General features: G+C 68.0%; 50 protein-coding genes, 1 tRNA gene and 1 pseudogene. 36 read left to right on the top strand and 16 right to left on the bottom strand.

The annotated features are described in order from the left end of the window. Positions 1–1,152: 1,152 nt before the first annotated feature. From ACFVM3_RS13490 to ACFVM3_RS13425, 14 genes are all read left to right on the top strand, one after another. Positions 1,153–1,917, top strand: coding sequence for a hypothetical protein (locus tag ACFVM3_RS13490; protein WP_378438439.1), 765 nt, complete (start codon positions 1,153–1,155; stop codon positions 1,915–1,917). Positions 1,918–1,960: 43 nt separating this feature from the next. Then, positions 1,961–2,368, top strand: a complete 408-nt coding sequence (locus ACFVM3_RS13485; RefSeq protein ID WP_378438437.1) for a hypothetical protein — start codon at positions 1,961–1,963, stop codon at positions 2,366–2,368. Between the two features lie 105 nt (positions 2,369–2,473). Next, a complete protein-coding gene (locus tag ACFVM3_RS13480) occupies positions 2,474–3,478 on the top strand; it encodes a DUF932 domain-containing protein (RefSeq protein ID WP_378438435.1) in 1,005 nt (334 codons plus the stop codon). Between the two features lie 133 nt (positions 3,479–3,611). Further along, positions 3,612–4,214, top strand: coding sequence for a hypothetical protein (locus ACFVM3_RS13475; protein ID WP_378438433.1), 603 nt, complete (start codon positions 3,612–3,614; stop codon positions 4,212–4,214). A gap of 89 nt (positions 4,215–4,303) precedes the next feature. Next, entirely contained in the window at positions 4,304–5,356 is a 1,053-nt protein-coding gene (locus tag ACFVM3_RS13470; protein ID WP_378438431.1) for a DUF3560 domain-containing protein, read from the top strand. Positions 5,357–5,455: 99 nt separating this feature from the next. Next, a complete protein-coding gene (locus ACFVM3_RS13465) occupies positions 5,456–6,019 on the top strand; it encodes a hypothetical protein (RefSeq protein WP_378438430.1) in 564 nt (187 codons plus the stop codon). A 63-nt stretch (positions 6,020–6,082) separates the two neighbouring features. Next, the gene (locus ACFVM3_RS13460) at positions 6,083–6,757 is read left to right on the top strand and encodes a hypothetical protein (protein WP_378438428.1); all 675 of its coding nucleotides are present in this window, start codon (positions 6,083–6,085) and stop codon (positions 6,755–6,757) included. Between the two features lie 224 nt (positions 6,758–6,981). Next, entirely contained in the window at positions 6,982–7,242 is a 261-nt protein-coding gene (locus tag ACFVM3_RS13455; RefSeq protein ID WP_378438426.1) for a hypothetical protein, read from the top strand. Positions 7,243–7,295: 53 nt separating this feature from the next. Continuing rightward, positions 7,296–7,640: a hypothetical protein gene (locus ACFVM3_RS13450; RefSeq protein ID WP_378438424.1), complete on the top strand. Its 345-nt coding sequence runs from the start codon at positions 7,296–7,298 to the stop codon at positions 7,638–7,640. Positions 7,641–7,812: 172 nt separating this feature from the next. Further along, positions 7,813–8,091 carry a hypothetical protein gene (locus ACFVM3_RS13445; protein WP_378438422.1) on the top strand — a complete coding sequence of 93 codons (279 nt, stop codon included), beginning with the start codon at positions 7,813–7,815 and terminating at the stop codon, positions 8,089–8,091. A gap of 6 nt (positions 8,092–8,097) precedes the next feature. Continuing rightward, positions 8,098–8,577 carry a hypothetical protein gene (locus ACFVM3_RS13440; RefSeq protein WP_378438420.1) on the top strand — a complete coding sequence of 160 codons (480 nt, stop codon included), beginning with the start codon at positions 8,098–8,100 and terminating at the stop codon, positions 8,575–8,577. Between the two features lie 213 nt (positions 8,578–8,790). Then, positions 8,791–10,023, top strand: a complete 1,233-nt coding sequence (locus ACFVM3_RS13435; protein ID WP_094865214.1) for a tyrosine-type recombinase/integrase — start codon at positions 8,791–8,793, stop codon at positions 10,021–10,023. Then, on the top strand, positions 10,020–10,406 hold the full coding sequence (locus ACFVM3_RS13430) for a helix-turn-helix transcriptional regulator (RefSeq protein WP_094865216.1): 387 nt from the start codon (positions 10,020–10,022) through the stop codon (positions 10,404–10,406). Before ACFVM3_RS13435 ends, ACFVM3_RS13430 begins: the two co-directional genes overlap by 4 nt. Before the next feature lie 1,285 nt (positions 10,407–11,691). After that, a complete protein-coding gene (locus ACFVM3_RS13425) occupies positions 11,692–12,945 on the top strand; it encodes a hypothetical protein (RefSeq protein ID WP_378438418.1) in 1,254 nt (417 codons plus the stop codon). Positions 12,946–13,056: 111 nt separating this feature from the next. Here the strand turns inward: ACFVM3_RS13425 and ACFVM3_RS13420 are convergent, their stop codons facing one another. The 4 genes from ACFVM3_RS13420 to ACFVM3_RS13405 are packed head-to-tail and all read right to left on the bottom strand — an operon-like array spanning position 13,057 to position 15,281. Then, positions 13,057–13,983: a cytochrome c biogenesis CcdA family protein gene (locus tag ACFVM3_RS13420; RefSeq protein ID WP_094865218.1), complete on the bottom strand. Its 927-nt coding sequence runs from the start codon at positions 13,981–13,983 to the stop codon at positions 13,057–13,059. Further along, positions 13,980–14,570 (bottom strand): thioredoxin family protein, encoded by a 591-nt coding sequence (locus tag ACFVM3_RS13415; protein ID WP_094865220.1) that lies wholly within the window; start codon positions 14,568–14,570, stop codon positions 13,980–13,982. The genes ACFVM3_RS13420 and ACFVM3_RS13415 overlap by 4 nt, the downstream gene beginning before the upstream one ends. A 3-nt stretch (positions 14,571–14,573) precedes the next feature. Beyond that, the gene (locus tag ACFVM3_RS13410) at positions 14,574–14,891 is read right to left on the bottom strand and encodes a hypothetical protein (RefSeq protein ID WP_094865222.1); all 318 of its coding nucleotides are present in this window, start codon (positions 14,889–14,891) and stop codon (positions 14,574–14,576) included. A 21-nt stretch (positions 14,892–14,912) separates the two neighbouring features. Next, positions 14,913–15,281, bottom strand: a complete 369-nt coding sequence (locus ACFVM3_RS13405; protein ID WP_378438415.1) for an ArsR/SmtB family transcription factor — start codon at positions 15,279–15,281, stop codon at positions 14,913–14,915. A gap of 102 nt (positions 15,282–15,383) precedes the next feature. Between ACFVM3_RS13405 and merA the strand changes: the two genes are divergently transcribed. The 7 genes from merA (at position 15,384) to ACFVM3_RS13370 (ending at position 20,991) form a co-directional block, all read left to right on the top strand. Beyond that, positions 15,384–16,772: a mercury(II) reductase gene (merA, locus tag ACFVM3_RS13400; protein WP_094865224.1), complete on the top strand. Its 1,389-nt coding sequence runs from the start codon at positions 15,384–15,386 to the stop codon at positions 16,770–16,772. Between the two features lie 26 nt (positions 16,773–16,798). Then, positions 16,799–17,440: an organomercurial lyase MerB gene (gene merB, locus ACFVM3_RS13395; protein WP_094865227.1), complete on the top strand. Its 642-nt coding sequence runs from the start codon at positions 16,799–16,801 to the stop codon at positions 17,438–17,440. Positions 17,441–17,489: 49 nt separating this feature from the next. Next, entirely contained in the window at positions 17,490–18,845 is a 1,356-nt protein-coding gene (locus tag ACFVM3_RS13390; RefSeq protein ID WP_378438412.1) for a dihydrolipoyl dehydrogenase family protein, read from the top strand. Between the two features lie 135 nt (positions 18,846–18,980). Continuing rightward, positions 18,981–19,217 (top strand): hypothetical protein, encoded by a 237-nt coding sequence (locus tag ACFVM3_RS13385; RefSeq protein WP_133116452.1) that lies wholly within the window; start codon positions 18,981–18,983, stop codon positions 19,215–19,217. 30 nt (positions 19,218–19,247) lie between these two features. Continuing rightward, positions 19,248–19,559, top strand: coding sequence for a phosphoadenosine phosphosulfate reductase family protein (locus tag ACFVM3_RS13380; RefSeq protein ID WP_378438524.1), 312 nt, complete (start codon positions 19,248–19,250; stop codon positions 19,557–19,559). An 85-nt stretch (positions 19,560–19,644) separates the two neighbouring features. Further along, positions 19,645–20,535 (top strand): DNA-processing protein DprA, encoded by an 891-nt coding sequence (locus tag ACFVM3_RS13375; RefSeq protein WP_378438410.1) that lies wholly within the window; start codon positions 19,645–19,647, stop codon positions 20,533–20,535. A gap of 180 nt (positions 20,536–20,715) precedes the next feature. Beyond that, complete coding sequence (locus ACFVM3_RS13370; RefSeq protein ID WP_378438408.1) at positions 20,716–20,991, top strand: hypothetical protein; 276 nt, start codon at positions 20,716–20,718, stop codon at positions 20,989–20,991. A gap of 327 nt (positions 20,992–21,318) precedes the next feature. Here the strand turns inward: ACFVM3_RS13370 and ACFVM3_RS13365 are convergent, their stop codons facing one another. From ACFVM3_RS13365 to ACFVM3_RS13325, 9 genes are all read right to left on the bottom strand, one after another. Continuing rightward, positions 21,319–22,272 (bottom strand): M23 family metallopeptidase, encoded by a 954-nt coding sequence (locus ACFVM3_RS13365; protein ID WP_378438406.1) that lies wholly within the window; start codon positions 22,270–22,272, stop codon positions 21,319–21,321. A gap of 7 nt (positions 22,273–22,279) precedes the next feature. Then, the gene (locus tag ACFVM3_RS13360; RefSeq protein WP_378438404.1) at positions 22,280–23,314 is read right to left on the bottom strand and encodes a replication-relaxation family protein; all 1,035 of its coding nucleotides are present in this window, start codon (positions 23,312–23,314) and stop codon (positions 22,280–22,282) included. Between the two features lie 65 nt (positions 23,315–23,379). Continuing rightward, a complete protein-coding gene (locus ACFVM3_RS13355) occupies positions 23,380–25,881 on the bottom strand; it encodes a type IV secretory system conjugative DNA transfer family protein (RefSeq protein WP_378438402.1) in 2,502 nt (833 codons plus the stop codon). Between the two features lie 42 nt (positions 25,882–25,923). After that, positions 25,924–26,760 (bottom strand): hypothetical protein, encoded by an 837-nt coding sequence (locus ACFVM3_RS13350; RefSeq protein ID WP_378438400.1) that lies wholly within the window; start codon positions 26,758–26,760, stop codon positions 25,924–25,926. Between the two features lie 86 nt (positions 26,761–26,846). Beyond that, positions 26,847–28,757, bottom strand: coding sequence for a VirB4 family type IV secretion system protein (locus ACFVM3_RS13345; protein WP_378438398.1), 1,911 nt, complete (start codon positions 28,755–28,757; stop codon positions 26,847–26,849). Beyond that, positions 28,754–29,920, bottom strand: coding sequence for a PrgI family protein (locus ACFVM3_RS13340; protein WP_378438396.1), 1,167 nt, complete (start codon positions 29,918–29,920; stop codon positions 28,754–28,756). The genes ACFVM3_RS13345 and ACFVM3_RS13340 overlap by 4 nt, the downstream gene beginning before the upstream one ends. Further along, positions 29,917–32,013, bottom strand: a complete 2,097-nt coding sequence (locus ACFVM3_RS13335; RefSeq protein ID WP_378438395.1) for a hypothetical protein — start codon at positions 32,011–32,013, stop codon at positions 29,917–29,919. The genes ACFVM3_RS13340 and ACFVM3_RS13335 overlap by 4 nt, the downstream gene beginning before the upstream one ends. A gap of 46 nt (positions 32,014–32,059) precedes the next feature. Then, entirely contained in the window at positions 32,060–32,563 is a 504-nt protein-coding gene (locus tag ACFVM3_RS13330; protein WP_378438393.1) for a pilin, read from the bottom strand. Further along, complete coding sequence (locus ACFVM3_RS13325; RefSeq protein WP_378438392.1) at positions 32,554–33,576, bottom strand: hypothetical protein; 1,023 nt, start codon at positions 33,574–33,576, stop codon at positions 32,554–32,556. The genes ACFVM3_RS13330 and ACFVM3_RS13325 overlap by 10 nt, the downstream gene beginning before the upstream one ends. 533 nt (positions 33,577–34,109) lie before the next feature. Here ACFVM3_RS13325 and ACFVM3_RS13320 point away from each other — a divergent pair. The 7 genes and pseudogenes from ACFVM3_RS13320 to ACFVM3_RS13290 all read left to right on the top strand — a co-directional run. Beyond that, positions 34,110–35,093, top strand: coding sequence for a hypothetical protein (locus ACFVM3_RS13320; protein WP_378438390.1), 984 nt, complete (start codon positions 34,110–34,112; stop codon positions 35,091–35,093). Next, a complete protein-coding gene (locus ACFVM3_RS13315; RefSeq protein WP_378438388.1) occupies positions 35,086–36,006 on the top strand; it encodes a DNA methyltransferase in 921 nt (306 codons plus the stop codon). Before ACFVM3_RS13320 ends, ACFVM3_RS13315 begins: the two co-directional genes overlap by 8 nt. Positions 36,007–36,108: 102 nt before the next feature. After that, positions 36,109–36,861, top strand: coding sequence for a recombinase family protein (locus ACFVM3_RS13310; protein ID WP_378438386.1), 753 nt, complete (start codon positions 36,109–36,111; stop codon positions 36,859–36,861). Next, positions 36,858–38,108, top strand: a complete 1,251-nt coding sequence (locus ACFVM3_RS13305) for a DNA-methyltransferase (protein ID WP_378438384.1) — start codon at positions 36,858–36,860, stop codon at positions 38,106–38,108. Before ACFVM3_RS13310 ends, ACFVM3_RS13305 begins: the two co-directional genes overlap by 4 nt. Before the next feature lie 254 nt (positions 38,109–38,362). Further along, positions 38,363–39,169: a DNA-methyltransferase gene (locus ACFVM3_RS13300; protein WP_378438382.1), complete on the top strand. Its 807-nt coding sequence runs from the start codon at positions 38,363–38,365 to the stop codon at positions 39,167–39,169. A gap of 298 nt (positions 39,170–39,467) precedes the next feature. After that, positions 39,468–39,668, top strand: coding sequence for a hypothetical protein (locus ACFVM3_RS13295; protein WP_378438380.1), 201 nt, complete (start codon positions 39,468–39,470; stop codon positions 39,666–39,668). Continuing rightward, a pseudogene (locus ACFVM3_RS13290) lies at positions 39,620–40,687 on the top strand (recombinase family protein); the annotation flags it as partial. The gene ACFVM3_RS13295 and the pseudogene ACFVM3_RS13290, both read left to right, overlap by 49 nt. A gap of 853 nt (positions 40,688–41,540) precedes the next feature. Here the strand turns inward: ACFVM3_RS13290 and ACFVM3_RS13285 are convergent. Continuing rightward, positions 41,541–41,616: transfer RNA gene (locus ACFVM3_RS13285), tRNA-Arg, on the bottom strand. Positions 41,617–41,803: 187 nt separating this feature from the next. Between ACFVM3_RS13285 and ACFVM3_RS13280 the strand changes: the two genes are divergently transcribed. Then, positions 41,804–42,928 carry an epoxide hydrolase family protein gene (locus ACFVM3_RS13280; protein ID WP_378438378.1) on the top strand — a complete coding sequence of 375 codons (1,125 nt, stop codon included), beginning with the start codon at positions 41,804–41,806 and terminating at the stop codon, positions 42,926–42,928. A 151-nt stretch (positions 42,929–43,079) separates the two neighbouring features. Beyond that, a complete protein-coding gene (locus ACFVM3_RS13275; RefSeq protein WP_378438376.1) occupies positions 43,080–43,997 on the top strand; it encodes a cation diffusion facilitator family transporter in 918 nt (305 codons plus the stop codon). Positions 43,998–44,225: 228 nt separating this feature from the next. Here ACFVM3_RS13275 and ACFVM3_RS13270 read toward each other — a convergent pair whose 3' ends face one another. Both ACFVM3_RS13270 and ACFVM3_RS13265 read right to left on the bottom strand, forming a co-directional pair. Continuing rightward, on the bottom strand, positions 44,226–44,921 hold the full coding sequence (locus tag ACFVM3_RS13270; RefSeq protein WP_378438374.1) for a DUF305 domain-containing protein: 696 nt from the start codon (positions 44,919–44,921) through the stop codon (positions 44,226–44,228). An 8-nt stretch (positions 44,922–44,929) separates the two neighbouring features. Then, a complete protein-coding gene (locus ACFVM3_RS13265) occupies positions 44,930–45,730 on the bottom strand; it encodes a DUF3105 domain-containing protein (protein WP_378438522.1) in 801 nt (266 codons plus the stop codon). 203 nt (positions 45,731–45,933) lie between these two features. On the opposite strand from ACFVM3_RS13265, the gene argS reads away from it, so the two are divergent. The 6 genes from argS to rho all read left to right on the top strand — a co-directional run bounded on the left by argS (position 45,934) and on the right by rho (position 54,708). Beyond that, positions 45,934–47,589, top strand: coding sequence for an arginine--tRNA ligase (gene argS, locus ACFVM3_RS13260; protein WP_378438372.1), 1,656 nt, complete (start codon positions 45,934–45,936; stop codon positions 47,587–47,589). Between the two features lie 6 nt (positions 47,590–47,595). Further along, the gene (lysA, locus tag ACFVM3_RS13255) at positions 47,596–49,029 is read left to right on the top strand and encodes a diaminopimelate decarboxylase (RefSeq protein WP_378438370.1); all 1,434 of its coding nucleotides are present in this window, start codon (positions 47,596–47,598) and stop codon (positions 49,027–49,029) included. 3 nt (positions 49,030–49,032) lie between these two features. Continuing rightward, positions 49,033–50,343 (top strand): homoserine dehydrogenase, encoded by a 1,311-nt coding sequence (locus ACFVM3_RS13250; protein ID WP_378438368.1) that lies wholly within the window; start codon positions 49,033–49,035, stop codon positions 50,341–50,343. Then, on the top strand, positions 50,340–51,401 hold the full coding sequence (gene thrC / locus ACFVM3_RS13245) for a threonine synthase (RefSeq protein ID WP_378438366.1): 1,062 nt from the start codon (positions 50,340–50,342) through the stop codon (positions 51,399–51,401). The genes ACFVM3_RS13250 and thrC overlap by 4 nt, the downstream gene beginning before the upstream one ends. Next, positions 51,398–52,279, top strand: coding sequence for a homoserine kinase (gene thrB, locus ACFVM3_RS13240; protein WP_378438364.1), 882 nt, complete (start codon positions 51,398–51,400; stop codon positions 52,277–52,279). Before thrC ends, thrB begins: the two co-directional genes overlap by 4 nt. A gap of 419 nt (positions 52,280–52,698) precedes the next feature. Then, positions 52,699–54,708 (top strand): transcription termination factor Rho, encoded by a 2,010-nt coding sequence (gene rho, locus ACFVM3_RS13235; RefSeq protein ID WP_378438362.1) that lies wholly within the window; start codon positions 52,699–52,701, stop codon positions 54,706–54,708. Positions 54,709–54,787 lie beyond the last annotated feature (79 nt).

Here is a 54,787-nt window from a genome sequence, read left to right as displayed (position 1 = left end):
CGGTCGCTGGCTGCCGCTGTGCGGGTCGCGGGCGCGGTCGCTGGCTGCCGCTGTGCGGGTCGCGGGCGCGGTCGCTGGCTGCCGCTGTGCGGGTCGCGGGCGCGGTCGCTGGCTGCCGCTGTGCGGGTCTTCTCTTCCTCTGCGTCTTCCCTGCTCAAGGGCCCGAGCGGCCTGAGCGGCAAGGCCGGCGCCAAAGGTAACGGCGAGATAACGGAACCCGCCTGAAGCTTGAAAGTGTCTAGGCAATGTGTCAACCTAGACATGTAACCAAGACAGACCGGAGCGGATGGGACAGAGAAGGGCGTGAGGACCGGGACACGGCGTCCCGCGAGCGATCTCCTTCCTTTCTCTTCCTTAAAGGTTTGGTCGTTACGAACCATAAGACCCGCACAGCGCGGGCAGCGGCTTGGGCCGCGCGGACAGCAGCGAAACCGTGCAGGGCAGTAGTGGGGAACGACGCGTAGCCAAACGCGCATTTCTAGTCTGAGATGCGTAGTAACTGCGCTTGCAGCCCCGTTATGTGAATCCCTTGCTATAGAGCGGAGTAGCGCGCATAAAAGGCATGCCTGTCAGAGGTGTGTCCCCAAGATAACTACATGGTGGTCTAGCACCGACAAACGTCACAACGTGTGGGCGTCCGGATTGTGTAAAGCGGTTGCCGACATTGAACGACTCTCTCAAGCGCGTCGCGTTTTTTCTGTTCATAGCACGCTATGTCTTACGGGCATGGTTCCCTGCGTTGTGTACTAGACATAACGGCTTCCCCTTGGGGAGGTTCAGGGAATGCGCTACCGGCTGACCGGGCGCTATCACTTGCGATTACGCATTGCACGGACATAGAAGATGTTCCCCTTTGCATGACTCGCGCCTGATGTGTCCACATTTCGGCCCGTACCAGTTCGCAACTGGCTTGAACCGCCAAACAACATGCAACTACAACAAGATTGGAGAATCTGTCATGACTCGTCAGGACTTCAAAGAGATTGCGGATTCCGTACGTCGGGAAGTTGCCGCCGACGACGAGCGAAAAGCGCTCGCCGACGCCTTGTGTGCGTACTTCAAATCGGTAAACCCTCGATTCAGTCGCGACCGTTTCGTTGCCGCATGCGGCCTGTGATACGTACTCATCCGCACCCGCTGGGAGTGTCCATCATGAATAACATTGAAATTTCCCTGTCCGACGATGCGCACCTGTACTTCAGGCAGAATTTCCGCTACGGGACATGGGATGGCGAAGACTGCGCCCGAGGTAATGACTGGTCCGGTTTCGGATTCGTACTCGGATCGGGCGGTGATCCGCTGTCGATTCCTGGCGACTACGTCACCGGGCACCAGTGCGCCCATTTGGCGGACGTGTCCAATGCGCAAGCGGCAATGCGGCTCATGGAGGAGGCGGCACCAGGTAAAGCGGCAGAGTGGTACGGGCTTCTTGCCTGCGACTACGGGGATTCCGCCGCGCGTGAGGCTGCTACCCGTATCGGCGCCTCTCTCGCGGGATACCCCCTGCTCGACGACGAAGACCTGTCCGAACGGGAATCGGAGAACGCCGCGCGCGTTCTGGTCGATTCCTACGATGTTCCGGAAGGCGTCGCGGCCGACGTTGTGTCCGCGCTGAGCGATGACGGACAGGGCTTGTGCACCGACTGTCACGGCTGGGATATCGACCACATCATGTCCAATCTGGGCTATCGGGAATGCACTGAATGCGACAAGTGGCTCGCGACAACGTTTGATGAGCCGCTGCATTACGACTGCGCCGAATACTACGCAGAAGACGACTGCGAATGCATTTCCGTCATGGTCGACGGATACCGGCACGGTAATCACACCGTGACCATGTCCGACGTCCGCGAAACCCTGCGCGGTTGCGAACACTGCTACCCCGTTGTCTACCCCTATGGCAAAAACGTGGCGTAGCGAACAAGTCAACCGCGCAACAAAGATCGAGGGAGACGCGCCCGTGAATACCAACAATCAACCCGCCGGACATGAGCGGGACCGCCAGTATGTGATCTTCAGTGACTATGCAGACAGGAACGGAGTCCAGTGCGCTTATCAAGCACTGTCCATCCTCGCCGCCGACCATGAGCTTATGGTGAGCCTGGTCGTTCGCTATCTCGCCGAATCAGGACCGGATGGTCACGAACAGCCCGGCGACGAATCAGTATTCGCCTACGCCACCGAACACGGACACATACGGGTCGTTCTTCGATGGCGCGGATTGTGGCGCGGGTTGGCGTTCTGTTCGGTCGAACCAGATGAAACCGAGGTATGGCATCGACATTTCACCGATGCCGAACGATGGCTTACGCAACGCGCCGTACTGAACCAAGCGGAAGAAACCATGAAGTCTCACTACGGCGACTAGGCACACCGTGTTGTGTCGTTTCGGTGCCGCGCGCGTTGGCGCGCGGACGCCGTGACCGCATAACGGGTTTCCCGTATCACCTCCGATAACGAAAGTGGGTTCGTCATGTCCAAAGAAACCAGCGAATGGCTCAACAACAACGTTCTGATCGGGTTCACCGACAAGCGCGGGCACGCGTGGCACTACCGGGCTTCCGCGCAGGGCAGCGAGCCGAACCATTACCCCGGCGCTATCCCGGTCGCCGACGTGCAGCGCCGACTGTTCCACTGGACTGCCGAACCGGAACCGGTGCTCGTCGCGGGCAAGTTCGGTCTGCGCCGCGTGCCGAACAAGCAGGCCATTACCGCATCGGATACCGGGGACGTCCTCGGGATCTTCGCCGACGGGTACACCGTGCACCAGTACCAGGAATGGCTGCTCGACAAGGTCGGCACGATCCTTGACGACGGTCTGTCGATCGGTTCCGCGGGCCTGCTGCGCGACCGCCGACAGGCATGGGTGAGCGTGGAAGTGCCCGAGAACATCACCACCCCGGAAGGGGTGGAGTTCCGGCCGAACCTGGTCGCCTGCACCAGCCACGACGGCAGCCTGGCCACCACCTACAAGCGAACCGTGACCAACGTGGTGTGCGACAACACGATGGCGGCCGGTCTGCGCGAGTACGGCCAGCAGTTCAAGGTCAAGCACTCCAAGAACGGCAAGTTCCGGATCGTGGAGGCCCGCGACGCGCTCGCGATGGTCCACACCGTGGCCGAGGAATTCGCCGCCGAGGTCAAGGCCCTGTGCGAAACGACCGTGACCGACCAGGCATGGCGCGCCTTCCTGGACGCACACACCCCGGTGCCCGAGGAGAAGGGCCGCGCCCGCACCACCGCGACGAACGAGCGGGCCGCGCTGACCCGGTTGTGGAACAGCGACAACCGCGTCAGCCCGTGGCGCGGTACCGCGTGGGGAGTGGTGCAGGCCATCAACACCTACACCCATCACGAAGCGATCGTGCGCAACGCCTCCCGCGCCGAACGCAACATGTCCCGCGCGGTGGACGGCAAGGCCGACGCGCTCGACCAGGAAACCGTGACGACGCTCGGCAAGGTGCTGGCTTCGGTCTGAAAAGGAGCGTCGCCGCTTCGGTGCCCGCGCGGCCATGCGCCGCGCGGGGGCCGTGGCCGCGAGATGGCCACAACCGGCGCCCGGAACCAAAACCAGTGCACACAAAACCCCGACACGGGAAGGAAACCAACCCATGGACATGCAGGCATTCGCGGCAGCGATGGCTGAAGCGCTCGACGGAACGTGGACGATCGAATCGGGCTACCACGGTCAGCGAGACCGCTACCTCATCGGCCCAGACGGCGAACAAGTTCACGTGTGCTACTCCGACTGGGAGAAGACACCACGGCTCAGGCTGTCCGCCAGCCTCCCGGCCAAACTGGCGACCATCCGGCACCGCCACGGAAACCCGGTGCCATCACACGAAATTACGGTGTCACGGGCCAAGACACCGGAAACCGTCGCCGCCGAAACTGCCCGGCGACTGCTGCCCGGCTACCGGGTCACCCTCGCGGAAACCCGCGAGCTGAAACAACGACTCGACGACCAGGCCGCCGCGCGCGACCGGCTCGCGCACGCCATCGCGGACCCGCTCGGCGCGACCGTCCAAACGCCCGGCCCCAGCCCGCTCGGCCACGACCCGCAGGAAGCCATCGTGCACTACCAGGGTCCGCTGGCCGGCACCGCCACGGTGCCCCGCAACGGCGGACACGTGGCGTTCGCCTTCTCGGTCGCTCCGAGCGAGGCCGCCCGTGTCGCTGCGTTCCTGGCGACATTCCCGCGAACGGCGGGTTGAGACCAGGACCACTGACCCGCCCGGATTTCGGCGGACCGAACAAGACGGCCCGCACCACATGCGAAATGAAATGAAGGAGGCGCATCGCCGTGTCCCTAGGAACCCTGACAATCCACCACGACTACGAGTCCGGCACGACCGTCGAGGGAACCACTCGTAACAGTCCTGCGCACCTGGCGCTGAAGGCCCATCCGTCGTGGACCTGGTCCCGCTACGCCACGGCGTGGCTGCTGCGATCCTCTCGGCATCGGCAGTCCAAGCCGTACGCCCTCGCCGAGATCGAGCGCGTGCTCACCGAGGCGGGCTACACCGTCGAGCGCGACATCGACGACACGATACCCAGCGTCGAGCAGCAGGAAACCGATCTCGCCGACCGGATGGACGACCGGGTCGACCGGCTCACCGAGCGCTCTGGGAAGCATCAGGCCAAGGCCGACGCCACGCGGGCGAAAGCCGACTACGTTTTCCACAACATCCCGATGGGCCAGCCGCTGCTGGTCGATCACTACAGCTACAAGGCCGACCGCAACCGTCGCGAGCGCGCGTGGAACAACCTCGGCAAATCCATCAAGCAGGGTGAGTACGCCGACGAGCTGGCGCGCCGCGCCGAGACCGCGTCGCACCACATGGGCGCCCGCCACAACCCGGTTACCGTGGCCAACCGGATCGAGACGCAGGAAGCCGACCGTCGGCGTCTTCAGCGCGAACTCGACGGCGAACCGGCCTGGGTGACCGAGACCGACGAGCACGGCCAGCCGCGGCACCGGTGGGGTATCCGGCACCCCGGCGAGGAGCGCGCGGTCTACCTGCGGCGCGAAGTCACCACCCTCACCGAGCAGATCGAGTACTGGAAGGGCGTCTACGCCCAGCTTCAGGCGGAGGGCAAGGCGTCCACGCTGGGGCCGGACACCGTGAGCAAGGGCGACTGGGTGCTCTGCAACGGCATGTGGATGCGGATACGGCGGGTCAACAAGAAGTCGGTGACCGTGCCGAACCCGGTCTTCCCACCGCCACGGCCCGGAGAGAAAGAGGCCACCTGGACCGTCGCCTGGCACAAGCTGCGCGGCCACCGCACCACTGAGCAGATGCCGCCGGAGGTCGTCGAGGCGTACGAGGCGCCAGGCACCGACCGGATCAACTGATGCACGTACTCCGGAACCCGACCCACCGACGAAATATGGGCCACCGCGCACGCAGGCGCGCATCTACTCATTTCATTCCCAACAGTAAGGGAAATCGCCATGAACACCACGACCATCGCACCCTCGGCCACTCGACTCGACTGCGGACATGTTCCGGTGCCCGACGGAATCGGCACCGGATTCGCGACCGACTCCGCTACCGGCGCGACCGCCTGCTATGCCTGCGCCGACGAACGACAGCGCGACGCACTCAACCACGCGACCCGCTTCGCCGCCTACGTCTCCTGCGACAGTGCCACGCTCACGACCTGGTCCGGCGGGCATCTCGCCACCATCGACCCGGCCGACCGGCACCAGACTGGCGAACGAGCCACCACGCCCACCGGGCACCGCTGGACCCGCTTCACCTGGCACGCCACCGACAACGATGGCGGCAGATGGTTCGGTGTCAACGGTGGACCGGGCCTCGTGGTCTTCCTCCGCCGCCTCCGGGTGTGCGCCTGGCAAACCGAATTCGGCGACGGCCGCTCGCCACGCTACTGCCACCGTCGCGCAACCCAACAGGCCAGCAGCGCACCGCACACCCTCTACTGCCGCCAGCACGCCCGCATGGCGCGCGATCTCTACGCCTGGACCACGCAGCCGATCACCACGACCCGATAACCCCTTTGTGTAAGGAAAGGATCTGCTATGTCCGCACCGAATCTCATCGCGACCGATGGCGAGGTGTACGTCGCGCTCGCCGACACCACGCAGGTTTTCCCGGCGATCGTCGAAGACGAGCGTTGGAGCGGGTTCGCTGTGCCCCGGTTTCGGCGCACTGCCGCCGACGCCATTGCCTTGTGGCTCAACACGATGCACGACGACGATCCCGAAGAATGGCCCGACACGGCCACTTTCGACGGCGACGTGCTGACGGTCCTCGAAACCGAGGAGAACTGGCCGGGCCGGGTCGAGCCGGACGAGGACGACCGCTACGCGATCGGCTATCGCGGGTGGTGCAGGGAACTCACTGCCCCGCCAACCGATTCGCTGGCTGATGCCGGTCTTCTGGCCGACTTCGCCCGGCTCGTGCCCGAGGACGACGAAATCCTGGTCACGATCAATATCGACGGCACGGACCCCGCCTTTCCCGCGCTCGCCTCGGAGATCCACGGGTGGAGCAGGGCCGGATGCCCACGCTTCCGGCGCACCGTGGCCGAGGTGGTCGTCGCGTGGATCAGCGACACCGCTCGCAAGTACCCCGAGGGATCTGACCTCGCCTACTGGGAGGGCGACACGATCGTCATGGTCGACCACCAGGCCATCGGCGAAGACGGATACCTGCCTGCCCGGATCACTGCCGCCGATGACGGCCGCTACTCGATCGGAGCCACCTTCGAGTGGGAGCGCGCCGACTGACTCCGACCGGTAGCCGACCACGACGCCGGACGGCCCGGCCATCGCGGAAAGAGGGGGCCGTCTCTGACGGCCCCTCCACTTTTCACAGCCACACCTTTAACCGCGCGGCTGTGCCGCACAGATGACAGATCGAACGACAGCGGAAACAGAGGAAAGCCATGCATGCCAACTCAAATCGAGTACGTCCCCTCGGGGTCGTCGCTATCGATGAACTGGACCCGGCGATGTTCGCAGGTGACGGTGAGCCGCGGGACACCGCCAACCGCGACGACATCATTCACGACAACACCCGTAAGGCCGGATTCGCGGCAACGGCCATCAACGCCTATGCCGCACAGGTCGGCGGCTATGAGACCTTCCACGCCCTCATGGGCGACTTCGTCGCGGACCTGCACCACCTTGCCGACGCCCTCGACGTCGACCTCACCGCCGCCATCAGCGACGGCCGGGACGACTACCTGGCCGAGATCGGCACCGATCGATAGCCGCCGAACAACGACAGGTCCGGCGGGAACGGAAGAAAGGAAGGAAAACAGCAATGACGGAAGCGAAACTGATCAAACTCACCAACGATAACGTCCGGGCGCTCAGGGAAACGATGAGTAGCGAGCAGGCGGCACACGTCCGGCTGACCGCGACCACTGCTGTCTTCGAGATGAGCGCGAAGGAGGCCGCGATCATGGTTTCCTACTTGAAAAGCCAGGCGGCCCAGGATCATGGAGCCACGGGTCACCCGTACAAGTCGCTCACGGCCGTGCGACGGAAGCTGGAAGCCCTCGAAGCCTCCGAACAATCGGCAACCGCGTCCGCGCCCTCTTCGCCGCCCGCGCAGAAGGCGCCGAAGGAACTGGCCGAACTGCTCCGCCTGGACAGCAACGAGTAGTAGGCCGGGTTGCCTTCGCGGTCGACCGAAAGCCGCCAGCATCCTGGGCACGAACCACGCACGCGCATCCTGGCTCGTTGGCCGCACGGCCACATCGATGACAAACAATTCGCCCGTGGGGACGGCATCCGATGTCGTCCCCACGGGCTCTCTGTCCTGATTGGAGATCCTTATGAGCGCCCAAGAATTCCGTATCTCGTGGACATTAATGCAGAAATTCGCGATGACACTCACTGTGGACGAAGCCCGCGCAGTCTTCACGCACGATCCGTCAGCCGTGAACCGGGACGTGGACCTCGCCCGCGAGCAGCTCGCAGTGAGCGCGACGATCGAAGGGCTGCGGGAGCTGCTACAGAAGAACCCGGCTGTTCTCGACGACGCGAGGTGTTCTGTGGAGGACGACGAGGTCGAGCACGTGCGCCGCCTCGACAGCATCGAGATCGTCGGGTGATCGCACATGGGCCACCATCACGACTACCACGAAATGCCGGATGATCCGAACCTGACTGGTTACGACATCATTCTGGTGAATTCCAGTGGCGGCAAGGATTCCCAGGCCATGCTCGACGTCGTCTGCCGCCGCGCGGCTGATGCGGGAGTCCTGGACCGGATCACGGTCCTGCACTGTGCGCTGGGACGCGTCGAGTGGCCAGGAACCGCGGACCTCGCTAGGCGGCAAGCCGTTCACTACGGTGTCCGATACGAGGAGCGCCACCGCGAGCAGGGAGACCTGCTGACCCAGGTACGCCAGCGCGGGCGCTGGCCGTCGGCCACAGCTCGCTACTGCACCTCTGACCAGAAGCGTGGCCCAGCAAGGAAACTCATCACGCAGCTGGTCAACGAGCTAGGCGCGATCGACCGGCCCGCTCAGGTGCTCAACTGCATGGGCCTGCGTTCCCAGGAGTCTCGCGCGCGTTTGAAGAACTGTGGGCAATGATGCGCAGGACGCATCGCCGCGCGATTGATGCGGACCGCCATCTCGGCGGTGTCCGTTCCGTTCGATGTCGAGTTGTAGCACACGGCACGACGCGCCGTGGTGGCGCCACGCTGCACGTTCCTGAGACTGGTGTACTGTACCCATCACTGATGCGCTGAGCGCACCAATTGGGCACGAGTTGGCGGCACCTGACGATGCGGAGCGTGATTGTCGATGGTGAGTCGGCTACGCAAGCCAGGCGGGGGCGACGCCGCTGTCGCGGGGCTGGCCACGCTGCATGTGGTGCCGGGTGTGCCGATGCTGCGGCCAGCGGAGGCGGCGTTCGAGAAGATGCTGACCGGCTTCGCCCAGCACCAACGCGCCCGTCGCCTGTCGATGGACACCATCAAGGAGCGGGAACGGGTTGCCCGCCAGGTGCAGACGTTCGCGGACGCCTACCCTTGGGAGTCGTCGTGGAACCGCGCGCTGTTTGATCGGTGGTCGGCAATGCTGGCCGACTCGAAGGCCGCGTCCACGATGTCCAGCTATCAACTGCATCTGCGGCATTTCCTGACCTACATCACCGACCCCGCCTACGAATGGCCGCAAGTCTGCCTGGAACTGTTCGGCACCTTCCCGGCCAACGCGATCCGCGATCTGAACTCGGTGCGCCATTCCCAGGAATACATGGGACGTCCGAGCGGAAACCGGCCGCTGACTCGGACCGAAACCAAAGCATTTTTCGGGCAGATGGATCCGGAGATCCGACGCTTGCAGGCCGAGGGACACAAGGGTGCGCTCGCCGCGGCGCGCGATTTGGCACTATTTAGCGTCGTCTACGGCTGGGGCCTCCGCCGGCGAGAAGCTGCTCGACTGGAAACCCACGACTGGCGGCGTCAGGCCAAGCTGCCCGAGTTCGGCGACCACGCGGCGCTGGCTGTGCGATGGGGCAAGGCCAGCGCCGGGCAACCCCCGCGGCGGCGCACGGTGATCTCGGTCTGGCCGTGGGCCGTGCAGACCGTCCAGTTCTACATGCACGACATTCGACCGTTGTTCTACGTCGATCGGGACGACGACGGAGTCATGTTCCCCACCGAGCGCGGTGAGATGATATCGCTACGATCGGTGAATGATCGATTCAAGCATTGGCGCGAGTTGGCGCACCTGGCGGACTATCTGTCTCCCCATTGTTTGCGGCACACGTACGTGACCAGGCTTATCGAATCGGGGTACGACGCCCAATTTGTCACTGACCAGGTTGGCCATTCCCATGCGGCGACCACTGCTATTTATACTGCCGTCAGTAGCGATTTCAAGAATCTTCAGGTGCGGCACGCCCTGGACGCTGCCGAGGAGGACGCCTTGCGTCGGGCGTGTGCGCAGGCCGAGGCGGAGGCCGATATGGACGACGCCTTCGACGATCAGGAACCGCCACGGTCGTCCGCGAACCGGAGGAAGGCGCGATGAAGGCTGTCTCCACTCCCGACCCTGGCGATCAGCCGCGGGTCGAGCTGGAGGCGCTGCAGCCCTGCTACGAGTGGCGGCTGCTGCAACTGATGGCGGTGCGCAAGAGTTGGACCACGACCACCAAACTCATCCCGGAGCTACGCAAGCGCGGCTTCGTGTTCGATCGCAGCTCCATCTACCGGCTGGTCAAGACCGACAAACCGCCGAAGATGTCGGTCGAGCTGATCCTGGCGCTCTGCGAGATCCTGGAGTGCCGCTTCGAGGACCTCGTGGTCAGGATCGAACCGGCGGACCAGGGCGTGTCGGCAACTCCGAGCGGTCCGCGACCTGTCCTGCCGGACGGACCGCTGCTGTCGGCCAACTTCTTCGACGCCGAGAGCTGACCGACGAGGGGCGCTGACGGTGAAGGGCAGAGGAGTCTGCGCTGAATGCCACCGCGACCGGGCTCTGGTCACCAGGGGGCTGTGTCACACGTGCTACCACCGCAGTCGGGACAAGGAAACCTGCTGCGGTTGTGGTCGACTGACCGTCCCGGTTGGACGCACGCCCGAGGGCGCTTGGTGTCAGACCTGCACAGGCAAGCGCAGAGCCGAGCCCTGTTCGGCGTGCGGTCGTACGGGACGGATAGCCGCTCGCCGCAACGGGTTGCCGGTGTGCTCGCGGTGCTGGCAGCGCGAACGACGCGTGCCACAACCCTGCTGCGTGTGCGCGCGGACACTGAAGTCCACCAAGAACACCCCGCAGGGCCGGATGTGTTACACCTGCCACCGCAAGACGCTGCCCCGTGAGCCGTGCTGGGTCTGCGGAACGGTCGCGTTGCCCGCCGCCCACACTGATGAGGGGCCGTGGTGCGAGCGGTGCCGCCAGAGGCATCTGGCCGAGCCGTGCTCGCGGTGCGGGCGAACGGCGCCGATCGCTGTCCGCGACCAGGGGCACCCGGTGTGCAAGGCGTGCTACCAGCGTGAGCATGCCCGGCCGCTACGCCGGTGCCTGGATTGCGGTGAGGACAAACCGGTCAGTCGGGTCACCGAGGACGGGCCGCTGTGCGAGAAGTGCGACCACCGGCGGGCGCCAGTGGTGCTGTGTCCACGCTGCGGCAAGACCCGCAAGGTCGGCGTCCTCTCGACCGGGGTCTGCCGAGCCTGCGCCCAGCAGGCCAGCCCGCGTCAACCATGCCGCAGCTGCCGCCGGCTACTGGCGGTGGCCTACCGCGATGCCGACGGCGAGCCGTGGTGCGATCAGTGTCGGCGTCGTGACCAGGCGGAGCCGTGCTCGGGCTGCGGGGCCAGCCGGATCGTCTGCGCTCGTGATGACCTCGGGCCGTGGTGCAAGGCGTGCTGGGAGGTGGTGCGTCCCGGTCCGCCGTGCACCGACTGCGGTCAACGGCCGTCGATGCCGGCTGCCGAGGTGGACGGCGCATCCCGGTGCGTGCCGTGTTATTCCGCTGCGCGGGTGCCCTGCGCTCGCTGCGGTACCACGGCGCGCGCGGAACGTCGATGGCCGGAAGGTCCAGCGTGTCTGTCCTGTGTGGACGCTGTTCGACTCACACACGGGCCCTGCCACCGATGCGGGCAGGTGGCCGGTGTGTTCCGCCGCGAGGCCGCTGGTCCGCTGTGTCCCGACTGCGCGGGTGTCAGTTTCTCCTACCACTGTCCGACGTGCGGGGCGATGGGGCGGCTGCTGCGTGGGCGGTGCCCGTCCTGCACGGCCCAGCGGGATCTGGTGGAGCTGTTCACCCAATCTGATGGGCAACCCGCGTCGTGGTTGGCTCCGTTGGTCGAACTGCTGGCTCACTACGACAACCCGTACTCGCTGTGCTGGTATCTGCGGCGGCCCGGTGGGCAGCTCATCCGTCGGATGGTGACCGGTGAGCTGGCATGCTCGCACGAGGCGTTGGACGAGCTGCGCCAGACCACGGAGGTGCAGCATCTGCGTGGCTTGCTCGTGCTCGCCGAGACCCTTCCGCCCCGTGAGGAAGAACTTGCCCAACTGGCCCGCGATGTGCAGCTCGTGCTGGCGCGGGTGGTCCACCAGCAGGACAAGATCGTGCTGGCCCGCTACATACGCTGGCATCTGATGCCGTTGGCTTACCAGCGGGCCGAACAGGATTCCGGTTTTACGCGTTACCAGCGCGAGCACCTCCGCCGTCAGATGGAGGCTGCGCGGCTGCTGCTGGGCCACGTCCGTAACCGCGGCGCCCAGCTAGCCACGCTGACCCAGCCTCTGGTGGATCGGTGGCTGATCCGCAATCGGCCGCGCCAGCCCTACGCCCGCCCGTTCCTGCTGTGGGCCGCGAGCACGGGCCTTGCACCAGAGCAGGTCGCGATCGGCACCTCGGCCCGTACGGGCGATCGGGAGGTCATGAGCGACGCCGAGCGGGTCTTGCTGGCGATCAGGATGGAGAGCGAGGAATCGCTGGCGCTTGCCGATCGGGTCGCTGGCTGCCTGGTGTTGCAGTACGGACAAAGTAGTGGGCGTTTGGTGAACTTGACCACTGATCACGTGCTGGTGCACCCCGATGAACCCGATGTTCTCGGTCTACGACTCGGCCGTGATCCGCTCTGGCTGCGGCCACGGCTGTCCGCACTGCTGCAACGGCTGGTTGACGACCGTCGCCCGCTCGCCGCCGCGCTGCGACACCGACCCACCCCGTTCTTGTTTCCTGGGCTGCGTACCGACAAGCCGATGGCCTCGGCCACCCTGCAAGCGCGTCTGCGCAAGCTGGGTGTTCCCAGCACCCGCACGGCGCGCAACGGAGCCTGGCTCGCGTTGGTCGGTGCCGTGCACTGGAAGATGCTCGCCGACCTGCTTGGCGTCGCCGACTCCACCGCCAGCGCCTGGCACAAGGAGAACGGCGGTGACCGCGCCAGCTATGTCGCCAGTCGTCTCCGCCAGCCGCAACGCCAGCACGGCCCTGAGTAACCTTGGTTTAGACGGTCACAGTGGCGCCAATCCTCCCGGTTGTAGCGGGCGATCTGCAGCTGACGCTGTGTTCAGGAGTCACGGCGAGAACGACGGGTCCCCTCCGGCTGGTCAGTTGCTGCGGTGTCCAGGTGTCTGGTCCATGGTTTCTTCGAGGTGTGCGTTGGGTGTGCAGCAGTCCTCGGCGGTGGCGGTGGTGGTGTGGCTGCGTCGGCGTCCGGCGAGGGCGGCGATGGTGGTGGCGAGGATGAGGCCGAGCGCGGTGATGACGATGGCGAGTTGGTGTCCGGTGATCCACGCCGAGACGGTGCCAACGATGCCGGTGAGTGCCCCGGTACCGGGGTGTCCGCCGAGTAGTTGCGGCAGCCAGTACAGGAGCAGGTAGCCGCCGGAGAGCGCGAGGACGGCACCGGTGATGCGTTTCATGTGGGGCAGCAGCCGTCGGAGGAAGCGGTTGATCAGACTGCTAGCGAACGCGGCGAACAGCGCCAGCGACAGCAGCAGGGTGGCCGAACCAGCGGCGTAGGCACCGAACACGACCAGGACACCGGAGATGTTGGTACTGGCCAAGGCTTGCGTGACCACCGCGAGCAGCAGCGCGAGCGTGCAGGAGGCCGAGGCCAGCGCGTACCCCGCGCCCAAGGCCACCATGCCCCTCGGGCCTTGACGGGGGGTGCTGGAGCGGCGGGTGGGTAGCCGCAGCGGCAGGTGCCATCCGGCGACCATGGCCACGCCGCCTACGGCCAGGATCGCGCCGAGCGCGGCGGCCAGCCACGGGATGACGCCGGTCAGGGAACGCAAGCCGAGGGCGAGTAGTAGTCCGATGACGGTGAAGGTGCTGGCGAACCCGGCGGCCAGCGCGAGCCCGGCGCGCAGGCCACCGGCCAGCCGGGACACAGCGCCGGGACGCGCGTCCGCCTGGCCGTCGCCGGTGTCGACGGCGTAGGTGAGGAAGGCGGGCAGCACGGCGAACCCGCAGGGGTTGACCGGGGCGAGCATCCCGGCGCCGAAGGCGAGCGCCAGCAGCGGGCCGGTCACTGGCTCACCTTGGCCAGTTCGGCACGGATCTGGTCGGCGGTGGGCTCGACAGCGCGGAACACCGGTTTGCCGGAGGCGTCCAGCACGACGGCGGTGGACAGCTGGGTGACCTGGTAGGCGCTGATCAGGGTGGCGTTGCTGTCGCTGGCGTAGGCGAGGCTGGTGGCCTGGTTGGCGGTGAGGAAGTCTGTGATGTCCTGCTCGGTTTCGCCGGGGTCGACGTCGATGGCGACGAAGTTCGCCTTCGTGCCGACGGCCTGCTGGACCTGGGCGAGGGTGTGGGTGGCCGGGCCGCAACTGCCGCACCCGATGGAGAAGAAGAACAGGACGCTGGGCCGCGAGCCGGGCACCGCGACCTGCTCGCCCTGCAGGGTTCGGGCGGTGAACGCTCCCGCCGCGGCGGTGGTCCCGGCCTTCGCACTGCCGTCGGCAGCGGGTGGGGAGGTGGTCTGCTTGCTCGACGGGGACAACGCCGAGTACAGCACGGCGGCGATCCCGACGACGGCGAGAACGGCCAGAGCGATCGTGACCGGTCGCCGGCGAGAACGCGGCGCGGCAGGTCCGGTCGGGGCGGGTGCGTCAGGCATGGGTCAGAACTCCTGGTTGGGGTGGGAGGGCTCGTGGGGCCGATCGGACTGGTCGCGGGCGGGTGGCACGGGCGGGCAGCACGAGTCGTCTCGGGTGGTGGCGTGTCGGGTGATACGACGGCGTGCGAACCACGCCGCCGCGGCGAGGACCACCATGACGGCGGCGCCGATGACCCAGGGGTTGCCCAGTACCGAGCCCAACGCGCCAAGAGCTCCGGCGGCGATCAGCACCGGCAGGCCGCAACACACGATGGGGAGCAGCAGGAAACCAGCGGTGGCGAGCGCGGTGCGCTTGCCCTCGGAGCCGGGGTTGCTCGACATGGAGGCGGTCTCCTCGGCTGGTCAGGCGTTCGGGGCGGTGATGCGCATGCACGCGGCGAGGGCGGCGGCGTTGTCCGCGGCCAGCGAGCGCGCCAGCAGCACCAGTTCCGCGACGCGGGGGTCGGTGACCCGGTAGTAGGCGAAGCGGCCTTGGCGGCGCAGCTGCACGTAGCCGCAGTCGGACAGGCAGGCCAAGTGACTGGACACCCGGCCCTGGGACAGGCCGATGTGCGTGACGCATTCGCCGACGGAGTGCTCCTCGTGCAGCAGGAACTCCAGCAGTCGCAGCCGTGCGGGGTCGCCGAGGGCGCGGAAGAATTTCGCCATCATCTGCACCCCGTTCGGCTCGGTGGGCAGCAGCGTGCTGCTGCGTTCGGAAGCGTCGGCCACGGTCGCCGTCCTCACATCGAGTGTCTGTCGTATCCGGATGTACGAATCTGAGGTTAGCATTTATGCATCCGGGAAGACGAATGTGTGAGTGGGAGGAGATCGATGGTGCGTTACGACCTGGCGGTGATCGGTTCGGGCGGGGGTGCGTTCGCGGCGGCGATCGCGGCCCGTGGCAAGGGCAAGAGCGTGGTGATGATCGAGCGCGGCACCGTCGGCGGCACGTGCGTCAATGTCGGGTGTGTCCCGTCGAAGGCGCTACTGGCCGCGGCCGAGGCCCGCCATGGGGCGCTGGGCCAGCACTTTCCGGGGATTTCCACCAGCGCGGGCCCGGTGGACGCCGCCGCGCTGATCGGTGGCAAGGACACGCTGGTGGCGGGGTTGCGGGCGGAGAAGTACGTCGACCTGGCCGCCGAGTACGGCTGGGAGATCCTGCCCGGCGTGGCCCGGTTCGTTGAGGGACCGGCGCTGGAGGTGGACCTGCACGACGGCGGCCACGTCCGGGTCGAGGCCGAGCACTACCTGATCGCCACCGGCTCCACCCCGCGTACCGAGGGCCTCGACGGAGCCGACCGGGTGGACTACCTGACCTCGACCACCGCGATGAAGCAGACCGAACTGCCGGAATCGCTGGTCGTCGTCGGCGGCGGCTACGTCGGGCTGGAGCAGGCGCAACTGTTCGCGCACCTCGGTGTCCGAGTGAGCATCGTGGGCCGCTTCGCCCCGCACACCGAGCCCGAACTCGCTGGCCTGCTGGCCGGGGTGTTCGCTGACGACGGCATCGCCGTGATCGCCGAGCGCGCCACCCAGGTTGAGGCCGATGGTTCGGGCGTCGTCGTCACCGCCGGTCGGCAGCGAGTGACTGGCCAGCGGCTGCTGCTCGCGACCGGGCGGAACCCGGTCGCGACCGGTCTCAATCTCGACGCGGTGGGCGTGAAGACCGGGCCTCGCGGGGAGGTGGTGGTCGACGAGCATCTGCGCACCGACAACCCGCGCGTCTGGGCGGCCGGGGACGTCACCGGGCACCCGCAGTACGTCTACGTCGCCGGGGCGCACGGCAGCGTCGTGGTCGACAACGCCTTCGACGACGCCGGGCGCACACTGGACTATCACCACCTGCCCGCGGTCACCTTCACCACACCCAGCCTCGCCTCGGCCGGGCTGACCGACGTCCAGGCGGTCGAGCAGGGCTATGCCTGCGAGTGCCGGGTGCTGCCGCTGGAATACGTGCCGCGGGCGCTGGTCAACCGCGACACCCGCGGCGCGATCAAACTCGTCGCCGAACAAGGCTCCGGGCGGTTGCTCGGCGCACACGTGCTGGCCGCCGGCGCAGGTGACGTGATCGCCACCGCCGTCTACGCCCTGGCCAACCGGATGACCGTGCACGAGATGGCCGGCCTGTGGTGCCCCTATCTGACGATGGCCGAGGGCCTCAAACTCGCCGCCCAAACCTTCACCCGCGACGTGGCCAAGCTCTCCTGCTGCGCCTCCTGAAACCCGGCCCTGGAAGGACTGACTCGATGCCAAAGGCCCTGAACACCATCGCGTCCACTATGGACAATGTCTTCTCGCGGCAGGACAGCCCGGCTGGATGGCTGTGGCAGCCGCTATTGCGGCTACTGGCCCGTGGCGAACCCGTCACGATCGCCGACCTCGCGGCTGCCACCGGCCGCCCCGGTGACGAGGTTGCGCAAGCGGTGGGCCGGCTGCGCGACACCGAATACGACGACGCCGGACGGATCGTCGGCTATGGCATCACGCAGCGCCCGACGCCGCACCGTTTCACCGTCGACGGCCACCAGCTCTACACCTGGTGCGCCCTGGACACCCTCATCTTCCCCGCCACCCTCGGCCGATCCGGCCAGGTTGAATCCCCCTGCCACAGCACCGGTGCGCCGATACGGCTCACCGTCGAGCCCGACCGAGTCAGCGATGTCGAGCCCGAGACCGCGGTGGTCTCCATCGTCACGCCTGACGACTTGGTCTCGGTGCGGGCCTCGTTCTGCAACCACGTGCACTTCTTCGCCGACGCCGACGCCGCGGCGACCTGGCTCGCTGAGCACCCCGGCGGATCGGTTCTCCCGGTCGCCGACGCCTATCAACTCGGCCGGCGACTGGACGCCGCTCAATCCGAGGAGCCCGAGTCCGGAGGGTGCTGCTGACGCCCACCTTCGCCGCCCGAACCATCAATGCCGAGAAGGGACACCCACTGTGAGTACGGACTTCGATGTGATCGTGATCGGCGCCGGTCCGGGCGGCGAGACCGCGGCCTCCCGCCTGCACGCGGGTGGACGGCGGGTCGCGTTGATCGAGCAGGAACTGGTCGGCGGGGAGTGCGCCTACTGGGCGTGTATCCCATCCAAAACCTTGCTGCGCCCGCCCGAGGCCCGCGCCGAAGCCGCGCACGCGGCCGGCCTGTCCACTCCGACGCAGGACTGGGCGGCGCTGCGGGACTACCGCGACTACATGATCCGCCACCTCGACGACACCGAGCAGGTCACCGGATACGAGAAGCAGGGCGTCACCGTTGTCAAGGCCACCGCGGCCCTGGTGGGCCGGGACCCATGGCGGGTGCGGGCCGGTGGCCGCGAACTCACCGCCGAGCACGTGGTGATCGCCACCGGCTCCGACGCGATCCGCCCACCCATCGAGGGCCTGGACGAGGTCAGTGTATGGACCAACCGGGAAGCCACCACCCTGCGCGAGATCCCCGAGCGGGTCGTGATGATCGGCGGCAGCGCCGTCGGGATCGAACTCGGCCAGTTCCTCGCTCGTATGGGCGCCCAGGTCACCCTGATCCAGCGCGGCGACCGGCTGCTGGACCGGGAAGCCCCCCGCGTCGGGGACATCGTCGCCACCCACTTGCGCGCCGACGGCATCGACGTCCGTCTCGGCCGGCAGGCCACCGCCGCGCGCCGCGACGGCGCCGATACGGTGATCGACCTCGACGACGGCGCCACCGTGCGCACCGACGTCGTCGTGCTCGGCGCCGGACGCCGCCCCCGCACTCACGGGCTCGGCTTGGAGACTGTCGGGATCGCACCAGACCCGCGCGGCGCGTTGAAGGTCGACGAGCACTGCCGCGTCACCGCCGGCCTGTGGGCGCTCGGCGACGTCACCGGAGTCGCACTGTTCACCCATGTCGCCATGTACCAAGGACGGATCGTGGCCGACAACATCCTCGGCACACCCCGCCATGCCACCTACAGCGGCATCCCGCGCGTCGTGTTCGCCCAACCCGAGATCGCCGCTGTCGGCCTGACCACCGACCAAGCCCGCCAGCGTGGCCTCGACATCGCCACCACCGAACTCGACCTCGCCCAATCGATCGCGCGGCCCTGGACCTACGAAACCGACCCCGCCGGCACCCTCGGTCTCATCGCCGACCGCACCCAGCGGACGCTCATCGGAGCTTGGGCCATCGCACCCCAAGCCGGGGAATGGATCCACACCGCCGCGCTCGCCATCCGCGCACAGATCCCGATCGACACGCTGCTCGACGGCGTCGCCCAATTCCCGACCTACACCGAGGCGTACCTCGCCGCCCTCGAACAGCTCGACCTTTAGACCACCTAGCGCTCCCGCTGAGGGGTCCGCCTTGCGTTGCGGGCAACGGCCCGAACGTCGCGCGTTCGACCGCGGTCGCATCGGGCTGGCGCCGCATCCTTGGCTGGCCATCGCAGCAACCGCACCTTCACTGTGGTGGGAGCCGAATCCGACCAGCCGGACACCGCAGGCACGGTCAACGACGGCTTGCCTGACCTGGCCGGGAGCCGGCAGTTAACGTTCGTCGTCGCGGTTTCGGCCCGCGCGACTTGCCAACTGGTGACCTCGCCAACTGCGCGCCAGGACCTGCTCGTTAAGTCACACCGCTTTGTAACGGCCGCCGACCGGCACGCCTTCACGCTTGGTCACTGCACCGAAGGGCATTCGTCCTGACTAAATAGTGCCCGGTAGCAGCAGTCGAAGCTGAGCCGGGATAACGCCGCGAGCAACGGCCGGCGCGAAGTCTGCACTTGGCTGCCCATCCACGAGTGGACCGAAACGGAGGTATGGCAACACATTCGCGCGAGCGATGTGCCCTATCACCCCGCTTACGACGCCGGAATGACCCGGTTGTCGTGCTCTCTGTGCATTCTCGGGAGCCGGGCCGATCTCCTCCGCGCCGCCCGACTTCGGCCAGACCTTGCGGCCGAGTACGCCCGGATCGAGGACAAGATCGGGCATCGGTTCCGCAACGACGTGTCGATGGCGGAGATCATCACGGCCGTAAATCCTTAGTGGACTGTGCCTGTTCGAAGGGCCCTCCCGAGATCCGATAGTCCGCTATTTGTGTCACTAACTCTGAGAACGATTGAGGTTTGCCATGCCTGCATCCGATGACATCGTCCGCGCACGACTGTTCTTGATGCGCGCGACTGAGCCACCCACGCAATCCGTCGGCGCCTACACCGCAGTTCACGGCCCCGTGGACGCCGCCGACCGCATCCGCGCCGGTTGTGCACCCCCTGCGGTGCTCGCCGAAGTCGTCCAGCCCGAGCCCGATCTACGCGGCGACCTCGTCGCACTCGAGGCGGGCCATGCCAGGCTGCTCACCCCCGAGGACGACAACTGGCCGAGCGCGGCCCATGACCTGGCCGCTTCCGGTACAGGAGCACCGCTGGGCCTGTGGGTGCGCGGTGACCCACAGCTCGGAGTTCTCACCGCCGGTCCGGTGGCAATGGTCGGCTCACTGGCGGCCAGCCCGTATGGCGAGTACGTCGCTGCGGAACTCGGGCGAGGCATCGCAGACCGGGACATCGCCGTTGTCAACGGCGCCGGGTTCGGGGTCGAAGCCCATGCGCTGCGGGGCGCCCTGAGCACCTCCGGACGCGGTCGGTGCCTCGTCGTGCTGGCGTGTGGTATCGATGTCGCGTGCCCCACCGAACACGGTCCGCTATTGTGGGAGATCGCCGATTCCGGCGGAGTCCTGGTCACCGAATACCCCCTCGGCACGAAACCTCGCCGCACCCGTGCCTACGCACGGCAGCGCCTGGTCGCCGCGCTGAGCGAGGCCACCGTGATCGTCGAGGCCGGCCGACGCAGCCCGGCCGTGGCTGTAGCGCGTACGGCTTCGAGGCTGGGCCGCCGCGTCTACGCAGTCCCAGGCCCGGTCACCTCGGCGAAGTCCGCCGGGACGAACGAGCTGCTGCGTACCGGGATGGCTACCGCTGTCACCTGCGCCGACGAGGTCACCGTCACCCGCGGACTCCGATGACTCGCCGGAACCCGTTAGACCAGGTCAGCAGGGATGTCGTGACCAGGAATCGCTGGTCACGACACACCCCTGCTGGCCGCGGGCTGTCTCGGTAAGGTGTCTAGGGCGACACGGCGGCAGACAGATGGTCAGCCAAGCCCGGAGATCGGCCAAACCTGGCCACGCGAGAGAGGGCCGCAGATGGACAAGGACGAGCACATCGCGCAGCTGCGCGCCCGCCGGCACCGCGTGGAAGCGATCGAGACCACGTTGGAGAGCATCCGGGACGTGGAAAGCTCGCTGCAGGAGATGAAAGAGATCCTGACCAAGCAGCTGAAAGTCGAACGCACCGAACGGCTCGCCGACATCCGGGAAGCCGACAAGGCAGGTGTGCCGAAGACCAGAATCTCCAAGGAGGTCGGCCTCAGCCGCGCGAACCTCTACAACCACCTCAAAGGCGCCCCGGCTGACGAGTAGTCCGCCGGGCTGTCCCGGCCCGCAGAGACAGACATCGAGTAGCGAGATGGTCACGTTCTACCAGGCCCGCTTCGACTACTACCGGGCGAAGCCGAGGTGAAGGTGTTCATTCCCGACGACCGATTCGTCGCGGACGACCGTGTGACTGCTGCCGCCACATGGGACTCGCTCTTGGTCGAGCACGGGTACGAGCTGACCCACGGCTGGACTCACGCGTCTGGACGATTGTCGGAGACCAGGATCATGCGCCGGAACTCTCCGGGACGTCACGAAAGGTCTTCCCGGTGCCGCCGACCAATTGGTAGAAGACAACGCGACTATGCGTACCTATCCGCAGAGCTGGCCTCCTCGCTGCCGGTAGAACTCCACAGGGTCGACGGCCTGCCCGTTGGCCTCGATCTGCAGGTGAAGATGCGCTCCGGTGGAAGCTCCCCGGTTGCCGACTGCGGCGATCGGCTGGCCGGCTTGAACGGTTTGCCCTTCGCGGACGAGGTTGTGGTCGTTGTGCCCGTAGATCGTCACGATCCCGTCCGCGTGCTGGATTCTTACCCACAGCCCGTAGCCGGACGCCGGTCCTGAGCTGATCACCGTTCCGGCGTTGGCCGCCAGGATCGGTGTACCGATGGGCGCACCGATGTCGAGTCCTTTGTGGAACTCGCTACCGCGGTACCCGAATCTGGAGGTGCAGGTGCCGCGGGTCGGAGGCGTCCAGCCGCCGGTCAACGCATTGGTTGTGCAGGTGGCGCCTTGTACGGCCCCGACGACCTGGCGGGCTGCTTGCTCGAATTTCGCGTAGCGGTCGGGAAAGCCCGACCGCTGTACAGTCTGGGCAGCCACGGTGACGGGCATGTTCTGCCAGTTCGGCAACGCCAACAGATGCCGGTAGAACTGCTCGCTGCTATAGGTGGGGTCCATGATCTGCGCGACGGTTCCCCAGCCCTGCGACGGCCGCTGCTGGAACAAGCCGACGCTGTCGCGGTCGCCATAGTTCAGGTTCTTCAGCTTCGACTCGGTCATCGCCGTTGCTACCGCGACGACCCAGCCCTGCTCAGGAACGTTCATCCGTTTGCCGACGGCGACAATCGTCGCCGCGTTGCCCATCTCCTGCGCGCCATACCCCGCCGCCGAGGTCGCGGTCGCCCCGGCTGGTGCGCAGTTCACGCCACCAGCGGAACTGCTGGAGCTGCCGAAGACGGCTTGGACAACGGCGATGGCGCCGCCGCCGATGAGGAGAATGAGCACGAAGACGAACCCGGCACCGGTCGCGGCGATCTTGCCCATGCCGACATCACCTCCGTGGACGCACGGGATTGGGCGGTGGCATCGGCGAGGGTGGCGCCACGTCCGGGCGCGCGGCGGCAGACGTGACTGCCGTGGGACGTTGTCCACCGCGAGGCGCCGAAGCACCCAGGCTCGGCCACAGGGCGGGCAGGTTGGCCAGTGCGACCCGCCCGCTGGCGCTGGACTCGTCGACGCGGCGCCAGCGGGGCGCGGCCATGTCGAGTGGGTCGGCGCTGGCTTCGCCGCTGGTGGTCGCGACCGGCACGCGTGCGGGGCGGTCGAGCGCGCGCAGCGCCTCGGCCAGGGCCTTGCGGGCGTTGGCTTCGCGGGTGGCGCTGGGCAGCCACACCAGGACCGGAGTGGTGATGCCTGTGGCGTCGGCCAGGCGCTCGTAGCGGGCTAACTTTCCCGCCAGCCGGGATAGTTGCTCGGTGCCGAAGTCGAACTCGATGAACCACTCGACCTCCCTGCCGTTTTCCTGCCAGCGTCCGTAGCCGTCCGGGGTGACGATGTCGCCCCAGTGCCGGCCACAGCGGGCGGCCGACCACCATGCGGCGAGCACGCCAGCGGCACCGGGCTGACGTGCTCGGCAAATCAGGGTGGTGAACAGTCCGTTGCAGCCCACGGTGTGCGCCAGCTGCAGGGAGAAGGCGCGTCCGATCTCGCGTTCGCGGCTGTAGCCGAGTTCCTTGGGATCGATGCCGTCTTCGCGGGCGAGGGCGACTGCCCCGGCGGTGTCGAGGACGTAGTACATCGGGTGCGAGCCGCGGTCGCGGTGCGGCTGGAACCGGTGCACCACGCCCCATTGGTAGAGGTTACGCAGGCGCAGGTTCGCTGCGCGGCGCCCGGCGAAGGCGATGTCGATGATCTGGGTGCTGGTGAGTACGTGGTGCTCGAACAGCATCCGGCACAGCCACCGGTCGCGGTCGGTGAGATGCCGGGCCAGCCACGCGTGATGCTCGGCGGAGTTGAGTACCCGCGCCGCGGGACGTTCCGGCCGGTGCGAACGCAGTTGCCGCTGCTGTGTGGGGTTACTGACCATCGTGACGAGCACCTCCAACTTCGCAGGGCGGAGCAACGCACTGCGGGAACAAACGAGCGGGTAAGTCAGGCCGCGCGCCGGGGATCGAACGCCACGGGCTGGACGTTCTCGGCTGGTGGTGGTGTGCTCCGCGGTTCGTTGTTCGCCCGCGCGAGCCGACGGATCTCCTTGGCTCGACCGGGAATCGCGGGTGGAAGCTTCTCGGTGACCGCGGTGAACGGGGGAGTTTCCTCGCTATCGAGCACCAGCCGCGCGGCGATGTGGAACCGGCCGAGATTGGCGAGATCGTGCTCGGAAAGCCGCGGCGCGGTGTGCCGGGCCAAGTGACGAGCGTCCTCAGGCGACGCCGAGAAAATGATCTTCGAGCGGGCGTTGGTGCTGATGCCTTCCTCCAGTTCGCGCGGCAACTGCCGCAGGTACTGGTGGGCGAGCGTCATCGACATCCGGTAACCCCGGGCTTCGGCGAGCATGTCCTCCATCGGGTACGCCAGATTGAGGAAGTTGTGGCACTCGTCGATGTAGAGCGAGGCGTCGTGCCGGTCGCGCTGCGGAATCCGGGCACGCCGGGTCGCGGCTTGCCATGTCCGGGCCACGACGATCGAGCCGATCAGCCGCGCGGTATCCATTCCGAGCGCGTCCTTGCCCAGGCGCACCAGGCAGATTCCGCCGTCGAGCACCGCGTCCATGTCCACGGTGGATTCGCCGCCGGCGAGGGATGCCCGCACGAACGGGCGCAGCAGCAGGCCGCGGAGCTTGTTCATCAGCGGCGCGACGACCTGTGCCCGGCTGGCGTCGGACAGATCGTCGTACCAATGCCAGAAGCCGGTCAGGACATCGTCGGAGATCTGTTCGAGCGCACGCTGCCGGAAGGCGGGCACCGTCAACAGTTTCGGCAGGTCGATCAGCGTGGGCGTTCCGGGCAGCTCGCGCAGCGTCAGCAGCCCCGAGCGCAGGATGTCCTCGGTACGCGGGCCCCAGCTGGAGGCGTACACGTGGGAGAAGATCGAGACCAGGTTGTCCACCGTGCGGGCGGTGTCGTCGCCTTCGAGCGGGTTGAGCACCGGCGGGTGGGATCGGCTGTCGGCGTCGAAGAGCACCACCTTCTCCCCGAGGCGCGCGGGCAGCCGCATCAGGGTGTCGGCGACCAGGTCGCCCTTGGGGTCGATGACGACCAGCCCGCGGCCGGCGTCGGCGTCGTCGAGGATCATCCGTGCCATCAGCTCGGACTTGCCCGAGCCGGTCGCACCCAGGATGTGCAGATGATGGCGCGCGTCGGCGACGCGCAGCCCCACTGGCCGGGAGCGGCCGGAGTCGGTGATCCCGATCGGTTTCACTCCGACGCCCTCGGTGGCGATCCCCGGTGGCGGCGGCACCGCTTTGGCTCCGGCACGCTGCAGACCGGGCACGGCCTCGTCGGTCGGGACGTGCGCGAGCGCGGCTAGCTCGGCGATCGAGAGTAGATCGCCGGAGGTGAGGCGTCGTTCGGCCACGGCCCGGATGGAGTTGGTGAGCCGGACGCGACGGTAGAAGTTGTGTTCGCTGTAGGCCGCGAACGCGCTGGCGATGGCATGCCCGCGTCCGCGCAAGTGTTCACGCACCGGAACCCGCTGCGCACCGGTGGTGTGCTCGTCGACCAGGGTGGCCACGGCATACCGGATGCGGGTCTCGTACTGGGAGCTGCGCTGCTTGGCCACGATGACCCGGTCCTGTGCGGAGTTCTCCAGCGAGGTCTGGTGATCGACGACCGGCTGCTTCGCGGTCGTGCTGGGCTTGCGCGAGCCGGTGTGCGGGGTGATCAGGTCCAGGAGGCGCCCGGCCAGCCGGACCGAGCTGCCCGTGCGGACCCGGCGGGCGGCTCGGCGGGCTTTGCGGACACGAGCGCCGGTGACCGGGCGCGCGAGGATCTGCACCACGGCACGTTCGTGGGTGGCCATGCCGACCGGGGCGCCCAGCAAGGCGCGGACGGGATCGGCGGGGAAGTCCGACCGGATGGGCAGTGCCTCGCTGCGGGCCAGGCGCAGTTCGCCGCCCACGGCCTCGACCGCTTTGCCCGGCGGAGTGGACAAGGGGATCGGCGGCTTGGCCGGTGTGGTCCGGGTGTGCGCGCCGGGCCAGGCAGCCTCGATGGCGCGCTCGGCCATGCCGGGCGGCACGACGCCTGGCAGCCACAGCCGCAAGGCGACCCCGGCGTGGGAAAACACGTACTCCCACACGATGTGCGGCTGGCCGTGCATCCGCCGTTTCCAGCCGGATCGCAACAGCCCGACCAGGTTGGAGTACAAGGCTGCCGCGCCGTCCGGATCGACCGTGGGCGGAGCCAGCACTGTGACCACCCGGGCGTCGGCGGCCATCCGGTTGTGGCATCGGCGGGCCCACCACCGTCGCCCGACCACGACGCCAGCCACCGCCAGGGCAACGGCCGGCGCGACGAGTGGCCCCCAGGTCAGTGCGAAGTCTCGCAATGCCGCGACGACGGCACCCACTGCGGCACCTGGATCGCGGAGGTAGTCCTGCAACGGTGACGCAAGCGTCCTCGCCGAAGCGACAACAGACTGAGTGGATGACATCAGAAATCCCCTCTCGCAGGGAAAAGTTGAAAGGATGCGGATTCAGGCCGCGTAGCGCTCGGCGTCGGCGCTCGGTTCGCCTTCCGGCATCGGGGTAGGAGCGGACGGGTCGTTGGGCACGAGTCGCAGATGACGGCGCCGCTTGTGTGCCCGTTCGGCGTCGATCTCGGCCTGCCACTGCGACAGCCGTCGCCCGCCCATGCGCTTGAGGAACTGCGGGATGCGGTTCGCGGGCACCCCGACCAATCGCGGGCCGAGTACGGCGAGCAGATCCGAGGCTTCCTGCGACGACCACCCGGCGGCCTCGGTGATGGCGTCCTCATCGGGAAACACATCGGCGATCCGGTCACGGTCGGGGTCGATCAACGAATCCTCGCGACCGCCGTAGCTGTATAGCCACAGGAAGTTCTCGGGCGGGTCCGGTTCGATCAGCCGCTTGAACCGCCGAACTTCCTTGGTATAGGCGTAAAATGTCACCTGCGGGCAGGCGCGCATCACGCGACACCACGCCAAAGTGTAGGCATCGCTGAAAAAATCCCCTGCGTCGTGCACTCTGATAAATTTTCCGATGAGGCGCGGCGCCGACAGTTCGTGGATCATCGCATCTGTCCAGCTAGGTAGATCGTCCAGGACGTACGCGAGATTGGCGGTATGTTTGGCTTTTACCGCAGGGAAGAGATAGGTTCCGTTGCGCGCGTAGCAGATCCGCGCGCACGCGCTCGCCGCCGGGCAGGTCACCTGCGTCCGGCCATCAGGCAGCCGGGCGGCCAGCGCAGGTAGCGTCCAGTTCCATACACCGATCGCGCGCATCTCTCGGTTCTGCGTCAGCAACCGGGCTGGCCGCGCCGGAACCGTGGTTACCCTGGCGGAAGAAGACATACGACACCTCGCAAAGGAAAATCAGGCGAGCAAAGAAATTGGGCAGAAATGATGGTGCTTGAAGCGATCCGCAGCGGCGGGGCGGGTTACGCTGCGCTGTCGAGGTCGACGTGCCCGTCGGCGTCCGCGTCGAGAGCCAGCTCAGTGTCGTGAACGCCGAGGTCCACAAACGCGCCGTCGTCCGTGCTAGATTCGTGGTCTGCGTACTGCGCCAACTCGGCCGGATCTGTAGTGATGAGCGCGTTTTCCTGCGGCGACGCCAGCGACTGGAACGCGACTCTCTGCGTCCCGGTCGAGAGCAGACCTTGTCCCTTGTCCGCGGAAATCAGGAACTGCTTCTCGCCTTCGGACAGGTTGAAGGTCGCCACGATCTCATCGATTGCTTGCGGCGCTTGGCGTAAAAGAATCTGCGTCGCGGCGTTGGCGATGATCGCCTTACCCAGTTCCGTCCCGAGGACGTCGCCGACATCTTGGGTCGCGATCGTCAAGCCCGCCCAGTGTTTCCGGGCTGCTTTAGCCATGCGGTGCAGAAACCGCGCTCCGGCAGGGTCCTGCATGAGCAGCCATGCCTCGTCGACCGTGATCAGCCTTGGCCGCCGGATGGCCGGGTTGGACACCCGCCGCCACACTGTGTCCAGCGTGAGCAGCGTGCCGATCGGCCGGAGTTCGTCGGGCAGGTCACGCAGGCTGAACACGGTCAGGTGCCCCTCAGCCCTGGTCGTGGTCGACCCTGAGAACATCGTGGAGAACGCGCCCTCGACGAACGGGTGCAGCCGGGCGCCCAGGTCCGCCGCGACCGGGTCCGCGGTGCCGGTGAGGACCGCGGCGAGATCGGCCAGCAGCGGCGCCTGCCGGCCCCAAGTCCGCGGGTCGCTGGTGATCCCGGCCTGCTGATAGGTGGCTATGATCGCCCGGTCGAGCACGGCTCGTTGCTGCGCGGACAGGTCGGTGCCGAGCAGCACCCCGATGACGGTGTGCAGGAACAGCGCCCGGCGCGTCAGGGCGTCCTTGGGTGCGGTGCGGCGCCCGTCCGGGCGCACCGCGATCGGCAGGTCGAACGGGTTGATGCGGACATCGGCGTCACCGAGGTGGATGTAGGTGCCGCCGATGGCCTCGCACAGCCGCCGGTACTCGTCCTCCGGATCGATGATGGACACCTCGACCCCGCGGTAGAGGCTGCGCAGGGTTTCCAGCTTCACCAGGTAGGACTTGCCCGCCCCGGAGCGCCCGAGTGCCACCGCGTTGTAGTTGTCGGCGGAAAAGCGGTCCCAGTGCACCAAACCCTGCGATCCGACGTTGAACCCGTACAACACACCGGCCGGTGCGGCGACACTGGTCGGGTCGGAGGGAGGAAGGTCCGGCGAGGTGAAGGGAAACGCGGCTGCCAGAGCACTGGTGTCGAAGGTCCGGCGCATGCCGATGAGATCCAGCGCCAGCGGCAGGGTGGACACCCAGCCCTGCAACGACCGGTAAGTGGTCGGCTGGGCGTTCATTAGCAACGACGCCGCGAGCGCCCGTACCGCGGCCACCTGCTCGGTGAGATCCGCTTCGCTGGTGGCGTGCACGGTCAGATACAGCCCGAGCCGGTACAACTTCCCTTCGCCGCGGGCGACGCGGGAGGACAGGTCATAGGCGTCCTCGGTGGCTGCCTCGACCATCGGGTCCACCAACCGTCCTTTGTCCGACGTGTGTCGCCGCCCTGACTCCAGCTTGGATAGCTGACGCTTGAGTCGATTGGCGGCGGTGACGGGATCGATCGGCTCGATGTGCAGCGACACATCGACACGGCCGGGATAGGACAGCAGCGGTTGTAGCCATCCTGCGTGGACTTCGCGGGGATACCCGGTGATCGCGAAGGACGAGACCCATTCGCCACCGATCTCCAGATGCCGGGGCGCGACCGACAGCGAATCCGGCGTGAACGCACTGGCCCTTCCCAACGGTGCGTTCACGTTCTGCGTCCCGCGGCCTCGAGGACGGCCAATTTTCCGGCTCATAGGTCACCGCCCTCCCAATCATCAAGAGCCGTCGTCTCTAGCGCCGCGCTGCTGCCGAGCCCGCGGCGGCTGGCCGTACTCCGGTGCCGGACTGGCGGCTCGTCGTCGAGGTCCGAGGCAGCGGTGGTGATCACCTCGTCCGCGCCGGCCAGCCCCGTCGAGGGCGGGATCAGGCTGTCGGGGTTGCACGCGGTGGCGAGTACGGCGGTGGCCTGGCCCGCGTCCAACGGCGTCACCGTGATCCCTGCGGGGGCAAGCAATTCGGTCGCCTCACCCAGCCGCCGCACGAGCCGGGTTTCCGCCGAGCGCCGCGCAGTCTCAGTGACCTCTCCGTCCCGGCCGCGGGCACGCCGAGCCCACAGCGCGGCAAGCGGGGACGCTCCGCCGAGCCCGTCGGTCGGCCCGGTCACGCGGACCGGCTCCCGCAGCACCAGCAACACCTGGCGTCGCAACAAATCAGTGGAGCGGCGCAACTGGTCGAGATAGGTCGCGTGCTCACGCGCTGCCGCTTCGAGCATCGGATGCGGCAAACCAGGGGCGGCCTCGCGAAGCTCGTTGATCTGCCCGCTCAGGTCTAGCCGTTCGGCCCGGATGAGTACTTGCACCGGCGCGGAGATCGAATGCAGATACCGGCCGAACGACGCGACCAGCGCCTCCTGCTCGCCGGGCGTGCGCAGCGCGAAATTCACCGTGCTGGCCACTGCGACCATGGCTACCCCGTCCGTGCCGAGGTCGATGACACCGGCTTCGGTGACTCCTTCCGCGGGCAGCCGCAGCGCGGCCGGAGATACCTCCGACTCGCCCGCCACACCGGTGGCATCGGTCGCGGTGATGCGGCTGGTCAGCCACTCCGGCGCGGCCTGCACGCCTTCGGGCGCGGCGACCCGATGGCGGGGTTGCAGCCTCTGGCGGATGGCTGCGAGCAGAAGCCGGTCAAGGCTCATGCCGTCGCGCTGGCCCAACGCCAGCACCGCCGCAGTGACTCCAATCGGGATCGCGACGATCAGGAAGATCGGTAGAGGTACTGCGTTGCGGGCTAGGGACCAGGCGCCGTAGAGCACGATCCCGGTGACCGCGAGGATCGCCAGCTGACGGGCGGTGAGATTGACTAGGACACGGTCTTCGCGATCGACATCAGACGGTATGCGTACAGGCTGGGTCATGACTTCTCACCTCCACGGGGCGGGGACTTCGGCGGCGCCAGTGGCGGGGTCGGCGCCCGGAATGTGACCGGCGGTACGGACGGGGTGCGCGGGCGGGCGTCCCCGATGCGCGGCTCCGGACGTGCGGCCCGGAACACCGGTGCTGCGGGTGGCGCGGGCGCTGGCGTGACCGGTCGGGACACGTGCCCGGGTTCCGGCGTCGGCGGCTGGAACCGCAAGTGCGGCGGAACCGCCGCCACCGCGACCGGTCGAGCCGGGGGCGCGGCACCACCGGCTCGGCGTGGCGCACCAGCAGCTTGGAACCGGGGAGCCGTCGCGGCCTGCCGGTCCCGCCGCCTGGCGGGCGGCGGGACCGGAGTAGCGGGCTTGGATGCGGAACTGAATTCGGGCATGACGGGTCCTTGGGTGGCCGGGGTGACGGCCGGGTCGTGGGTGGTCTTCTGCGGACCGGGTTGCAGAAACTCCGGTCGCTGTGAGGGCGGGCGCGGCTGCTGGGCAGCACGGGCGCGGTCGGCGTCGTAGGCCGCCTGCAACCGCTTGTTGACCGCCTGCGGTGTCGGCGCGATCCGCGGCTGAGCTGGCCACGGTGGATCGGCAACAGCACCGCCGCGGCCCCCGCCGCCTGTGCCGCCCTTCCCGCCACCGGCGACGGCGCCTGCTTTGCCAAACCCACCGGACTTGCCCGCGATAGCACCGAACGTTTTCGCCGCGATGTACGCCTTCGCGAGTCCGCCGAGGAAGGAGCGGCCGGTGCCGAGTTTGGTGGCGGAGAGGAACCAGAACGGGATCTTGAACAGGATGTAGAGGAGCCCGAGGACGGCGAAGAGCATCATCAGCCCGCCGCCGATGGAGGTGAACAGCTTCGTGCTGCCGTTGAGGAAGGTGTTGACCGCGACGAGCAGTGTGAGCGATTGCGCGATCTCAATGCCGAGCGTGGCGGCGAGCGCACGCCAGCCCCAGCGGGCGATGCCGTCGGTGTGGGGGAGGGCGTGGCAGGCGACCCACAGCGGGGCGGAGACGGTCAGGAGCAGCGTGAGGATCACCCGCACCACGTAGACCAGCAGGAGCGCGATCACCGCGATGACCAGGACGACCTGCAGCAGGATCATGAACAGCCCGCCGGATGCCATCGCCGAGTAGGCGCCGCCGATCGACTTGGTCAAGTTGTCGCCGAGTTGTGGCGGATCGACTCCATCGGTGAGAACCGCGGTGGACAATGCGTTGGCGAACCGGATTGCCTTGTCGATGAGGAACAGCGACAGCATCGAGGCGAAGAAGGAGACGATGAGCCGTGGCGCGATCTCCTTGATCGAGTAGCGGCTCTGGATCGACTCGTGCGACATCACGATGATCCCGCCGATCATGATCAGCCCGCTGTAGCAGGCCAGCACGATCAGCCAGGAGTTGTTCCACAGGTTCGTCACTCCGGGCAGCGAATCCAGCGTCGGCGTGGTGAACGCGGTGTCGCCCAGCAGCTTCAGAAGCGGGTCGAGGGCGGACTTGACCAGCTCGCGGAACACCGCGTTGATGGCCTTGTTGATGCAGCCTTCGATGCTGGTGATCCCGCAGTCCGGGTCGTCACCGTCAACTCCCGGGCCGGACTGCTCTGGAGCTGTGGATGGCGGGGGAGTACTGGGTTGCGGGATGCAGCCTTCTCCGGTGCACGGCGTGGTGGTGTTCGTTTGCGGTGCAGTGCTCGGGCCGCTGGGTGTGCACCCGATCTGGCCGGGGAAACAACTGGTCGGTGGCGGTAGTTCGGTGATTGGCGGCAATGGGGTCGTCGGCGCCGGCGGATGCGGCGACCCGGTCGGGAAGTGACATGTCGGGTCCGGTGAATCCGGTGCGCACGTGTGTCCAGGCGGGTTGGTCGGCAGGGGCAAGGGCGGTGGTTGCTGCGCGACGGCGACCGCGGCTTGTTGCGCGTCGCGTGGCGCGAGCTTCTCGGGCGTTACCCACGCACCGACCGTCAGCAGGCAGCCGAGCACCACGGCCACCGGCTGCACCAACCGATGCCGGCGGCTGCGAGCGTGTCCTTCCGGGATGGGCGGGGTGAGCAGGACCCGCTCCCGGTGCCCCCGGGTCGCTGAGCGCACGCCAGGCGCGCCGCGATCGCGGCGAGGTCGGGTCTTGGCCATGACCTCAGGCCCCGACAATCCCGCGCAGGATTTCCACGGCGAGCGGCGCTAGTGCCGCCAATCCGTAGCCCCATGCTGCGTTCCTGAAGCACCCTTTCGCCTTCTCTGTTTCGCCGGGGTTGCCTCCGGCCAGGAGGTACCGGACCCCGCCGACAGTCAGGAACACCGTCGCCAGGCCGGCCAGGATTCCGACCAGCCAGTCGCGGATGTTGGTGAAGACCTGATCGACACTGGTCGCGAGCGCGAGAACCTGCGTTGATGCCTGTGCCGCATCCGCGGTGAGCGCGACCGCGCTGAGGACCACCACGGCGATAGACCGGGACATCATGCGGCGCGCGGACGGCGGTTGAGAGGTCCTATGACGTGGCCGTGCGCCACCCGTGCGTGCCACCGGCCGCGAGCAGTTGGTGACGTCCGCGCGAGGCTGTGTCTGATCGGGTGCGTTCGCCGCGTGTGGGCGCGACGGCACGGTGGTCTGCTGGATCTGGGGATGGGGTGTCACGCGCATCGGCGCACCTCCGAAGTCGGCTCGTGCTCGGCGGTACGCGGGGAGCCGGGTGGGATCTCCCCGCACCCCAAGAGGCCGGATTTCGGGTCGTTTTTCGACACCGCCCGTGACGATTTTTTGGAATCGGTCGGCCAGCCGTTGCGCAGACGGCCGCTCACAGCACGTGACAAGTGCGGCTTTTCCTCGGCGGGAGCGTCCGGTGAGTCGACGACCAAAGCGGCGACAGCTGCGTCGGCGACGGGGTCTTCGGAGTCGGTGTTGGCGAGCTGATCGCGCAGCCACGTGACGAGTCGGTCTTCGGCTCGATCACGGGCTTTGAACGCGGTCTTGAGCGCGGTGTTGTGGCGCTGCGCCCAGTCGGTCACCGAGGTTTCGCCGAGCCGTGTCGCCGAGATCAGTTCCGCTTCAGCGGGGGTGAGAATCTGTTCACCGACCGCCCGTGCGAGCACCAAGTCGGGGTGTCCGTACGGCGGGCGCGGCGCCGCGGAGTGATAGCCCGAGCCTGCCGGCATCGGAGCATCGAGCGACTCCTCCAATGCTTCTTGTCCGGCGCGGCGCGCGGCGAAGTGCAGCCGGACCGCGATGGCCGGGTCGGCCAGATCGACCGTCGAGAGCGCGTGAACAAACCCGGCGAGCACGGCCGCGTGCGCGTCCGCGCGATCGCCGCGATACCGCGCTGCCAGCCATCGCGCACTCGAGGCCAGTGACGGCAGCGCCATCCCGACGCACGCCACCGTCCAGGCACCCCCGCGAGCACGGGAGCGCAGCACCAGGTGCGCCCACACATCGTCGCGCGTGCGGGGCGGGCACTGCTTGCTCATCACCCGGTCCCGCAGCTCGTCCAGCGGCACCGGACGCCGCGGCAACCCGGCGAACCGGGCCCCGTGCACGGCCATCGGCTTCGGACCGGTGACCAGCCACCCGAAGGCGTCGCGCGCGGTGTCCAGCGGGAGCCAGTCGTGCCCCTCGTGATCGGGCCGGATAGGTGCGGAAACAGTCTCGTCGTTCGTCATTGATGCGCTCCTGACTGGAGTTGGTGAATCAGCTCCGTCAGGACGCCAGGGCGGCGACAAGAAAAGAACAAGAAAAGAACAATGATGATCTTCTTAGTAGGCGAATCCGGCTACTAAAACTGAAGCCTTGAAGGATTCAGAACCCTCCATGTGGGACGTCGTGCACCGGCGGTGTCCACGATTGCCTTAGTAGCCCTTGGACTGGTCTTTTAAGTGATCCTTAGTAGCAAGCGGCGGGTTCGCCGAGGCGGGTCTGCGGTGGCTCGGCCGGGCCGCTTTGATTCGGGTCGGAAATTCTTCTTGACCCGAGTCGAGGTGATTCGACAGCAGGCGACCCGCATCGTGCTGGGCTCGAATTCTTCCGAACACTGGGAAAGTGTCGGCGTATTCGGAATCGCGTCCCGCTGCGTGCGGCGCAGGGCTTCGGAGTTTGTGAAAAAACTTGGGTGAGCGGTGTCGAAAAACGGCCTCAAAACCCGCCTCTTGGGGTGACTTGGCAGACCACGCCGATCACACCGCGAGGAAGGCCACCGATGACTTCAACACCGCATCCCGAGCCCGGACGCCGTCACCACCGCTTGCCACATCGCGACACGGCGAGCCTCCGCCGCGGCCGGCGCCGCGCGCCACGGACCACACCTGCTACCGCAGCTGCCCGCCGGCCACGTCCGGCGACCTTCTGGCCGTTCGCCGACGCGGAGATGCTGCCCGGCACCGCACTGCTTCCCGGCTGGCTCGGACGCACGATCGTCACCCTCGTGACGACCTACAGTCGCCCCGGCGACCGCGTCCTTCTGCTCACCCCGCCGCCATCCCCGCGTACTCTCGGGCGCGCGTCCGGCGTGGCCCGCAGCGCCGAGGCGTACGTCGGTCTCGCCGAGGCGGTCTGGACCGTTGCCCGGCTCGGTCGCGGCGCCGATACCGCGACCGCGGCGCCCGCCCCCGACTACTCGGCCGAGCACACCGACTCGCCCCGCTGTGTCGGAACTGAGTCGGGGTCGCGACCCCGACTCGGTCGGCTCGGTCTGCACCCGGTGGCCGATCCGCACCCCGACTCCGCATGCCCTCCGCGTCGCGACGGGAACCGACCCCGCGGCGGGTTCGACCTGATCATCACCGCGCTCGATCCGCATGCGACCGACTGGCTCGCGCACGCCGACTGGGACGCCCTGCTCACCCCGCGCGGCCTCCTCGCGACAGTCACACACAGTGATACCTGTGATGGTCGGCTGCGCGATCCGCACGCGACTTTGCTGGACACGCTGGGTAGTCGCGGGTTGCGGTGTCTCGACCACATCGCCGTGCTCACCGCGCCCGTACCGGACACGCCGGATCGCCCCGTCACCGCGGACCGGGCGGGTGCCGCGGCCTCTGCGCCGGACGTCTCGCCGCGCGCGGTCGACGCCGCAGCGCCGCCGCTGCGCCCGGTGCACCACGACCTCGTTCTGCTCGGGCGGTTGTCGCCGGACGCGTCGGACGACGGGGCCCTCGACGGGAGGGAGACCTCGGATGTCTAAGCGCACCGGCACGCAGCTCCCCCGCCCGGCGGGGGAGCGGTCCGAAGGCCCGGTCGTGGCGTCGGTGTGGCCGACCGGGACCGACAGTCTGACGGCCCAACTGAACGAGGGCGGCTACCACGACGCCACCGGTACCGACTCCGCCCTGATGGCCCCGGCGATCGCCCGCTACGCCGTCGCGGCGCTGACCCGGCCCGGTGATGTCGTGCTCGATCCCGACTGCGGAGCGGGCACCACGATCGTCGAAGCGCTGCGAGGTGGACGGCACGCGATCGGGTTGACCGGGCAGCGCCGGTGGTGGCGCTTGGCGCGCACCAACGTCACCGCCACGAAGGCGCACGGGGTGTTCGTCGACGGCATGGTCCTCATCCTCGACCGACGCCCCGGAACGGCCGTCGCCGCGGCCACGGCCGGGCTGACCGGGCGGATCGATCTCCTCCTGACGACCCTGCGACCCGGTCCGGCTGGCGACCTCGATAGTGCGCTGGACCGGTTGCACGGGCTGCTTGCGCAGTACCGGCCGCTGCTGCGTCCGGGCGGGCACGTGGTCATCACCAGTGCCCCGAAGCGCCACCCCGTGCGCCACGACCTGCTCGACGTTCCCAGCCGGATCACCGCGGTCGCCACCGCAGCCGGGCTGGCACCGGTCGCGCGGTGTGTGGCGCTGACTGCAACGGTGCGACGAGGCCGCACGTACACCCGCGCGTCGCTGGCCCAGCGCCGTGCCGCCGCACGAGCTGAACGCGCGCTCGGGCATCCGGTCGCGCTGCCGGCACACCACACCGCGCTGGTGCTCAGGGCCAATCCCGACGCCGCCGATCCGGCTCTGAACCAGTCCCTCCCGGAGCTGCCCGCACCGCCGCGACCACACCGCCCCGGGCGCGGAACACGGCTCGACTCGGTCGCCGCCTGAGTGCGCGCCGCTTCACCTAACACCTGTCGGTGCCCCGCTCGTGAGTGAGCCGACGTGCCACGGCTCGCGACCTCAACCCACCTTGCAGAAGGAGCGAATCTCATGGACATCACCCCGCAACCGGGTCGCCGCCCGCGTCGGGTCTCATCCCGTATCAATCCTCTGCTCTATCCGTTCGTCAGCTATCGCACACGCAGGCCTGAGTCACCCACCGGATGGCGGAGGCTGCGCGAAGCCCTCACTGGATACCCGCTGGCTGCGTATGCGGACGATGACCGGCGCGAGTCTGCCGATCCGGGCGTCGACCTGTATCCGGTGGAGCTGACCAGGCGGTCGCGGCTGGCGCTGTGGCAGCGCACCCGCGACGGTTGGTGGGTAGGCCCCGCACCGTACGGCTACGCCCTGGAACATCACTGGGTGGAGCCGGAGTCCGCTCGTGCGGGATGGCGGCACCGGCTGATCGTTGATCCATTGCGTGCGCCGGTTGTGCCGCTGATCTTCGCCTGGTCGGTACACGAAAACCTCAGCGACCGCGCCATTGCCCGACGTCTTACCGAACAGCAGCATCCCCGCCCGGTCGATCCCGTGTCCGGCCGGGCACGCGCGTGGAACCGCGCGGTGGTGCACACCATCCTGGCCAACCCCGTCTACCTCGGCTACGCCGTGCGTGATCGCACGCTGCGCGGAGTGGAACAGCCGCCGGAAAACTGGACATGGTCGCGGCAGCGCAGCCACCGGGCGCTGGTCGAACCCGCCCTGTTCTGGACTGTCTACAACCGCCGTGCCCGCTGGGGCTCACCGAGCCCGGACACCGACACCACCGGACTCACCGACCAGGGCCGGGAGGCGGCATGACCCAGCATCCGACGAGCACCGCCTACTACCGCGATGAGACGGTCACGCTCTACACCGGCGACGCCACCGCCACCCTCGCCGGCCTGGCGGAAAAGTCGGTGGACTGCGTAGTCACCAGCCCGCCGTACTGGGGGCTGCGCGACTACGGGACCGGCACCTGGGTCGGCGGCGATCCCGACTGCGCCCACCTGGCCGCGGCCGGACGCGGCGGCAACATTTCCCAGTCCAAACATCCGCACCTCACCTATCCCGCGTCGGCGGCGCATCGCGGTGGCGCGCCGCAGCGCTGCCGTCGGTGCGGCGCCCGCCGCGAGGACGACCAACACGGCCTGGAGGCGACCCCGCAAGACTACGTCGACCGGCTCCGAGGTGTCTTCGCGCAGCTGCACCGCGTCCTGGCCGACACAGGCACCGCGTGGCTGAACCTGGGCGACTCCTACTCCGCCGAACCGCCCGGCCACACCGGGGACGCGATGCGTGCCAGCACCTTGTCCGGCCGGAACGCGGCAGCGCCCCTGCGGGAATCGGTGCGCCAGGCCGGGGTGGCACGCACGCGGTCACTGCCGCGGAAGAACCTGGTCGGCATGCCGTGGCGAGTCGCGTTCGCGTTGCAGGCCGACGGCTGGATTCTTCGCAACGCGATCGTGTGGCACAAACCCAACGCCATGCCCGAATCCGTACGCGACAGGGTCTCGAACCGCTACGAGATGCTGTTCCTGCTCAGCAAACAGCAGAAGTACTTCTTCGACCTCGACCCGATACGCGAACCACTCACCCGCCCCGAAGCGGTCGGTGAGGGCATCGTGATCGGCGGCGCGACCAAGGGCCGCCACGGCGGGATCGACGCGACCGCACGCCGCCGCGGCCACAGCGTGTACGGCAAATACCGGAATGCCGATCCGTTCGCCGGGAAAACGCACGGCGACGCAATGCGGCCGACCGGGGCGCGGCACTCCGCCGCGCACCAGCGTGGCAAGAACCCCGGCGACGTCTGGTCCATCACCACCCGTCCCCTCCGCGAAGCGCACTTCGCCGCCTTCCCGATCGACATCCCGTTGCGGTGCATCGCCGCCGGATGCCCGGAGGGCGGCGTCGTGCTCGACCCGTTCAGCGGCGCCACCACCACCGGCATGGCCGCACGACAGCTCAGCCGGTCCTACGTCGGCATCGACCTCAACCCGAAGTTCCACGACATCGGCCTCCGACGCCTAGGCCTCGCAACGGACGAACGGGGGAGGGCTGCGTGAACGCGTCCATCGTGACTCGTCGTCGGTATGACGATGTCAACTTCTGCACCGCTGATGCGGAAGCCGGGATCGCGGAACTGACTGACGACTCGGTCGACTGCCTTGTCACCAGCCCGCCCTCCTGGCGCCTGCGCGACTACGCTCCCGACACCTGGACCGGTGGGCTACCGGGGTGCCGCCACCGCCCGGCCAGCGCCGGAACCGCATCAGCGAACGGCAGCAGCGATCGGCGCCAGTGCCGAGACTGCGGAGCAGTGCGCGAGCACCCGCAGATCGGCCTGGAACCGACCGCGGACGAGTACATCGACACGGTGCGGGCGGTGTTCACTGCGGCGCGCCGCGTGCTCACCCCGCGGGCGACCGTGTGGATCAACCTCGGCGATAGCTACTCCACCAACTCCGACGGCTACTGGTGCACCACACCTGGCCAAGCCGGACAGCCGCACTACCGGCCACGAGCGGACGTGCCACACAAGAACCTGCTCGGCATGCCCTGGCGCCTCGCTTTCGCGCTCCAAGGCGACGGGTGGATTCTGCGGTCGGCGATCGTGTGGCACAAGCCGCACGCCACGCCCACGCCGATCCGCGACCGGCTCGTCACCCGCCACGAGATGCTCTTCCTGTTCGTCACGCAACCGGACTACTACTTCGATCTCGACCCGATCCGCCAGCCCTACACCGGTGACCGCGCCTTGCCCCGCCGAGCCCATCACGGCGGCAACAAGCCGCACAACGCCCGCGGAACCTGGCCCCGCACCCCCGCGCATGGCTGGCGCGGACGCAACCCCGGCAACGTGTGGACCATTCCACCCGACCGATCCCGCGCCGGCCATCCCGCACCGTCCCCGCTGGAGATCCCGCGCCGCTGCATCGCCGCCGGATGCCCGCCGGGAGGCCATGTCCTCGACCCGTTCAGCGGCAGCGGCACCACCGGCGTCGCCGCCCGCGAACTCGGCCGCCGCTTCACCGGCATCGACACCAACCCCGCGTATCACGACATCGCGATACGCCGGATCGCTGGACTCGATTCCGCGGCGGGAGAGAACCCCCTTACCGCGTAACCCACCTCGCCCGCCCGTGACGCGGGCGCTTCGGAGGCCCACTCGTTCGGGGCCTCCGTTTTTCGCCGATCGACGCTACGATTCCAGGCCCGCGACACCCGGGAAAGCTCACTGGGGTGCCGTGTGTGGCGGGAGGAACGACCCGACAAGGAGGCACGATCACATGTCCGTCCTGGCAGCGACCGAGGTCGCCGGCCGCCGGTCCGACGCCGTGCCCGAGCAGATCCGGGCGGCGTTCTACGGACGCGAAAATAGGACGGACACCGATTCCTTCACTCTCGGTCGAGGAGTGTAAGCGGTGGCAGGGGAAACCGAACGCCGCGATGACACCACGGGACTGCTGGTTCCTGGCGAACCACCGGAACTGATCGTAGAAATCCTTACCGTGGAAGGAATCGAGGGGAAACGGCTTGCCGCGCAGCAGGCGCGGGTGCTGTGGGAGGTGACGCAATGGCAGGCCCCGACCAGGTCCGTGCATGGGCTGGACAACGCAGCGTAGGGCCACCGCGAAGCCCGTACGGAAAAGCAGTGGGCGGCGAATCGGTTCCCGTCGCGTCCCGGCCGACATTGCTTCGCTTCGCATGGCTGGGACGTGTGTCCACACGGGACATGCAGGACCCGACCCTGTCCCTGCCGCGCCAGTTGGGCTCGTCGCAACGCGCGCTTCCTGTAGATGGCCTGATCGTCGCCCACTTCTATGACGTCGAATCCGGTCGGATGGACCTCGACGCCCGTGGGAGCGGACGTGCGCACGAACAGTTCGACATCCCGATCCCGCGTGATGGCGGCATCCAAGACCTGCTAGCCGAGGCAGAACGTCCCGATCGGCGATTCGACTACGTCATCTGCGAATCGATCGAACGCACGGCCCGGCACATGTACTACGGCACCACCATCGAGCACCGCCTGGAACGCGCCGGGGTGCGGCTGCTAGCCGCGGACGAGCCATTTCAACTGGCCGCAGTGGACGGTCGCAAACCGAAGACTGCTACGCAGGTGCTCACCCGCCGGGTCAAGCAGAGTATCTCCGAGTTCTACGTCATCGACATGCTGGAGAAGTCCTGGGACGGCTTCGCCATCCACGCCGAGGCGGGATACAACATCGGCAAACCCTGCTACGGCTACCGTGCCCGGCACGTGCCGCACCCTGTCCCCGCCAAACGCGCGAAGGGCGTCAAGAAGACCTTCCTCGAAGTCGATCCTGCGCAGGCACCCACTGTGCGCAAGATCTACAGCTGGCGGATCGACGAACGCCTCGGCTACCAAGCCATCGCAGACAAACTCAACCCGGACCCCGCTAGCTACCCGCCGCCGATCCCTGTCGACCCGAAGCGCGCCGTCGGCCGCTGGACCTACTCGAACGTGCGCGACATCCTCGTCAATCCCAAGTACACCGGGCACATGGTGTGGAACGTGCGCGGACGTAAGTCACGCGGCAACCGCGTCAACCCGGTCGAGGAGTGGATCTGGTCCGCGCAGCCCGTCCATGAACCTCTCGTCACGCTCGAGGACTGGCTGCAAGCTCAAAACGTCAGCGGACACCGGTTCGGCTCGCGCAGCACCGACAACACCAACGTCAACCACCCCCAGACCAAGCGCTCTTACCTGTTACGCACCTACCTGTTCTGCGACGCCTGTGGCCGACGAATGAACGGCAAGACCCGCCGAGGGCACGCCTACTACGTCTGCGCACCGAAGAAGGGGTACGTCCCTGACGGGCATCCCGGCCCCGGGAGTTTCTGGATCCGCGAAGACGCCATCGTCACCAAGCTCAACGAGTTCCTGTCCGCGCACGTCTTCGGCACCTACCGTCGCAGTCTGCTGGGCGACACTGCCCGGGAACTCGGCGCCGCCGCTCAGCACGAGCGGGAACAGCGCGTTGACGCCTTACGCCGCGAGATCGACGAGACCGCTCGCATGATCAAGAACCTGGTCCGCAGTTTCGCGCTGTTCGACAAGCCGACCAAGGAACTCGTTGGTGAGGTCAATAACGAGCGCAACGAACTACACGAACGCAAAACTCAACTAGAAGCCCAGCTTGCCGAGATCGAAGAGGAGAACCGGCAGGCGGCCAACCCTGATCTGCTGGACACCCTGCCGATGGGCGAGGTTCGGATCGAAGAGCTACCCGAGGATGTCGCGCGGCGGCTCTTCGAAGTCCTCCGGCTCGAACTGCGCTACCGCAAGGACGTCAACCAGATCAAGTGCACGGTCACGCTGCTCGGACCGACGGTCCCGGCGGCACGGCAGGCTGCTCATGAGGCCGTCATCTTACCGTTCGACCGTGAGAAGAAGCTCGACCAGCCTGAACGAAACAACAATAAGGACGAGGAGGACGTCATGTCTGACATCTCTCCCGTTCCCATCCTTGTGGTGCCCTCGGCAGGATTCGAACCTGCGACACCTGCCTCCGGAGGGCAGTGCTCTATCCCCTGAGCTACGAGGGCGTTGCCGCCTGAGCGACGTTGAAAGCTTAGCGCATGTCCCCGCAGGGGCTCACGAGTGGTGGTCGTTAACCGGCGCGGAGAACGCGTCCTGTGTCTCTGACCAGGGCTCAAGCTCAAGTGTGGACGTCGGTGCGGAGATCATCGGATCTGCGTAACGTCGGTGTCACCGACGAACCGGGAGGACTCGATGATCGAGCCGTTCGAAGTCCAGACCCCCGAATCCGCCATCGCTGACCTGCGTGCTCGCCTGCGCGCCACGCGCTGGCCCGAGTCAGCCACCGTGGACGACTGGGAGCAGGGGGTTCCGCTGGAGTTCGCGCGGGAGCTGTGCCGGTACTGGGCGGAGGACTACGACTTCGGTTTGGCCGACCGCGTCAACGCTTTCCCTGGTTTCAAGACCACTGTGGACGGTCTCGGGATCCACTTCCTGCACGTTCGCTCGCCGGAGCCGGACGCGACGCCGCTCGTGCTCACGCACGGCTGGCCAGGATCGGTCGTGGAGTTCCTCGACGTGCTCGGACCGCTGACCGACCCCTCCGCACACGGGGGTGATCCGGCGGACGCGTTCCATGTCGTGGCGCCGTCGCTGCCGGGGTTCGGCTGGAGCGACAAGCCGGCGTCGACGGGGTGGAACGTCGAGCGCATCGCGCGGGCCTGGGACGAGCTGATGGGGCGGCTCGGCTACGAGCGCTACGCCGCGCAGGGCGGTGACTGGGGTGCCGGAGTGACGAACATGCTCGCCAGGGTCGCGCCGGAACGGCTGATCGGTGTCCACGTCAACATGGCGGGGGTCCCGTACGACGAAGCCGTGCTGGGTGAACCGACGGCTGAGGAGAAGGCTGCGATCGCCGACCTCGCGCGATTCCGCGAGGTCGGGTCCGCGTACGCACGTCAGCAGGCCACGCGGCCGCAGACGCTCGGTTACGGCCTCACCGACTCGCCCGCGGGGCAGGCGGCGTGGATCGCGGAGAAGTTCCGGGAGTGGACCGACAACGACGGCTCGCCGGAGACCGTGCTGTCCTGGCGGCAGATGCTCGACGCGATCTCCGTCTACTGGTTCACCGCGACGGCGGCCTCGTCGGCGCGGATCTACTGGGAGAACACGAAGCAGGACGTCTCGGCCGTTGAAGTTCCTTCGGGTATCTCGATCTTCCCGCGCGAGATCATCCGGCCGTCGCGGCGCTGGGCGGAGCTGCGCTACACCGATCTTCGCTGGTACGAGGTGCTGGCCGAGGGCGGTCACTTCGCCGCTTTCGAGCAGCCCGAGGCCTTCGTCGGCCAGCTGCGGGGGTTCTTCCGGTCCCTTCGGTAGCGGTGCGTGGCGAGTCCAGGTTTCGGGAAGGCCCTCCTGGGGGATGGCTTCCGTGTGTGGCTTAAGACATGGTGAACTTAGGCTCACCTGTATTGCACATATGCGCATGTGACAATATATTCGGCCTGTCGACTTCACGAGAGGCGGAGCAATGGGTCACGGGCACGGGCATGGAACGGCCTCGCCGTCGAGCGCGTCAGGCCGCTACCTCAAGAGCCTGACGATCGCGCTGGTCATCGGCGCCGGCTTCATGGTCATGGAGTTCGTCGTCGGGTTCGCCACCGGCTCGCTCGCGCTGATCTCCGACGCCGCGCACATGTTCACCGACGTCCTCGGTGTCGGCATGGCGCTGGCGGCCATCCTGCTCGCCCGGCGCAGCGGCCCGACGCTGACCAGGACGTTCGGGTTCTACCGCGCCGAAGTGCTCGCGGCACTGGCCAACGCCATCCTGTTGTTCGGCGTCGCGGGCTATGTCCTGGTGGAGGCCATCGGCCGGATCAGCGATCCGCCCGTCGTACCCGGCCTTCCCGTCCTGCTGGCCGCGGCGGCGGGACTCGTCGCGAACATCGTCTCCTTCCTGGTCCTGCGCAAGGGCGCGGAGGAGAGCATCAACGTCCGCGGCGCCTACCTCGAAGTCCTCGCCGACCTCATCGGCTCCGTGGGTGTGCTGCTGAGCGGCGCGATCACGCTGCTGACCGGCTGGCGCTACGCCGACCCGATCATCGGTGTCGCGATCGGCCTGTTCGTCCTGCCCCGCACCTACGCCCTCGCCCGCCGCGCGCTGCGGATCCTGTTCCAGCACGCGCCGAAGGGCGTCGACGTCGCCGGGATCCAGGCCGAGCTCGGCGGGCTGAAGGGCGTCGAGGACGTCCACGACCTGCACGTCTGGACCCTGACTTCGGGTATGGAGGTCGCTTCGGCGCACCTCACCATCGCGCCGACCGTGGAGCAGGCCGAGGTGCTGACCGAGGCGCAGAACCTCCTGGCGAACCGCTACTCGATCGAGCACGCGACCCTGCAGATAGAAGTGCCCCAATGCGCCAAACGCTGCCAGGAACTCTCCTGGTGACCCCCTGACGCGTTTCGTCCTCTGAATGCGGTAGTTGGTAAAGCGAACCACCGCATTCAGAGGACGAAACGCGTCAGGGGCAGGGCGTCTGTCGTGACGAGCGGCGCGACTGTGTGGATTTCGGGTCGTCTGACGCACCAAAATCCACACAGTGCCCCCGGTTGGGCCGCCTGAATGCGGTGGTTGGTAAAGCGAACTACCGCATTCAGAGGACGAAACGCAGGGGTGTCAGGCGGGCAAGGGAGCCGCACCGCGCTCCTGAAGGAGCCCCTTCATCAAGTTGATCTCGGCGCCCTGCGAAACCAGCATGCTCTGCGTCAGCGACTTCACGTCCGCGATCGACGTGTGATCGTGGCCGTACTGCGCCATCTCGGTCCCGCCCTCGTGGTGCCGCAGCATGAGCTGGAGGAAGAAGACGTCCATCTCCTTGCCGGTCAGCGACCGCAGTTTGGCCAGTTCGGCCGAAGTCGCCATCCCGGGCATCGGCGCGCCGTTCGACGGCTTCATGTCGCCGCCGTGCCCGCCGTGGCCGGACATCGGCTCGGTCATCCACGTCATGTAGGCGCCGGTCGTCTGCTCTGGCTGGCCCCACAGGCCCAGCCAGCCCTTCATCCGGCCGACCTGGCCGGTCTGCGTGCGCTCGATGTCGAACGCGAGGGTCTTGATCGCCTGATCGGTCGTGTGGTCCCGCGCCCAGCCCGCCATGGTGACGGCCTGGAGGTGGTGCACCGACATGTCCTGCGCGAAGCCGACCTCGACCGAACCCGCGCCCGGCGTCGCCTGCTCCGGCTCGGAGTCGATCAGCCTGGTCGTCAGCGCGCCGAGGCCGAAGCCGACGATCAGCATGACGACCAAGGCGGCCCCGATCACCAGCCATCGGCTCTTGACCGACCGTGAGACTTCGTCCTGGGGATCGGGGTCCACTTGGCTCACTACTTGCTCGCGGGCGCCGAGGGCTGGGTGGCGGGCGCGGAAGGCACGCCGCTCTGGCCGGTGCCGGGCTGGTCCTGCTCCGTGCCCGCGGTGCCCTTGTAGTCCATCGGCTTCGCGTCCGGCCCCGGCGGGGTCGGGTCGAAGTCGCCCGGCTCGATCTGCGCGTCGCAGGTGGCGTCACGCTCGGGGTACGCGCCGAAGGGGTTGGTCCGCAGCGCGGCGACGAACTGGTCGATCCGCTCGTCGGATGCGGAGTCCAGCTTCAGCTGGTGGCCCCAGGACTGCACGGAGATCGGCTTGTCCAGGTTCGGGTACGGCGACATCACCATGTACGGCTTGCCCTCGACGCGCACCTTCAGCAGGTCCAGCGCCTCGCCGGTGATCTGCTGCGGGTTGTAGGCGATCCAGACCGCGCCGTGCTCGAGACCGTGGACCATGTTCTCGTTGCGGACGGCCTTTTCGTAGACGACGCCGTTGCACGCGGCCCAGGCCTGGTCGTGCGGGCCGCCGAAGGGCGGGGTCTTGTCGTAGGCGACCCGCTCCGCGGCCGAGACGTGCACGGAGCCCTCGTAGGTGGCCGTGGTCACGCCGGGGATCCGCTTCGAGGGGTCCGGGTCCTGCTGCGAGGGCGCGAAGGCGGCCGCGGCCTCCTCGCGGGTCTTCTGATCACGCTTCGGCGCGGAAGCGACCATGTAATAGGTGACCACCGAGGCCGCCAGGACGACGATCGCGACGACGGCGATGATCGTGCCCCAGGGCGTGCCCTTCTTGGACACGACGGAACTACGGGCGGCCTTCATGGCGTTCTTCGACGACGCGCCCTTTTTTCTGGTTGTCCCGTTAGCCATGGCTCCTGCGTTCTCCAAAGGGGGTGGTCCCTGCGCGGGCCAGTGTAGAGACCGCGCGTCTGATCACCGTGAACAGCCGTAAGATCACCGGCTTGGCTCACACCTTCCGGCGGTCGCTGCGAAGCCCGGACCAGGTCACACCTAGAATTCCGCGAGTGACTCCCGCAGCTCTCGCCGACCTGGTCCGTAACTCCGCCGTGCAGGTTCTCACCGCGCGCGGCCTCGACGATTCCGTGCTGCCGGAGAAGGTGACGATCGAGCGTCCCCGCAATCCCGAGCACGGCGATTACGCGACCAACCTGGCGCTGCAGGTGGCCAAGAAGGCCGGGATGAAGCCCCGCGACTTCGCCGACGCGCTGGCCGAGGCGCTCTCGGCCACCGACGGCATCGAGTCGGCCGAGGTCGCCGGGCCGGGGTTCCTCAACCTGCGGCTCGCCGCCGACGCGCAGGGCCAGATCGTCCAGCAGGTGCTCGACGCCGGTGAGAAGTACGGCCTCGGCGACGCGCTGGCGGGCGTCAAGATCAACCTCGAATTCGTCTCGGCGAACCCGACCGGCCCGATCCACCTCGGCGGCACCCGCTGGGCCGCGGTCGGTGACGCGCTGGGCCGCGTGCTGTCCGCGCAGGGCGGCCAGGTCACCCGCGAGTACTACTTCAACGACCACGGCGCGCAGATCGACCGCTTCGTCCGGTCCCTGATCGCCGCGGCCAAGGGCGAGCCCGCCCCCGAGGACGGCTACGCGGGCGGTTACATCAACGACATCGCCGCCGAGGTCATCCGCCAGGAGCCGAGCGCGCTCTCGCTGCCCGACGACGAGCGGGCCGAGACCTTCCGCCGGGTCGGCATCGAGCTGATGTTCACCGAGATCAAGCAGAGCCTGCACGATTTCGGCACCGATTTCGACGTCTACTTCCACGAGAACTCGCTGCACGAGTCCGGCGCCGTCGCGTCCTCGGTCCAGCAACTGAAGGACTCCGGGAACCTGTACTTCGAGGACGGAGCCTGGTGGCTCAAGTCCAAGGAGCACGGCGACGACAAGGACCGCGTCGTCATCAAGAAGGACGGCAACCCGGCCTACATCGCCGGTGACCTCGCCTACTTCCAGGACAAGCGCAAACGCGGCTTCGACCTCTGCATCTACATGCTCGGCGCGGACCACCACGGCTACATCGCCCGCCTGAAGGCCGCCGCGGCCGCCTTCGGCGACGACCCGGCCGTGGTCGAGGTGCTGATCGGCCAGATGGTCAACCTGGTGTCCGAGGGCAAACCCGTCCGGATGAGCAAGCGCGCGGGCACCGTGATCACCATGGAGGACCTGGTCGGCACCGTCGGCGTCGACGCGGCCCGCTACGAGCTGATCCGCTACTCGGTCGATTCCACTTTGGACATCGACCTCGACCTGCTGCGCAAGCATTCCAACGACAACCCGGTCTACTACGTCCAGTACGCCCACGCGCGGCTGGCCTCGTTGCAGCGCAACGCTTCCGACCTGGGCCTGAAATCCGATGGCGAAGTGGACCTCGGCCTGCTTACGCTGCCCGCCGAGGGCGATCTGATCCGCACGATCGGCGAATTCCCGACCGTCCTCCGCCGGGCCGCACAGCTGCGTGAACCGCACCGCGTCGCCCGGTACCTCGAAGAACTCGCCGGCGCGTACCACAAGTTCTACACCGTGGGCCGTGTTCTTCCCCAGGGCGACGAGGAGGCCACCCCCCTCACGTTCGCCCGGCTCGCGCTGTGCCAGGCCGCCCGCCAGGTGCTGGCGAACGGCCTCAACGTGCTCGGTGTCTCTGCTCCGGAACGGATGTAACGAAGAATGGCTCACCCCGCGGGCCCCCGCCACGCCGACGTCTACCCCCACGCCGACGCCTCCGGTTTCCCGCCGTCGAGTCCGGAAGAACTCGACAGGCTGTACCCGAAAGTCTGGCCCCGCAACACTTTCCGCGGCGGTGACGGCGTCGTCCGCATCGCCGGTGTCGACGTCCGCGAGCTCGCCGAGAAGTACGGCACGCCGCTGTTCGTCGTCGACGAGGCCGACTTCAAGTCCCGGTGCGCCGACTACGCCGAGGCGTTCGACGACCCGGCGCTCGTGCACTACGCGTCCAAGGCGTTCCTGTCCATCGAGATCGCCCGCTGGGTGGCCGAGCAGGGGCTGAGCCTGGACGTCTGCAGTGGCGGCGAGCTCGCCGTCGCGCAGCGCGCGGACTTCCCGGCGGAGCGGATCACCTTCCACGGCAACAACAAGTCGCTGCCCGAACTGGAAGCCGCCGTCGAAGCGGGCGTCGGCACGGTCGTGGTCGACTCCTACTACGAGATCGCGCGGCTGGCCGACGTCGCCGCCCGGCACGACGTCGTGCAGAACGTCCTCATCCGGGTGACCGTCGGCGTCGAGGCGCACACCCACGAGTTCATCGCGACCGCGCACGAGGACCAGAAGTTCGGTTTCTCGCTGGCCTCCGGTGACGCGGCCGAGGCCGTGCGCCGCGTGCTCAACGCGCCGTCGCTGAAGCTGATCGGCCTGCACAGCCACATCGGTTCGCAGATCTTCGACGCCGACGGTTTCGAGGTCGCCGCCCGCCGCGTGGTCGGCCTGCTGGCCGAACTCGCCAAGGAGCACGGCACCGAGCTGCTCGACCAGCTGTCGATCGTCGACCTCGGCGGTGGTTTCGGTATCGCCTACACCGACAAGGACAACCCGCCGCCGCCCGCGCAGATGATCACGCAGATCCGCGAGATCGTCCGCAAGGAATGCGAGTACGCGGGCCTTCCGGTGCCGAAGATCGCCGGCGAGCCGGGCCGTGCCATCGCCGGTCCCGGCACGATCACGCTGTACGAGGTCGGCACCATCAAGGACGTCTCGCTCGGCGACCAGGCCGCCCGCCGCTACGTCAGCGTCGACGGCGGCATGAGCGACAACATCCGCACCGCGCTCTACGACGCCGTGTACGACTGCCGTCTCGTATCCCGGTCCGCGGACGACGACGGGGACGGCCAGGCCGCCGCCGCGCTGTCCCGGGTCGTGGGAAAACACTGTGAGTCCGGCGACATCGTCGTCCGTGACTGCTGGCTCCCGGACACCCTTGCTCCCGGCGACCTGCTCGCCGTGGCGGCCACCGGGGCGTACTGCTACTCGATGGCCAGCGGGTACAACCGGCAGCCGCGGCCCGCGGTGGTGGCCGTGCGCAACGGCAGCGCCCGCGTGCTGCTGCGGCGGGAGACGACGGACGACATGCTGCGCCTGGAGGTCTAGCAAGTGTCTACTGTGGACGAACGCGTGATCAGGGTCGCCCTGCTGGGCTGCGGGACGGTCGGCGGCGAGGTCGTCCGGCTGCTCACCGAGCAGGCCGGGGAACTCGCGGCGAGGGCGGGCGCCAGGGTGGAGCTGGCCGGGATCGCGGTGCGGCGCCCCGACAAACACCCCGAGCTGCCGCCGGAACTGGTCACCTCCGACGTGACGAAGCTCGTGACCTCCCCGGACGTCGACGTCGTCGTCGAGCTGGTCGGCGGTATCGAGCCGGTGCGGGAGTGGCTGCTCGACGCGCTCAAGGCCGGGAAATCCGTTGTCACGGCGAACAAAGCGCTGCTGGCCGAGCATTCCGCGGAGCTGTTCGAGGCCGCCGACGCGGCGGGCGTGGACCTGTACTTCGAGGCGGCCGTGGCCGGGGCGATCCCGTTGCTGCGCCCGCTGCGCGAATCGCTGGCCGGTGACCGCATCACCCGCGTGATGGGCATCGTCAACGGCACCACCAACTACATCCTCTCCGCGATGGACTCCACCGGCGCCGGTTACGCGGAAACGCTGGAAGAGGCCAGCAGGCTCGGTTACGCGGAGGCGGACCCGACCGCCGACGTCGACGGGTACGACGCGGCGTCCAAGGCCGCGATCCTCGCCTCGCTCGCGTTCCACACCCGGGTGACCGCGTCCGACGTGCACCGCGAAGGTATCGCCGACGTCACCGCGTCGGATCTCGCCGCGGCGAACGTCTTGGGCCGCACGGTGAAACTGCTCGCCATCTGCGAGCGCGTGACCGCCGACGACGGCACCGAGTCGGTTTCGGCGCGCGTGCATCCGGTGATGATCCCGCGCAACCACCAGCTCGCCGGAGTCGGCGGCGCGTACAACGCCGTCTACGTCGAGGCCGACGCGGCCGGTGAGCTCATGTTCTACGGTCAGGGCGCCGGTGGCGCGCCGACCGCGAGTGCCGTGCTCGGCGACCTCGTCGCGGTGGCTCGAAACCGGGTCGTCGGCGGCCGCGGCCCGCGCGAATCCGCGCACGCCGCGCTCCCGGTCAGGCCGATGGGCCAGACGCCGACGCGGTACCACGTCAGTCTCGACGTGGCCGATCGAGCGGGCGTCCTCGCCCAGGTGGCCCAGGCGTTCGCCGGGCACGGCGTCAGCATCGCCGCGGTGCGGCAGCGCGACGCGAACGACACGGCCAGCCTGGTCGTGGTCACCCACCTGGCGCCGGACGCGGCATTGCGGTCCACTGTGGACGACATTGCCGAACTCGATGTGGTGAACCAGGTCGTCAGTGTGATGCGTGTGGAAGGCGAAGACCAGTGATTTCCCAACCGTGGCCGGGGATCATCCAGGCTTACCCGGACCGGATCCCGGTCCCCTCCGGCGCGAAGGTGATCACGCTCGGCGAAGGCAACACGCCGCTGCTGCCCGCCCCGCACCTCTCGGAACTGACCGGCTGCGAGGTCCACCTCAAGGTCGAGGGCGTGAACCCGACCGGGTCGTTCAAGGACCGCGGGATGACCGTGGCCATCACGCACGCGCTCGCCAGCGGGCTCCAGGCGGTCATCTGCGCCTCCACCGGCAACACCTCGGCGTCGGCCGCGGCGTACGCGGCCCGTGCCGGGCTCACCTGCGCGGTCCTCGTCCCGCAGGGCAAGATCGCGATGGGCAAACTGGCGCAGGCCGTGCAGCACGGCGCGCGGATCCTGCAGGTGGACGGCAACTTCGACGACTGCCTCGAACTCGCGCAGAAGACCGCGATCGACTACCCGGTGACCCTGGTCAACTCGGTGAACCCGGTGCGCATCGCCGGCCAGAAGTCGGCCGCGTTCGAGATCTGCGACGTCCTCGGCCGGGCGCCGGACATCCACTGCCTTCCCGTCGGCAACGCGGGCAACATCACCGCCTACTGGGCCGGGTACTCCGAGTACGCGGGTGATGGTGTGGTGAAGAACACCCCGCGCATGTTCGGGTTCCAGGCGGCCGGTGCCGCGCCTCTCGTGCACGGCGAGCCGGTGGCCGATCCGGACACCATCGCGACCGCGATCCGCATCGGCAGCCCCGCGTCGTGGGACGGCGCGATGAAGGCGAAGAACGCGTCCGCCGGCCTGTTCGAAGCGATCACCGACGAGAAGATCCTCGAGGCGTACCGGCTGCTCGCCCGCAAGGAAGGCGTGTTCGTCGAGCCCGCTTCGGCGACCAGTGTCGCGGGCCTGCTCGCCACGGCCGCCGACGGACGCCTGCCGAAGGGCTCGACCGTCGTGTGCACCGTCACCGGACACGGTCTGAAGGATCCGGCCACGGCCTTGGAGGGCAACGTCGAGGTCGAGCCGCTCGCCGTCGACCCGACCGCCGTCGCCGCCGCGCTGGACCTGCGATGACGCTGATCGAGGTCAAGGTCCCGGCGTCGTCGGCGAACCTCGGCCCGGGATTCGACTCGCTCGGCCTCGCGCTGGCGTTGTACGACCGGGTCGAACTCCGGATCACCGACGCCGGCCTCAAGATCGAGGTGATCGACGTCGGCGCGGGCGGCGTGGACGACGTCCCGACCGACGAGTCGCACCTGGTCGTCCGCGCTTTCCGGCGCGGTTGCGAGCATCTCGGCGTCCGGCCGCCGGGCCTGCACCTGCGTTGTTTCAACGCCATCCCGCACGCTCGGGGCCTCGGGTCGTCCGCGTCCGCCGTCGTGACCGGTGTCGCTGCGGCGTACGCGCTGGCTGAGAAGGCCCTGGACGACGACGCGCTGCAGCTGGCCGCCGGGTTCGAGGGACACGCCGACAACGCCGCGGCGAGCCTGCTGGGCGGCTTCGTGGTGGCCTGGACCGAGGGCGAGCGGTTCCGCGCCGAACGGCTCCAGCCGCACCACGACATCCGGCCCGTGGTCGCCGTCCCGGCGCTGCGGTCCTCGACCGACGCCACCCGCGGGCTGCTTCCCGCCCAGGTCCCGCACGCCGACGCGGCGTTCACGGCGGGCCGCGCGGCGCTCGCGGTCCACGCGCTCACCTCGCGCCCGGACCTGTTGCTCTCCGCGACCGAAGATCGGCTCCATCAGCATTACCGGGCGCCCGCGTACCCGGCGAGCAGCGAACTGGTGCGCGCGCTGAGGGCCGAAGGAGTGGCCGCGGCCATCTCCGGCGCAGGTCCGACCGTGCTCGCGCTGACCACCGGGGGAATACTCCCGGCAGGCGTCGACGTTACGTCTTTCGACGTCACCGAGCTGCCGATCGATCCGGGCGGCGTTCAGGTTGCGGCTCAGTAAAGCCTCGGTCACATGCGAGAGCCTCGCCCCGCCACGCGGGGGGTGGTTGTTGCACCCGGCCGTGGCGCGGTCTACCCTCGGGGGCGTTCGATCACCGTGCGTTTCCGCACCCGGTGCCGGTCCAGGTGACCAGTGTCATCCTTGGCCCGCATCCTTCGTTGATCCGCCAGTTCCGTACACCGCCTGGCAAGCGGGGAGTAGCGGATGGACGCAGGCGGGTTCCCGGTTCCGGCGGTGCCGAATTCCGCTTCCTCCGTTTGGAGGACGCAAATCCCTGTGCTGGAGGCCTTCTAGCTGTGTTCGACACGGCCGAGGAGCTGATCGCCCGTATCGGGGGCCAATTACGCCGTTTCGCAATCGGACGCGAGCGGCGGTCCGCTGATCCACCTGGAGGCGTGGATCGGTCAGGAAGGACATTTGTGAGCAACACCGATCTTTTGAGCGACGTCGAAGGTGGCGCCGCCGAGTCGAACGGCGCCGTGGCTCCCAAGCGCACGGTCGGCGGATTGACCGGCAAGACCGTCGCCGAGCTGCGCTCGATCGCTGGGGACCTTGGCATCGGCGAGACCACGGGTATGCGCAAGGGCGATCTGATCGCGGCCATCCGCGAGCGCCAGGGCAAGACCAAGCGCAAGACCCCCGCCGCGGCGAGCGAAACGCTTCCGCTCGAGGGCATCGATGCACCGCGCAAGGCCCCCAAGGCCGAAGCGCCCAAGACGGAGGCCCCGAAGCAGGAGACCCCGAAGGCCGAAGCCGCTCCGGCCGAGGCTCCTCGCGCCGAGAAGGCCGAGAAGACCGAAAAGGTCTCGGAGAACGGTTCCGCGCCCGCCGCCGAGCGGCCGGCGCAGCAGGAGAACGGGACCCAGCAGGACGGCCAGCCGCAGCAGGAAGAGGGCGGCCGCAACCGTCGTCGCCGCGGCTCCAACCGTGCCGCGGGTTCGCCCGAGCAGGGTGGTCAGCAGCGTGAGCGCGGTGAACAGCGTGAGCGTGGCGAGCGCGGTGACCAGCGTGAACGCGGTGACCGGGGTGACCGCAACGAGCGCGGCGACCGCGGTGAGCAGGGCGGCAACCGTCAGGGCAACCGCGACGGCCGTGGCCAGGACAACCGCCAGCGCAACCAGCAGGGCGGCGGCCAGGACAACAGCCAGCGCCAGGGCCAGGGCCCGCAGGGCGACGACGACGAGGAAGGCGGCCGCCGCGGCCGTCGCTTCCGCGACCGTCGCCGCCGCGGTTCCGGCGGTGGCCGTGAACAGGGCGGTTCGCCCGACACCGAGATCCGCGAGGACGACGTCCTGCTGCCCGTCGCGGGCATCCTGGACGTGCTCGACAACTACGCGTTCGTGCGTACGTCGGGTTACCTCGCCGGGCCGAACGACGTGTACGTCTCGCTTTCGCTGGTCCGCAAGTACGGCCTGCGCCGCGGTGACGCCATCACCGGTGTCGTGCGCCAGCCGCGTGACGGCGAGCAGCAGCGGCAGAAGTTCAACCCGCTGGTGCGCGTCGACTCGATCAACGGCCTGGACCCGGACGAGTCCAAGCGTCGTCCCGAGTTCACCAAGCTGACGCCGCTGTACCCGAACGAGCGGCTGCGCCTCGAGACCGAGCCGCACAAGCTCACCACCCGCGTCATCGACCTGGTGATGCCGGTGGGCAAGGGGCAGCGTGCCCTGATCGTGTCGCCGCCGAAGGCGGGCAAGACGACGATCATGCAGGACATCGCGAACGCGATCTCGACGAACAACCCCGAGTGCCACCTGATGGTCGTGCTCGTGGACGAGCGTCCGGAAGAGGTCACCGACATGCAGCGGTCGGTGAAGGGTGAGGTCATCGCCTCGACCTTCGACCGCCCGCCGTCCGACCACACCTCGGTCGCGGAGCTGGCCATCGAGCGGGCCAAGCGCCTGGTCGAGATGGGCCACGACGTCGTCGTGCTGCTCGACTCGATCACCCGTCTGGGCCGTGCGTACAACCTGGCGGCCCCGGCGTCCGGCCGGATCCTCTCCGGTGGTGTCGACTCGACGGCGCTGTTCCCGCCGAAGCGGTTCCTCGGCGCGGCGCGCAACATCGAGAACGGCGGTTCGCTGACGATCTTCGCCACGACGATGGTCGAAACCGGATCCACCGGTGACACGGTCATCTTCGAAGAGTTCAAGGGCACCGCGAACGCGGACCTCAAGCTCGACCGGAAGATCGCCGAGCGGCGCGTGTTCCCCGCGGTGGACATCAACCCGTCCGGTACCCGCAAGGAAGACCTGCTGCTTTCGCCGGACGAGCTCGCGGTCACCCACAAGCTGCACCGGGTGCTGCACGCGCTGGACTCGCAGCAGGCCATCGACCTGCTGATCTCGCGACTGCGCAAGACGAAGACCAACATCGAGTTCCTCATGCAGGTCTCGAAGACGGCCCTCGGCTCGAACGACGACGACTGATCTTTTCGGTCGGTCAGTACATGAAGGCCCCCTTCCTTGCGCTGGACGCAAGGAAGGGGGGCTTCATGTACCCCGGGGC

This window comes from Amycolatopsis sp. NPDC057786 (genome assembly GCF_042797905.1).
Lineage (GTDB): Bacteria > Actinomycetota > Actinomycetes > Mycobacteriales > Pseudonocardiaceae > Amycolatopsis.
The sequence above is the reverse complement of the archived record's forward strand: the minus strand, read 5'-3'. Positions and strand labels throughout refer to the sequence as shown.

Excerpts from the sequence above, each read along its gene's own strand:
- ACFVM3_RS13455 (WP_378438426.1), top strand. The coding sequence starts at position 6,982 with ATGTTCGCAGGTGACGGTGAGCCGCGGGACACCGCCAACCGCGACGAC.
- ACFVM3_RS13445 (WP_378438422.1), top strand. The coding sequence starts at position 7,813 with ATGAGCGCCCAAGAATTCCGTATCTCGTGGACATTAATGCAGAAATTC.
- ACFVM3_RS13430 (WP_094865216.1), top strand. The coding sequence starts at position 10,020 with ATGAAGGCTGTCTCCACTCCCGACCCTGGCGATCAGCCGCGGGTCGAG.
- merB (WP_094865227.1), top strand. The coding sequence starts at position 16,799 with ATGCCAAAGGCCCTGAACACCATCGCGTCCACTATGGACAATGTCTTC.
- ACFVM3_RS13415 (WP_094865220.1), bottom strand. The coding sequence starts at position 14,570 with ATGCCTGACGCACCCGCCCCGACCGGACCTGCCGCGCCGCGTTCTCGC.
- lysA (WP_378438370.1), top strand. The coding sequence starts at position 47,596 with ATGGCTCACCCCGCGGGCCCCCGCCACGCCGACGTCTACCCCCACGCC.
- ACFVM3_RS13360 (WP_378438404.1), bottom strand. The coding sequence starts at position 23,314 with ATGGTCAGTAACCCCACACAGCAGCGGCAACTGCGTTCGCACCGGCCG.
- ACFVM3_RS13490 (WP_378438439.1), top strand. The coding sequence starts at position 1,153 with ATGAATAACATTGAAATTTCCCTGTCCGACGATGCGCACCTGTACTTC.
- ACFVM3_RS13320 (WP_378438390.1), top strand. The coding sequence starts at position 34,110 with ATGACTTCAACACCGCATCCCGAGCCCGGACGCCGTCACCACCGCTTG.
- ACFVM3_RS13465 (WP_378438430.1), top strand. The coding sequence starts at position 5,456 with ATGAACACCACGACCATCGCACCCTCGGCCACTCGACTCGACTGCGGA.
- ACFVM3_RS13370 (WP_378438408.1), top strand. The coding sequence starts at position 20,716 with ATGGACAAGGACGAGCACATCGCGCAGCTGCGCGCCCGCCGGCACCGC.
- ACFVM3_RS13475 (WP_378438433.1), top strand. The coding sequence starts at position 3,612 with ATGGACATGCAGGCATTCGCGGCAGCGATGGCTGAAGCGCTCGACGGA.
- ACFVM3_RS13350 (WP_378438400.1), bottom strand. The coding sequence starts at position 26,760 with ATGTCTTCTTCCGCCAGGGTAACCACGGTTCCGGCGCGGCCAGCCCGG.
- ACFVM3_RS13340 (WP_378438396.1), bottom strand. The coding sequence starts at position 29,920 with ATGACCCAGCCTGTACGCATACCGTCTGATGTCGATCGCGAAGACCGT.
- ACFVM3_RS13345 (WP_378438398.1), bottom strand. The coding sequence starts at position 28,757 with ATGAGCCGGAAAATTGGCCGTCCTCGAGGCCGCGGGACGCAGAACGTG.
- ACFVM3_RS13480 (WP_378438435.1), top strand. The coding sequence starts at position 2,474 with ATGTCCAAAGAAACCAGCGAATGGCTCAACAACAACGTTCTGATCGGG.
- ACFVM3_RS13365 (WP_378438406.1), bottom strand. The coding sequence starts at position 22,272 with ATGGGCAAGATCGCCGCGACCGGTGCCGGGTTCGTCTTCGTGCTCATT.
- ACFVM3_RS13355 (WP_378438402.1), bottom strand. The coding sequence starts at position 25,881 with ATGTCATCCACTCAGTCTGTTGTCGCTTCGGCGAGGACGCTTGCGTCA.
- ACFVM3_RS13450 (WP_378438424.1), top strand. The coding sequence starts at position 7,296 with ATGACGGAAGCGAAACTGATCAAACTCACCAACGATAACGTCCGGGCG.
- ACFVM3_RS13410 (WP_094865222.1), bottom strand. The coding sequence starts at position 14,891 with ATGTCGAGCAACCCCGGCTCCGAGGGCAAGCGCACCGCGCTCGCCACC.
- ACFVM3_RS13435 (WP_094865214.1), top strand. The coding sequence starts at position 8,791 with ATGGTGAGTCGGCTACGCAAGCCAGGCGGGGGCGACGCCGCTGTCGCG.
- ACFVM3_RS13325 (WP_378438392.1), bottom strand. The coding sequence starts at position 33,576 with ATGACGAACGACGAGACTGTTTCCGCACCTATCCGGCCCGATCACGAG.
- ACFVM3_RS13310 (WP_378438386.1), top strand. The coding sequence starts at position 36,109 with ATGGACATCACCCCGCAACCGGGTCGCCGCCCGCGTCGGGTCTCATCC.
- ACFVM3_RS13315 (WP_378438388.1), top strand. The coding sequence starts at position 35,086 with ATGTCTAAGCGCACCGGCACGCAGCTCCCCCGCCCGGCGGGGGAGCGG.
- ACFVM3_RS13280 (WP_378438378.1), top strand. The coding sequence starts at position 41,804 with ATGATCGAGCCGTTCGAAGTCCAGACCCCCGAATCCGCCATCGCTGAC.
- merA (WP_094865224.1), top strand. The coding sequence starts at position 15,384 with ATGGTGCGTTACGACCTGGCGGTGATCGGTTCGGGCGGGGGTGCGTTC.
- ACFVM3_RS13375 (WP_378438410.1), top strand. The coding sequence starts at position 19,645 with ATGCCTGCATCCGATGACATCGTCCGCGCACGACTGTTCTTGATGCGC.
- ACFVM3_RS13425 (WP_378438418.1), top strand. The coding sequence starts at position 11,692 with ATGGGGCGGCTGCTGCGTGGGCGGTGCCCGTCCTGCACGGCCCAGCGG.
- ACFVM3_RS13275 (WP_378438376.1), top strand. The coding sequence starts at position 43,080 with ATGGGTCACGGGCACGGGCATGGAACGGCCTCGCCGTCGAGCGCGTCA.
- thrB (WP_378438364.1), top strand. The coding sequence starts at position 51,398 with ATGACGCTGATCGAGGTCAAGGTCCCGGCGTCGTCGGCGAACCTCGGC.
- ACFVM3_RS13265 (WP_378438522.1), bottom strand. The coding sequence starts at position 45,730 with ATGAAGGCCGCCCGTAGTTCCGTCGTGTCCAAGAAGGGCACGCCCTGG.
- ACFVM3_RS13440 (WP_378438420.1), top strand. The coding sequence starts at position 8,098 with ATGGGCCACCATCACGACTACCACGAAATGCCGGATGATCCGAACCTG.
- ACFVM3_RS13330 (WP_378438393.1), bottom strand. The coding sequence starts at position 32,563 with ATGCGCGTGACACCCCATCCCCAGATCCAGCAGACCACCGTGCCGTCG.
- ACFVM3_RS13305 (WP_378438384.1), top strand. The coding sequence starts at position 36,858 with ATGACCCAGCATCCGACGAGCACCGCCTACTACCGCGATGAGACGGTC.